The organism is Paenibacillus sp. JT22N12 (genome assembly GCF_056269365.1).
Window position 1 is genome coordinate 1 of sequence record NZ_JBWDNU010000004.1, and the last position, 57,671, is coordinate 57,671.

A 57,671-nucleotide genomic window follows, 5' to 3' on the forward strand; every position below is an offset into this window, starting at 1 on the left:
AGATTTCCCAATTCGTAAGACCCCTGGTAGACGACCAGGTTGATAGGTTCGAGGTGGAAGCATCGCAAGATGTGCAGCTGACGAATACTAATCGGTCGAGGGCTTATCCTACACCGGAACAAGAGAAGTCTTGTTCCACCCGTCAGCCGTAGGGCTGGAGGAAAATCAAGCCGCTAAACGTTTCGCAAACGTTCGTATCCAGTTTTCAGGGTGTAATGATGGATGATCAGCCGACAAGTGCGGCTCATTCCCATTTTTTACGCACACGACATTTTTTTAATTTGTCGAGATCCTGACTTTGCAGGCTGGCCCCAGTCGTTGTAAAGGACAAGCAGTTTTGGGGCATTTTGTGTGGCGGTGTAGCTCAGCTGGCTAGAGCGTACGGTTCATACCCGTGAGGTCGTGGGTTCGACTCCCTCCGCCGCTACCACACCTATTATGGAGGCTTAGCTCAGCTGGGAGAGCATCTGCCTTACAAGCAGAGGGTCGGCGGTTCGATCCCGTCAGCCTCCACCATGAATGTCTACATACGGAGCTGTGGTGTAGTGGCCCAACATGCCTGCCTGTCACGCAGGAGACCGCGGGTTCGAATCCCGTCAGCTCCGCCATTCATCCCAATAATGTAAAGAGCTTGTTTTTACTTTTAGGGAACCCAAAATAAACGTGGCTCGGTAGCTCAGTCGGTAGAGCAGAGGACTGAAAATCCTCGTGTCGGCGGTTCGATTCCGTCCCGAGCCACCATTTTTTCAAGGCGAAGTTGCCTGATTTTTATAACGTGGAGGGCTAGCGAAGTGGCTAAACGCGGCAGACTGTAAATCTGCTCTCTTACGAGTTCGGTGGTTCGAACCCATCGCCCTCCACCATTCCTTATTCTGCAAGAGCCATTAGCTCAGTTGGTAGAGCACCTGACTTTTAATCAGGGTGTCGAAGGTTCGAGTCCTTCATGGCTCACCATTTCTACACTTTTGATGATGACTAGCATATATCAGAATCCATGGACAAGAAGTCCATGGATTTTTTTGTTAGGCGCCATCAGCTATGCATGGAGCTGAAATCCTTTGGGATGTATGATACAATGACGCAGAAGCAAGCTGTCTTATGTTTTGTTATCCGTAGTTGTTTATAGCTTTGACGCAACTATATTTTGGATTTCAAGAAGAAACGGCTGTCACCGTCTTTTGGCTGCACAGCAAGTTTCTTCCTTCAAAAAATATAAGCAACGTATAGGCTGAAATCTATACTTTCTTATATTCTAAAAAAAGGACGCAGTGAGCGTTCTACGGATAGGGGCCAGCCGATGAGTGAAGCAAAATGGATCGAGCAGTTGCAAACGATACTCGATTGCCCAGTGCGCCAACTCCAGCTGCCTGTGCAGCAATGGAAAGCGCATGTCGATGAAAGTGAAAGCGCTCTGAGTTTTTTTTGTTCAGCCGGTGCGGTTACTCCTGGAGATTATATGGTTGTTTCCAAAGGGCCTTTATGGTTTGCCCTTGGCAGTGATTCCGAGTATGTCGATTATATTGAAGTAGAACGCGCAAAGCTCTCGGATAAGGAAATGAAGCTGATTGGATGGACATTAACGCAGATTCGTTCCTCAAACGTGAAAAATTTCGAAGGCGTTACGGAGTCGGAGCGTTATGCGCGTGAGCTGGGTGCCTGGATTGTGGAGCAGCTGGAAACCAGCGAATCCCAAGTATCGATACCCGACAGACTAATGGCAAGAGGCCGGTTGTTCTCTAATATGATTCCTTTCCTTCTCGTGTCGGAACAGGTAGATGTCGGCAGGACAAGCTATATTGATCTGGAGAAGCTGCTGCGCACGTTTTTGGCCGAGGATATGATGTTGATACCTTTAAAGGAACAGGAATGGCTGGTACTGGGACCTATCTCGCTGATTCGCGATGCGCAGTCAGAGGAGCGTGACGAGGAAGCGGAGGAATCGGTCGAAGAAAGCCTGGAACCGATTGCATCCGGGCTGCATGAGATGCTGGCCAGCGAATGGCTGGGGGAATGTCACCTGGCGGTTGCACCGCCAATATCTCCGGCTAATTCGATAGTGGCCACGACTGCGCTGCTGCGTGAGACTGTTCATCTGGGCCGAGCGTTCCATGTGGGCTCGAATATTCATCTGCCATGGCTTCTGCATTTGGAAAGACTGCTGAATACAATTCCTGAGGCTCAACGGGCCAAGTTTGTGGAACAGGCGCTAAAGCGGACCGATTTTTTTCTGGAGACGGAGATTTTGACAACGTTGGAAACGTTCTTCTCCCTGGACTGCAATGTCAGCGAAACGGCAAAAAAACTATATATCCATCGAAACACACTGCTTTACCGGTTGGACAAGCTGAAACAGGAAACAGAACTGGATGTGCGTTTGTTCCGGGATGCGGTATTGGTGAAAATCATATTACTATTGTACAAAGTGACGAAAAGAAAGTGAGTTTTTTGTAAAGTATGTGCATAGTCATATAGCCTGTGCTGATATAAGATGTATATAGTAGTGATGAACAATATCCGTTTAGGGGGAAATACAAATGGCAGGTGTACGCTTAGAACATATTTACAAAAAATACGCTGGTACTGATCTTGCTTCGGTTAAGGACTTTAACCTTGACATTAAAGACAAGGAGTTTCTTATTCTTGTAGGTCCGTCCGGTTGCGGTAAATCGACCACGCTTCGTATGATCGCTGGCCTGGAAGAGATTTCCGAAGGTAAATTGTTTATCGGCGAACGTCTTGTAAACGATGTCGCTCCTAAAGACCGCGATATCGCGATGGTATTCCAATCTTACGCTTTGTACCCACATATGAACGTATATCAAAACATGGCCTTCGGCCTTAAACTTCGTAAATTCAAAAAAGCGGATATTGAGAAACGTGTTCGTGAAGCCGCTAAAATTCTTGATATCGAGCATCTGCTTGAGCGTAAACCAAAAGCATTGTCCGGTGGACAACGTCAACGTGTCGCGCTCGGCCGTGCAATCGTTCGTGAACCGCAAGTCTTCTTGATGGATGAGCCGCTTTCCAACTTGGATGCTAAACTTCGTGGCCAAATGCGCGCGGAAATCAGCAAACTGGTTAAACGTCTTGAAACCACTTGCATCTATGTAACACATGACCAAATCGAAGCAATGACGATGGGTGACCGTATCGTTGTTATGAAAGACGGTATCATTCAGCAAGCGGATTCGCCAGAAGGCTTGTATAACAACCCTGTAAACCTGTTTGTGGCCGGTTTCATGGGAGCTCCTTCGATGAACTTCATCACAGGCGCGCTGACAGAGCAAAACGGAGCCGTTCTTTTCAAAACAACGGGTGTTGATGTTATCATTCCGGAAGGCAAAGCCAAATTGCTGCGCGACAAAAACTTCATTGGTAAAGATATCATTCTTGGTATTCGTCCGGAAGATATCCATGAAGAGCCGGTATTCCTGGAAGCATCGCCAAATTCCATCGTAAACGCTCATATCGAGGTTTCCGAGAACTTGGGTCATGAAATGTACCTGTACCTGAACGGAATTGGTAAAGACACCATTATCGCTCGCGTAGATGGTCGTTCAGGCTTGAAAGAAGGCATGAACGTGAAGCTTGCGCTTGATATGAACAAAGTTCATGTGTTTGATAAAGAAACTGAATTGAACCTGTTTGAAGTATAAGACAAGGCGTTTAGCCTTTCGAACAACCGTCCTGTGAGGGGCGGTTGTTTTTTGTTTGTCTCCGGCTGGGCAGCAGCGCATGATGGGAGCTGTGATTAAATCATGCCAGATGCGGAAATAGCCTGCCTGATCAAGGCCGATAATGACCGAAGCGCTGGTTTGAAATTGACGAAACAGACTAAAATGTCTCGAAGATCATGGGAGACGTTGATTTCAGCGCTTATTTCCTATACGATGATTACATTGGAAATGTACATAGCAATTGCAGATGCAAGGGAAGCGATTAGGGAGGCCGGACAATGGCTAAAAAAGTTAAGGTGTCGGAGCTTGTCCAACAATTTCAGCTTGAAATTGTCAGTGGGGAAGATGGTCTGCGCCGCAGCATAACGGTCGATGATTTGTCGAGACCAGGCTTGGAGATGGCTGGTTATTTTCATTATTACCCAAAGGAACGGGTGCAAATTCTGGGTAAAACGGAGCTTGCGTTCATGGATACGCTCAGCAATGAAGAGCGGATGGACCGGATAGAGCGGCTTTGTGATGATGAGACGCCTTGTTTTATCATAACACGAGGCCTTGAAGCGCCGCTTGAACTCATTCAACAGTCAAATGCAAAACAAATTCCTGTACTGAGAAGTCATGTTGCGACAACCATTCTTATTGGCCGCATTACAAACTTCCTGGAACGCAAGCTTGCGCCATCAGCTACGATTCATGGTGTTCTGGTTGACGTATATGGAGTTGGCATACTGATCACCGGGGGCAGCGGCATTGGCAAAAGCGAAACAGCGCTGGAACTGGTCAAACGCAGCCATCGCCTTGTTGCGGATGACGCTGTGGAAATCAGACAGACATCGGATGGACAGCTCCACGGAAGTGCTCCAGAGCTGATCCGGTATTTACTGGAGATTAGGGGACTTGGAATTATTAATGTGATGACCTTGTTCGGTGCCGGTGCGATTCGTACGATGAAGCGGATCAGTGTGGTCATTAAGCTGGAGAACTGGCAGCCGGACAAACAGTATGACCGTCTGGGCCTGGATGAAGAGACGACGCGCATTATCGATACCGATGTCCCGCTTGTAACCGTTCCGGTGAGGCCGGGGCGCAACTTGGCGGTTATTATCGAAGTGGCCGCGATGAACTTCAGGCTCAAGCGTATGGGCTATAACGCGGCGCTTCAGTTTACGAACAAGCTGACCGAAACCATTGCTGACGATTCGGATGATTTTGATTGATAAAAGGAGCCGTTGTGGATGTATGAATTGCTTTTAAATCCAATCGCTTTTTCATTGGGGCCGATTAGTGTTCATTGGTACGGTATCATTCTGGGCACGGCGGCGCTTGTCGGCCTGCTGCTGGCTGTTCAGGAAGGAAAGAGGTACGGGTTGTCGCCGGATTTCTTTATGGATCTGCTTTTACTCGGTGTTCCCTCTGCGATTATTGGGGCGCGGATTTATTTTGTCGCCTTCAAGTGGGACGAGTACAAGGACAATTTCCTGGACGTGTTTAAAATATGGAATGGCGGTATTGCCATCTATGGTGCCTTAATTGGAGCCATGATATGCGGTATCCTCTACTTCCGCTACAAGGGCTACAACCCTTGGCGGATTATGGATATTTGCGCCCCCTCTCTGATTGCCGGACAAATTATTGGCCGCTGGGGCAATTTTGTCAATCAGGAAGCCTACGGCGGACCTGTTGACGAAAGTTTTCTGCGCGACACGCTCCATCTTCCCAATTGGATCGTCAATCAAATGAATGTAGGCGGTGTTTTCCATCATCCGACCTTCCTGTATGAATCCTTATGGAATCTGATTGGGATTATTCTGCTGTTCGTGCTGCGCCGCCGCGCATTTATGCGGGCCGGGGAGATGCTCATGACGTATTTCATCTGGTATTCCATCGGGCGCTTCTTTATTGAAGGACTGAGAACGGACAGCTTGGCTTTTGACGGACCGGCTTGGCTGGTCTCAATTATGAATGGTTTGTGGTCACCGATGACCGTTGCGTTTGAGCCTGGCAATCTGGACGCCGCCTATGGTGATGTCCGTATCTCCCAGCTGCTGGCTGTTTTGTTAATTATCGCTGCGATCGCGATCATTATCATCCGTCGTGTTACGGGAGCCGCATCCGAGCGGTATGCGGATCCTATTATCAACCGTCGTACGGGTCTGCCAGCGGGGGTAAAACCCGGCGTTGATCCCAATGCAGAAGCAGCAGCTCCGGATATTGCTGAGCAAACGATAATCGAACCGCGTGAACCCGACCGCAAAGATACACCGGAGCACAAGGATGAAGGCATAAAGGGGTAACGGCTGATCATGACTTTAAAAATACGAACCATTTTGTTTGACCTTGACGGAACCATTTTGGATACGAATGAATTGATTATTCATTCTTTTCTGCACGCGCTGCGTGATATCGTACCGCAACAATTCGGAAGAGAGCATATCATTCCGAGTATGGGGCAGCCACTGCAGGACCAGATGCAGTTATTTTCAGGGCTGGAAGAGGTATCTCATCTTATTGCAGCTTACCGTGAGATCAATTTGAGGATGCATGATGAGTATGTGAAATCATTTCCAGGGGTAAACGAGGTATTGGCCAGGCTGCATGAAGCAGGTGTTCAGATTGGAATCGTCACAACCAAAATGAGGCTGACGACAGAGCGGGGTCTTCGTTACACAGGCCTGTATGATTACATTCAGCCTCATGCGATTGTTACGATTGATGACGTGACGCATCCCAAGCCTCATCCAGAGCCTGTCCTCATGGCAATGGAAGCTTTGGGCGCGCAGCCGGAAACAACGATGATGGTTGGTGACAGTATTGTGGATATTCAATCTGCCGAAGCTGCCGGAGTCATCTCTGTTGGGGTTGCCTGGTCGCTCAAAGGCGAGGCCATGCTGACGGAAAGCGGGGCGCGTCACATCATTCATGATATGCGCGATCTCTACGCGCTCGTCGGATTGGAGCTGTAGTCGAATTGAGGAACGTGGAGCGCTATCCGGTTGAAGGGCCGAATGCCTTATGGCAAATGTATCATACAGTCAGCCGGTTCAAGGCTGTGCGTAATTTCATATGTATACAGATAACGCGATATTGTCCGTCTCTGCCCATGAAAAATTGGATCTACAGGCACATACTGGGTATGAAGGTCGGGCACGATACGGCCTTTGCGCTTATGGTGATGGTTGATGTTTTTTTTCCAGAACGGATTAAAGTCGGGGATAATACGATTATCGGGTACAACACCACGATTTTGACACATGAGTATTTGATCCGGGAATATCGTCTGGGTGATGTGGTTATCGGCTCAGATGTCCTGATCGGCGCAAACACCACGATACTGCCAGGGGTGAGCATTGGAGATGGCGCTGTGGTGGCTGCAGGCTCGGTGGTGCATAAAGATGTAGCTGCCGGAGCTTTTGTAGGCGGCAATCCTTTAAGGGTAATTAAACCGACGGAGTAAAGGTTATGGCATTCGAAAAAAACGGCCTTTCCAATCTGAAGGTCGTTTTTTTGTTGGAGGAGGCGCCCATTCGAGTTCTTGACGAATGGAAATGAGCGTGATATCATTACGTCTAATCACTTTATTTTGGCAGCATGGTAACTTGGTAGCACGTTAATAAACTAAAGCGTATGTGGGTGAATATACATGTCCAAACCAAAAGGTTTTGAGAAGCCGATCGGGGTTAAAGATTACCTGCCGCATGCTGTATCCAGACTGCGGCAAATTGAAAACCAGGTGCTCGCCTGTATGGGCGCATGGGGCTATGAGCAGATCATGACGCCAACCATGGAATACTACGATACGGTGGGCGTGGCAAGCTCTACCTCGGATCAGAAGCTGTTCAAGCTGCTGAATAACCGGGGAACGACGCTTGTCCTGCGTTCCGATATGACGGCGCCGATCGCCAGGGTCGTTGCTTCCCTGCTTAAGGAATCCGAGTTTCCTCTTCGTTTATCCTATCACTCGAATGTGTTCCGGGCAATCGAGGAAGAAGCGGGGCGCGAAGCGGAATTTTTCCAAACTGGAGTGGAACTCGTAGGTGACGCTTCGGCGGATGCCGATGCGGAAGTTGTGGCGCTTGCCATCGCTTCTTTAAAAGCGGCGGGAGTTGACCGGTTCAAGATCGCGATTGGTCATGTAGGCTTCCTGAACGGCTTGTTCGAGGAAACGCTCCAAGGACGGGAAGAAGCCCAGGAAGAGCTGAAGGCCTGCCTGCTGGGGCGCGATTATGTCGGTTACCGTGAACGGCTGCACGCACTGTCGCTGGCTGAGCCGGTGCAGAAGGAGCTTGAAGGCATTCTGAGGCTGCGCGGCGGTCAGGAGATATGCGAACAGGCACTGCAGCTTGGCGCCAACGAGACAGCTCGGGCATCGATTCATCATCTGCGTGAGATATGGGATGTGCTCGAGGCTTACGGTGTTTGCGAGCATGTGCTCATTGATTTAACGATGATCGGGGATTTTAAATATTATACCGGCATGACCTTCGAGGGCTATGCTGCTGATCTGGGTTCACCGGTAGCAAGCGGAGGCCGTTATGACAATCTGCTGCAGCAGTTTGGCAGACCTGCTCCAGCAACGGGATTTGCGCTGAAGACGACGCGCATTCTGGAGTTAATCGGTGACGGTACAGCGACAGGGCCTGCAAAGCGGATATTAATCGGTTATGATGCGGCAGGAAGGCAGCAGGCGCTTCTGGAAGCCCAGCGTCTGCGTGAGGAAGGTTTGGCAGTGATTGTCACAGAGAAGATGGATCAGAACGCTCAGAAGGCTGCTGCCGCAGCCGCTGATGCTGGGAGCAAGCAGGAGATCGTGTATAAGGGTATAACGTTCTCAAGGCTGCTGACATTTTTCGGAAGAGGGGGTCGCGCGTGATGAGCTTGCAGGATGGATTGTGGAATGGAGCATCGAGCCTGACCGAAGGAACCTCCTCTGGTGGAGAGCTGTTAAAGGTAGCCATGCCAAAGGGGCGTATATACAAGCAGGCGTCGAAGCTTTTCCGTGAGGCCGGTCTTCCCATTCCCAGCGATTTTGACGATACGAGGCGGCTGATTATCGAGATGCCGGAGGTGGGCATGTCTTTTATTATGGCCAAACCGGTTGATGTGCCGACTTATGTGGAATACGGTGTGGCGGACATCGGCATTGTAGGCAAGGATGTGCTGATGGAGGAAAACAAGGATGTTTATGAGCTGCTCGATCTGGGCATTGCCAAATGCCGCATGTCGGTTATCGGATTGCCGGATTGGAAGCCGGTTATTCATCCGCGTGTAGCCACGAAATATCCAAGTGTTGCCTCGCAATATTTCCGCGAGCGCGGGCAGCAGGTCGAAGTGATCAAGCTGAACGGCTCCATCGAGCTGGCGCCGCTGATCGGTCTTGCCGACCGGATTGTCGATATGGTTGAGACCGGCCAGACGCTGCGTGAGAACGGTCTTATCGAGATGGAAACGATCTTCGGCATTACAAGCAGGCTGATTGCCAATCGCGTCAGCTACCGTATGAAGAATGATGCGATCCAGAGCTTGTGCGACAAACTGCAGCAGACGATTGCGGCCAAAGCGGAAGCTTGATGTAGTCCTAACGATTGCCGTCCCCACAGACCCGTTGGCTGGAGAATCCAGGCATTTCGGATGAGTTTGGCATTGGAGTCAGCCTGCGGCAATTGGGACTTAAGAGACGCTGCAAAGTTTAGGTGACAGTATAATGAAGGGAGCGATGCGTCATGCGTATGCTGCGTGCGGAGCAGTATGGTTTAACCCGCGAGGTGGAGTACGGGACACCGGAGCAGAACGAGACTGTCCGGCAAATCGTGGAGGCTGTCCGGACTGAGGGAGATGCGGCATTGCTGCGCTATACGGAGGAGCATGACCGTGTCAGGCTGCACGCGCAGTCGCTTCGTGTGACGGAAGCAGAAATTCATGCGGCGTACGACCTTGTGGACGAGGCATTCTTGACGGCCATTCGGCAAGCGGCCGTGAATATCCGTTCCTTCCATGAGAAGCAGGTGCGCCAATCGTGGATGGATGTTCAGCCCGATGGTACGATGCTGGGACAGCTCCTGCGTCCCCTGCGGCGGGTAGGGGTATACGTCCCTGGCGGGAAGGCCGCATATCCTTCCTCCGTGCTTATGAATGTCATACCCGCTCAGGTGGCTGGCGTACCGGAGATTGTGATGGTGACGCCCCCGGCAACCGGCGGCAAATCGGGCATCGATCCTTATATTCTGGTAGCGGCTGCCGAGGCTGGCGTCAAGGAAATGTACCGCGTCGGCGGGGCGCAGGCCATAGCCGCGCTTGCTTACGGAACGGCAAGTATTCAGCCTGTGGACAAAATATGCGGGCCAGGCAATATCTATGTGGCGCTGGCCAAGCGGGCCGTCTTCGGCGCTGTAGATATCGACAGCATCGCCGGACCCAGCGAGATCGTCGTATTGGCCGATGATACGGCCAACCCTGCTTACGTGGCAGCCGACCTGCTTTCGCAGGCCGAGCATGATGAGATGGCATCCGCCATTCTGGTCACGACCTCCCGGACATTGGCAGAGGCTGTTTCCGCAGAGGTTGAGCGCCAATTGGCAAGTCTGCCTCGGCAAAGCATTGCCCGGCAATCAATCGACAGCCACGGAGCGGTGCTGCTGGCGGACTCTATCGCCGAAGCGATTGCGGTAATCAACCGGATGGCGCCGGAGCATTTGGAGATTATGGTGGCGGAGCCGATGGCGCTGCTTGGCCGCATCGAGAATGCCGGGGCGATTTTCCTTGGCCCCTACAGCTCGGAGCCGGTCGGTGATTATTTTGCGGGACCGAATCATATTCTGCCCACCAACGGGACGGCAAGATTCTCATCGCCTGTGAACGTAGACGATTTTGTCAAGAAGTCGAGCCTGATTTATTACAGTAAGGACGCGCTGCTGGCCAATGCGGATAAAATTATGACGCTTGCGCGGCATGAAGGTCTGGAAGCGCACGCCAGAGCCATTGAGATCCGTCTGGAGCAGGAACGGGAATAAGCAGCTGTGGTATTGGATGTACAAGGAAGTAAAGCATATATGTAATTATTATCCTCGAGAGCGAAAGAAGGGCATCTCTTATGGCGGATCATGTCATGCGCGCAGCCGATGTGGCGCGGAAAACGAACGAAACGGATATTAAGCTGGCGTTTGCTGTTGATGGCAGCGGACTGGCAAAGATCGAAACGGATGTGCCGTTTCTGAATCATATGCTGGATCTGTTTACGAAGCACGGCCACTTTGATTTGAATGTCGAGGCGCGCGGCGATGTCGATATTGATGATCATCATACAGTGGAGGACATCGGCATATGTCTTGGCCAAACCATTCAGGAAGCATTGGGCGATAAACGGGGCATCAAGCGTTACGCCTCTGTATTCGTTCCTATGGACGAAGCATTGGCGCAGGTGGTCATTGATCTGAGCAACCGTCCGCATTTTGAATATCGGGCTCAGTATCCTTCCCCCCAGGTCGGGAGTTTTCAGGTGGAGCTGGTCCATGAGTTTCTGTGGAAGCTGGCCCTTGAAGCGAGGATGACCCTGCATGTTATTGTTCATTACGGCGTGAATACCCACCATATGATTGAAGCTGTTTTCAAGGCGCTTGGCCGTGCGCTTGATGAAGCAGCAAGCATTGATCCACGGGTGCAAGGAGTCCCTTCAACGAAAGGAGTGCTGTAGATGATTGCTGTCATCGATTACGGCATGGGCAATTTGCACAGCGTCAGCAAAGCGGTGGAGCGTCTTGGCTATGAGGCGCTGGTCACGGCGGACATGAAAGAGATAATGGAGGCGGATGGTGCGATTTTGCCGGGCGTCGGGGCTTTTGGCGATGCCATGCAGAATTTGCAGAATACGAAGCTTGAGGATGTCGTCAAGTTCTATGCGGCTTCTGGCAAGCCTCTGCTAGGTATTTGCCTGGGCATGCAGCTCTTGTTCACCGAAAGCGAAGAATACGGCCAGCATCAAGGGCTCGGTTTGCTGCCTGGGAAGGTCGTTCGTTTTCAGGGGGACTATAAGGTTCCGCATATGGGCTGGAACAAGCTGACGTTTCATCGGGAGAGTCCGCTGCTCGGCGGGTTGGAGGAGGGGCATGTCTACTTCGTGCATTCCTTCCATGTCAGACCAGAGCAGGCGGAGGATCTGCTTGCCACGACTGATTATCATCAGCCGGTGACCGCCATTGTGGGACGCGACAATGTGTACGGAATGCAGTTCCACCCGGAGAAGAGCGGCGATCTGGGCATGCAGCTGCTGGGTAATTTTCTTGCGTTGACTGCGTCCCGTCAGGCGGTCCGCCAGTAAACGGTTATAGCGGATGGATTCATGGAGCCGGCAGGCTTTAAAGGAGCGGAAGTTCGGGTTCTGAACATTCTTGCCGGAGGGAAAATTATACAAGCTTGCTGTCAAGAAGTGTAATTATAATGAATGCAAGCTTAATGATGGCTTAATCAGCGATAGTTCAAATCGGTACACATAAAGGGGGATGGCGTATGTTGGCTAAACGGATTATCCCCTGCTTGGACGTGAAGGATGGCAGGGTGGTTAAGGGGGTCAATTTCGTCAATTTGCGCGATGCTGGGGACCCTGTAGAGCTTGCGGCGACCTACGATAAAGAGGGGGCCGACGAGCTGATATTTCTTGATATCTCGGCCTCTTATGAAGGACGGGCAACGATGGTGGAAGTGGTCAAGCGAACAGCTGGTGAAATTACCATTCCATTCACGGTTGGCGGCGGAATTGCCCATGTTGACGATATGAAACGTCTGCTTCGCGCAGGAGCTGATAAAATTGGCATTAATACTGCGGCTGTCAAAAACCCCGCCCTCGTCAAGGATGGTGCGCGTAAATTCGGTTCTCAATGCATTGTTGTAGCGATAGATGCCAAATTCAATCCGGAATGGGGAGAATGGGAAGTCTATACGCATGGCGGACGAAATGCAACCGGGATGAAGGCTTTGGCCTGGGCAAAGGAGGTTGAGCTGCTCGGCGCGGGAGAAATTCTTCTGACGAGTATGGATGCGGACGGCACGAAGGATGGATTTGACCTTAAGCTGACGCAGGCCGTGTCAGATACGCTGGGCATTCCGATCATCGCCTCCGGGGGCGCAGGCCGGGTGGAGCATTTCTATGATGTGTTTGAGCAGGGACACGCCGATGCTGGGCTGGCGGCAACTATTTTTCATTACAAAGAGATGACGATCCGCGATGTGAAGGACGATTTGCGGCAAAAAGGAGTCGAAGTTCGATGAGCAGCAGCAATAAGGGAATAGAGGCGGCAGCGGAACAAATCAAGTGGAATGATGACGGCCTGGTGCCGGCAATCATACAGGATGCCATCAGCAAGGAAGTGCTGATGATGGCCTACATGAACCGGGAGTCGCTGGCAAAATCAGCGGAGTCGGGAGAAACCTGGTTCTGGAGCCGCTCACGCGGTAAGCTCTGGCACAAAGGGGCAACGAGCGGGCATATCCAGCGCATTGTCTCGATGCATTACGATTGTGACGGTGATACGCTTCTTGTCCGAGTGGAACAAAAAGGCGTGGCTTGCCATACCGGTCGTTACAGCTGCTTCTATAATGAAGTGGAGGGAATTTCCGGGGCTGAGGCAAGCGAAGTGGAACCGACCGGTGACCGTTTTGCCATGCTGAACCAGCTGGAGGCCGTTATTGCTCAGCGTTACGCGGAGCGTCCGGAAGGGGCCTATACGACTTATCTCTTCGAGAAGGGCGTCGACAAGATTCTGAAGAAGGTCGGCGAGGAAACGGCGGAAGTGATCATCGCGGCCAAAAATAAAGATAATGACGAGCTGCGCTGTGAGACCAGCGATCTTATATTTCACTTGATGGTGCTGCTGCGCGAACGCGGCATGCCGCTGGATGATGTTATGAGAGAGCTGGGGCACCGTCACAATAAATCGAAGCAATCCTCGTAACATTTTCTAGGCGGGCGGCTGCAGCATTCAAGACTAAAGAAGGCGGTGAACCTCTTTATGCGGATTGACTACCATACCCACCATGAAAGATGCGGACATGCCGTCGGTACGCTGGAGGAATACGTGCGCAAGGGGATCGAGATCGGGCTGGACCAGCTTGGGCTTTCCGACCACATGCCGTTAATTCACGTCGACCCGGCGACCTATTTGCCGGAGATGGCGATGCCGATGGATGAGCTGCCGCGTTATGTGGAGGAATGCTTCGAGCTGAAATCCAAATATAAAGGTCAAATTGATCTTCGCATTGGCCTCGAAGGCGACTATATCGAAGGCTGGGAAGAACAGATTGAAGCCATAACGACTGCTTATCCATGGGATTATGTGATTGGCTCGGTCCACTTTCTGGGCACTTGGGATATTACCGATTTCCGCCAGACACAAGGCTGGGAAGGCCGTGACCGCCTTGCCGTATACGAGCAGTATTATGACGCCATCGGCAAAGCCGCGGCCTCCAGGCTGTATGACTATATCGGGCATATCGATGTTATCAAGCGCTTCGGCTATCAGCCGGATAGCAGTGTCAATCATCTTGAGGATGCTGCTTTGGAGGCCGTCAAGCGCTATGATGTTGCGATTGAGCTGAATGCATCTGGCCTTCGGACACCCGCGGCAGAGATGTTTCCGAGCCGCCGGATGCTTGAGCGGGCCTGCGATTTGGGAATCCCCATTACGCTTGGCTCCGATGCCCATCAGCCGGAGCGGCTTGGCCAATATTTGGACGATGCGCGGGCGTTGCTGAAAGAGTGCGGAATTACGCAATTAGCGACCTTTGATGGCCGAAAACGGCATATGATCCAAATATAAGAAATTAATATCTATACGGTCTGAGGGAAGAAACTGATCCGCCGCAACAAAACGGCGGGAAGTTTCTTCTTGTTTTTGAATTATTGCCGTTTCCATGTATAATGAAACTTGTCGAACTACAGAAACGTATGAATGAATGATGCATCAGGCAGATGCAAATTCAGTAGTTTAATCGCTCAGGAGGGTATCATGTTTAGCGACAAGCTGCGTATTTTCTCGGGTTCCTCGAACCCGAAGCTTACCGAACGGATCAGCGAGGAGCTTGGTCTGCACCTCGGTAAAGTCAAATTGTCCCGTTTCAAAAGCGGCGAGATCTATGTCCATTATGAAGAAACGATTCGCAATTGCGACGTCTTCATCGTGCAGTCTTTTTCTCATCCTATCAATGATCATTTTGTCGAATTGCTTGTCATGATCGATGCTGCCAAACGCGCTTCCGCGCGTACCGTCAACATCATCGTGCCTTATTACGGTTATGCGCGCCAGGAGCGGAAAGCCGCACCGCGTGAACCGATTTCGGCCAAAATGCTTGCGGATGTTTTGACGACCGTCGGGGCCAATCGCGTTATCACCATCGATCTGCATGCGCCGGCCATCCAGGGCTTCTTCAATATCCCGGTTGACCATCTGACTGCGCTTGACCTGATCAGTGACTATCTGAAGGGCAAGGATATCAAGAATCCGGTTGTCGTATCGCCTGATGCCGGACGGGCCTCCACCGCTGAGAAGCTGGCTAATTATCTGGATTCGCCTTTTGCGATTATGATCAAGAAACGTCCCACGCATAATGAATCCATCATTACCCATGTTATCGGGGATGTTGAAGGTCAGACGCCGATTATTATTGAGGATTTGATTGATACCGGAACGACGATCGTCAATGTTGTGGAAAGCCTCAAGGAACGCGGTGCAGAAGATGTATACGTATGCGCTACGCATCCGTTATTCTCCGGGCCTGCCCTCCAGAGATTGGATCATCCCAATATTAAAGAAGTCATCGTGACGGATTCCATCGCTCTGCCTGACAATCGCTCCGACCGGTTCACATTGCTGTCGGTTGCGCCAATGCTTGCAGAAGCAACCCGTATCATTACGCAGGGCGGCTCGATCAGCACCTTGTTCAAAAACGCGGGCGTGTAGCTTTTGGCAAACAGCGCTTTTTGCGGGATAATAGAAGGGCTCTTTCTTCTGGCTGATCGCGAATTGCTCTATATATGACTGCCTTATTCCGGCAGCACCTACCCCTGAATCGCGTGTGCTCCCCACTCCTATTAATCGCCTTTTTATTGGAAGCGGTTAGTCGTCAGTGCGGGCAGTCCGCGATTTTGCCACATTTCTTTCGTGTATGGATAGGCCGCGCTATGGTATAATCGTAGAAACTTTGAAGTACCGGGGAGGTGCCTTGCGGATGAAAGAAAAGAAACGTGCGGCCGTGAATAACAAAACGAAAGTTATACCGATTCAATGGGATGCTACGTTCTTCTTCGAGCGAGCTGTACGCTCGCTGGATCGTTATCATTATGACAAGGCACTGAAGTATTTCCGGCGTGCGGTCGAATACGAACCGGATAATCCGGTTAACCATTGCAATATGGCTGGCATTTTGTCTGAAATGGGCAATTATGAAGGGTCTAACGATATCCTCCGTATGATCGTGGAGGAGATGGATCCCGAAATGACGGAATGCCATTTTTATATGGCGAATAATTTTGCCAATATGGAGATGTATGAAGCGGCAGAGGAAGCGCTGGTCCGTTATCTGGAAGAGGACGAGGAAGGACAGTTCCTCGAAGAATCCGAAGAGATGATGGAGCTGCTCCATTATGAGCTGGAGCGGCCCACCAAGCTTGCCTTTATCAAGGCGCGAGAGGGTGTCTATGAGCATGATCAGGCACGCTCGCTGCTGGAGGAAGGCAAGTTTGTAGAAGCGGTGAGGCTGCTAGAGAGCATCGTGGAGAAGAACGCGAACTTTCTGGCCGCACGCAACAATCTGGCGTTGGCTTACTATTATATGGGCTTGTTCGACAAGGCGCTTGCGACGATCGGAGACGTTCTGGAAATCGAGCCGGGCAATCTGCATGCGCTGTGCAATCTGGCGATTTTTTATCAGCATTCCAACGATCAGGTTCAATTGAAGCCTCTCGTCGAGCTGCTGGGAAAGACGGTGCCTTTTCATGAAGAGCATGTGTTTAAACTGGCGACCACGATGGGCATACTTGGCGAGCATGGGGAAGCCTATCGGCATTTCACGAGGCTGCTCAAGGACAGCTCGCTGCAATCGGATGCCTGCTTGTATCATTACACGGCTGTTGCTTCAAGCAATATAGGCAGATTCGCTGAGGCGGAGCGTTTGTGGCTGCAGGCTAGCAAAATGGATCCGACATCCAATGTTCCCGGCTATTATTTGGAGCAGCTTGCCAGTGTGCGTGCAGGGAAGCATCCTGCCCCCATCAGCTACCATTATCATTTGCCTTTCGAGGAGCAATTCAAGCTCTGGGAGAAGTCAACCGACGCAATTCCTGATCATCTGAAACGGGATCCGCTCGTACGGTCCTCATTCTTCTGGGCGCTGCGCCACGGTGATCGGCATACGAAGCTTCAAGTCATTCAGGCGCTTGGTCTAATTGCAGACAATGAGGTTAAAGATGCGCTGCGTGAATTTATAATAGAGCCGCAGGAAGAGGATTATCTGAAAAGAATCGCGATCTTTGTACTTCGGTCCATTGGCGTCCATGATTCTCTCCATGCGATACTGGAAGGGGAAGATACGGTTATTGAACACAGCCGCATGCCTTCCCGTCTTCCGGTCTGGGAGGATAAGTGGCAGGCTGTGCTTGAAGCTGCGCTTGTCCGTATGAAAAAGCACTATGATCTGGTGCAGCAGCATGATCTGCTGACACTCTGGATTGAATTTCTGTCACGCGTTTATCCGGACGTGCCCAAGCTCGGCAAGGTCGAGGGCTGGGCAGCCGCATTGGAATATTTAACTGCCAAAATGCACCGGCGGGCGATTTCGTACCATGAGGTTTCCCAGCGATATGGAACGTCCATTGCGACCGTAAGCAAATGCGCCAAACGCATTGATGAAATATGCGGTATCAAGGAAAAAATGAAAATGATTTTTCCCGCTTTAACTGCAGATCACCAAGAATAAGAACATGCGAATGTGAAGGAGGAATTTTGTATGTATAAATCAATCATTATCGGAACAGGACCTGCCGGACTGACGGCAGCCATCTATCTGGCCCGCGCCAACATGAACCCCCTTGTCATTGAAGGGCCGGAGCCTGGCGGACAGCTGACAACCACCACAGATGTGGAGAATTTCCCCGGTTTCCCTGACGGAATCATGGGTCCGGACTTAATGGCCAATATGCGCAAGCAGGCAGAGCGGTTCGGAGCGGAGTTCCGCACAGGTTGGGTAAACTCGGTTGATATGTCCAAACGTCCGTTCACAATCCAGGTTGAAGGTCAAGGCGAGCTGCAGGCTGAATCGCTTATTATCTCGACTGGAGCATCGGCCAAATATCTGGGCATTCCCAATGAACGGGAAAATGTCGGACGCGGTGTCAGCACCTGCGCCACCTGCGACGGTTTTTTCTTCCGTGGCAAAAAAATTATCGTGGTCGGCGGCGGCGATTCTGCAATGGAGGAAGCGAGCTTCCTGACCAAATTCGCTTCCGAGGTCGTACTCGTTCACCGCCGTGAGGAAATGCGCGCATCCAAAATCATGCAGGACCGCGCACGCGAGAACAGCAAAATCAAGTGGTCTCTGAACCGTACTCCTCTTGAGGTAGTGGCTGGCGAGCACAGCGTAACCGGCTTGAAAGTGCGCAACAATGAAACGGGCGCCGAAGAAATTATTGAAACGGATGGTATTTTTGTCGCTATTGGCCATACGCCGAACACCAAGTTTCTTGGGGGGCAATTGGAAACCGACGAAACCGGCTATCTGGTTGTGAAGCCCGGAACCTCAGAGACCAATATACCGGGTATATTCGCTTGCGGTGATGTGCAGGATCATAAGTACCGCCAGGCGATTACAGCAGCAGGGAGCGGTTGTATGGCTGCTCTGGATTGCGAGAAATTCGTTGAGGGTCACGCTGTTCATGACTGGAGCGAAATCCTTAATCAGGATTAATCGACTCTACAAAAAAAGTTCATCAGACAGATCCTGATGCAATATGATGATAAAAAGACGCTGTCCACCCAGCATGGACGGCGTCGCTTCATGTAAGGCTTCCGAGGTGAGTACCTCCGGCAAGCAGGGGGCTATCTTTAGGCTTTTCAACGTTTTTCAGATGCTTGACCAGTTGGTAACGTTCGCTTATAGTTGAACACAGAAGCCCCCCATCCCTATATTATTGAGGTGTCCTATTCATGTCTGAGAAGATTGTTATTGGCGTCGATATCGGCGGAACTACGATTAAATTAGGAATTTGCAGTAGTGAAGGCGAGCTTCTCCATACGTATGAAGGGCCGACAGGTGTTGAGAACGGCTCGGATGTTGTATGTCAAAATATTGCGGATTACGCCCGTTTAATCGTAGAGCAATCCCCATTCAGCTGGGATCAGGTTGAAGGCGTAGGCGTTGGTATCGCCGGCTTCCTGGATATACCCAAAGGAATCGTGAAATTATCGGTAAATCTTTATTTTAATAATGTGCCTCTGAAGGAAATCCTGGAAGAAAAGCTGCAAACCAAGGTCCTCGTTAATAATGATGCCAATGTTGCGGCGCTTGGAGAAGCATGGGCCGGCGCAGGACGCGGGATATCCGATTGCGTATGTTACACGCTGGGAACCGGTGTTGGCGGCGGGGTCATCATTAACGGTAAAATCGTCGAGGGCTTCCGCGGAATGGCCGGGGAGCTTGGTCATATGTCCGTGGTGCCCGATCTGGAAGCCATTCAATGCAACTGCGGCAAAATGGGCTGTCTGGAGACCGTATCCTCAGCAACTGGCATTATTCGAATGGCCAAAGATGCTGTAGAACGCGGAGACCGTACATCATTATCCTTTGTACCGGACATTATGGCGAAGGATGTGCTGGATGCTGCGAAAGCAGGCGATGAAGTGGCGATCCGGATCGTTAATCGTGCCGCATTCTATTTAGGTAAATCCATGGCTGCCGTTGCAGTCATTCTGAATCCTCAGCGTTTCATTATAGGCGGCGGAGTGTCTAAAGCGGGCGAATTCCTGTTCGAACAGATTCGGGAAGTGTTCAGCAAATTGACACCGGAGATGGCCCAGGAGGGTGTCGAAATCCTGCCCGCTATCCTTGGCAACAATGCCGGAGTCGTAGGGGCTGCCGGTTTGATCATTCGTTCTTAAAAGCTTCCAAACTGACCGAATAAATATCGTGCCCGTTGTGTAATATGGGATGTAGACGCACGTTAATATATCTGAACTTGGAGTTAAAGGTTGGCAGGGTTGCTGACAACCGAGTCGCAAAAAACTGCGATTAACGGTTGCAGTGGTTGGGAGGAATAAGCGATGGATGCGGGAACAGCGATGGCAAAGCTGGTCATCATCACGGGCATGTCCGGGGCCGGAAAGACGATTGCAGTGCAGAGCCTGGAGGATCTCGGCTATTTCTGTGTCGATAATTTGCCTCCGGTTCTGATTCCGAAGTTTGCCGAGTTAATTGAGCAATCTAATGGCAAAATAGGTAAAGTGGCGCTTGTTATCGACCTGCGGGGACGCGAGTTCTTTACGGCATTATCGGAATCACTCAGCTATGTGAAGGACCATTTTACAATCGGCTATGAAATTTTGTTCCTGGATGCTACCGATAGTGTGCTTGTACAGCGATATAAGGAAAGCCGGCGGCGCCATCCTCTCGCTCCGGAAGGCCTCCCGCTGGAAGGCATCAAGCTGGAGCGCAGAATGCTGGAGGATTTGAAGGGCTGGGCGACTCAGGTCATTGATACGAGCAATCTGAAGCCAGCCCAGCTCAAGGAAAGAATCATGTCCCGGTTTGCCAATGCCGATCTGAGCATAATATCCATTAATATTACTTCGTTCGGCTTCAAATACGGCATTCCGATTGATGCTGATTTGATCTTCGATGTCCGTTTCCTGCCGAATCCGCATTACGTGGAGCATCTGCGGCCCAACACGGGGCAGGATCCCGAGGTTTATGAATATGTCATGAAATGGCCGGAGACGCAGACCTTTCTTGCCAAGCTGCTGGATATGCTGCAGTTTCTGATTCCGCTTTACCGCAAAGAGGGCAAAAGTCAGGTTGTCATTGGGATCGGCTGTACAGGCGGCAAGCATCGTTCCGTGGCTCTTGCTGAATATTTGGGCCGTACGCTGGGCAGCAGCGATACAGAGCTCATTCGGGTCAGCCATCGGGATGCTGATCGTGATCGGCACTGAGGTGGGCCATGACTGAACAAGCCAACAAAAAACGACTGCCCCGTATCGTTGTTATCGGCGGCGGCACGGGACTATCTGTAATGCTGCGGGGACTCAAAGAGAAGCCGCTCGATATTACAGCTATCGTAACGGTTGCAGACGATGGCGGGAGTTCGGGCATTCTGCGCAGCGAGCTGCAAATGCCCCCGCCCGGCGATATCCGGAGTGTGCTTATTGCCTTGGCTGATGTGGAGCCGCTGCTGTCTGATTTGCTCAAATACCGCTTCAGCAATGGTACCGGCCTCGCCGGCCATAGTCTTGGCAATCTGATGCTGGCCGCTATGACCGACATCGCAGGGGACTTTGTATCCGCAGTTCGAGAACTGAGCCGGGTACTTGCGGTTCGCGGACGCGTTCTGCCTGCGGCCGGGCAGGCGATCGTGCTGCACGCGGAATTGGCGGACGGCACGATCGTGACCGGGGAGTCGAATATCCCTAAGGCGGGACAGCCAATCAAACGGGTGTTCATCGAGCCTGCTGATGTGGAGCCCCTGAAGGAAGCGGTTGAAGCGATTCAGGACGCCGATGCCATCCTGATCGGTCCGGGAAGCTTGTACACCAGCATTATCCCGAATCTGCTGGTACCCAAGCTGGCACAGAGCATTATGGACTCGGACGCGATCAAAATGTTTGTATGCAATGTCATGACTCAGCCTGGAGAGACGGACGGTTACTCGGTCAGCGATCATTTGGCGGCCGTTCATGCCCATGTCGGGCATCATCTGTTTGACTATGTTATCGTGAATAATGGTGAAATCCCACCTCAGGTGCAGCTGAAATACGCGGAGCTTGGGGCCAAGGCCGTTCATTTGGATCTGGATGAAGTGAAACGCCGCGGGTATAAAGTCATAGCCGACCGGCTTGTGCTGTTTCGCACCTATTTGCGTCACGATGCAGTACAGTTAAGCCATCATATTTATCAGCTGGTGGAAAACTGGATGGAACGAAAGAGGTGAGAGAACGATGTCATTTGCGGCCCAAACGAAAAAAGAACTAACCCTTATAGAGTCGGAGCCCTGCTGTGAGCGAGCGGAATTGTCTGCCCTCATTCGGATGAACGGATCTGTGTCGGTATCCAGCCGCAAAGTCATTCTCGATATCTCTACCGAAAATGCAGCCATTGCCAGACGGATATATACCCTTATCAAAAAGCAGTTCGATGTCCATACAGAGCTGCTTGTCCGCAAGAAAATGAGGCTCAAGAAGAACAATGTGTATATTGTCCGCATACCGGCCAAGGTTCAGGAAATCCTGAGCGATTTGCGTATTGTTTCCGAAGGGTTTATGTTTAATCAGGGGATTGACAAAGAAATGCTCCGCAAGTCCTGCTGCAAGCGTTCCTACCTGCGAGGGGCTTTTCTGGCCGGAGGTTCTGTCAATAACCCGGAGGGTTCCTCGTATCACCTGGAAATTGCCGTCATGTATGAGGAGCACTGCAAGGCGCTGGTGGATTTGGCGAACAAGTTCGACTTGAACGCCCGCTGCATCGAGCGTAAAAAAGGGTTCATTTTCTACATGAAGGAAGGCGAGAAGATCATCGAGCTTCTGAACATCATTGGTGCCCATCAGGCGCTGTTCAAGTTCGAGGATGTCCGGATTATGCGCGATATGCGCAATTCGGTGAACCGTATTGTTAATTGCGAAACAGCGAATCTTAATAAAACGATCGGTGCTGCTGTCAGGCAAATTGACAATATTAAACTGCTCCAAAGGGAAATGGGCCTCGAGAATCTGCCCGAGAAGCTGCGGGAAGTGGCAGAGGTGCGCCTCATGCACCCGGATATCAATTTAAAGGAAGTCGGCGAGATTCTCAAAGGGAAGGTCAGCAAGTCAGGCGTGAACCATAGATTGAGAAAACTCGACGAACTTGCGGAAAAATTAAGGAACGGGTAGCATAAGGCTAGTTAAGTTGCATCAAAAGTGGTATAATGGAGAATAAAATGACGTTTGCAATCTCAATCGCACGATTGAATTAAGTTTAGGGGGTAAGGTTTCCATGACAAGGCATCCGGTTGTAGTTCGACTGAAGACAGGTCTTCATGCAAGACCGGCCGCACTTTTTGTTCAGGAAGCGAACAAGTTTTCTTCCGAGGTGTTCGTCGAGAAAGACGAAAAAAAAGTGAACGCGAAATCGATTATGGGGATTATGAGTCTTGCGATCAGCTCGGGGACGGAAGTAACCATTAGCGCGGAAGGTTCGGATGCCGACCAAGCTGTAACCGCTTTAGTCAATTTGGTCAGCAAAGAAGAGCTGGAGAACCAATAAACAATAAGAAATGAACTGGTGCCTCCAGTTGAGGCAATAGAAGTTCTTTCGAAGCAGAGAAGTCCCAGGATGGGGCTTTTTTCTGTGTCAAAAAGGCTGTGGATACAGATAACTGCAACATCCCGGCCAACTATGACGTTATAGAAAATGTAACCAATTTTTATGCAAAGGGGATGATTGTAATGGTTGAGAAGAAGACCGAACAAACTCAGACCGGGACAGAAACGAATCAGATGGCAAAACCAAGAGGCCGCTCGAAGTGGATATTAACGGCTGCGCTCGCTGTCGCTGTAGGAATTGGAGCTGTCATCGGGGCAAGCGGAGGCAAAGGCGACGTATATGCCGCCGAGGAGGCTGGAGAGGTGCAGAAGGGGATTATCACCGTTAGCGGGCAAGGCGAGCTGCAAGCGGCGCCAGATGTGGCTTACGTGAATGTAGGCGTGGAAACACGGGCAGCGACAGCCAAGGAAGCGCAGACAAGCAATGCGACGAAGTTTGCCGCTCTTCAGACCGTTCTATTCGAAAAAAGCAAGCTGGCCGAGAAGGATGTAAAGACGACGAACTTTAATGTCCAGCCGCAGTATACGTATAACGAAAAAGACGGCACGAACAAAGTGACCGGTTATGTGGCTACCCACAGCATCCAAATCACTACAAGAGACTTGATCAATATCGGTCAACTGCTGGACAACCTTTCGGCTGCAGGCGCGAACCGGATGGATGGCGTACAATTTGATACGGAGAAGCAGGATCAATACGAGCTTCAGGCATTGGAGAAGGCGATGGCCAACGCAAAGGCCAAAGCCGAGACATTAGCCAAAGCAGCAGGCAAACAATTGAAGGCGGCTGTTAATATATCACAATCCAGCTCAGGCAGCATTCCCGTGTACAACAAAGGCTTGATGTCCGCTGTTCCTCAGGCTGCGGCGGATAGTGCTTCCACATCGATACAGACCGGCGAAATTACGCTGTCTGCTAATGTACAGGTCTCTTACGAAATGGAATAACAATCGCACCATGGGCAGAGATAAAAAGAAGCGGAGTGCTTGGATTTCCAAGCGGCTCCGCTTTTTCTTTGTGGAACAGATAGAAAGCGTCGTGCCGCCATCCTAAGGGATAGTGGCACGACGCTGGGTTGAGAGCGTTAGTCAGGCAGGACGAGCGAGCCTAATCAGACTCGGATAAACCACGCTGCTCGATGGCTTGCTCGATTAAAGAAATAAACTCTTCCGAGAGCCGCATCGCTTTGGCTTCTTGATAGACTTCGATCAAATGCACGTCGCTGAGCGGTCGTAAAAGAAGGGATTTATCCTGCATCGGCAAATAAGATTTGCGATTTTCATGTAGGGTAACAGATTGATCAAAGGAACGATCAAATGCTGGCGTGAAATGGTTGTAAATGTAACCAGGTTCACTGGGACGGATGAAATTTCGCACGCTTGCGAAAGGATTTGATAGTTTCATGCGTGTGCAACTCCGTTTGTTAGATTTCAATAACAGCCTAAGTGTCGGTGAATCTGGAATCATTTAGTACATATTAACATGAAAAATTAATGGAGTCGTTACCAATTCAACGCGCCGAATTTTTCTTGACATTAGTCAAATTCTGTGATAAAGGAGCTATGTCTAAGGATAAAGAAAGAGTGCAGGTCCATTTTCTGGATCGGCACTCTTCTCTTTCGTTATATAAGGGAAAAACCGGAATGGCGGTATCGGATTTAGGAAACCTTACAGCTTCTCAATAACTTTATCGACCAGACCGTAAGCCTGTGCATCGGCAGCAGACATGAAATAATCGCGATCGGTGTCGCGCTCGATTTTCTCAAGCGGCTGACCTGTACGCTCGGCCAGGATTTTGTTCAAGGTATCGCGCGTTTTCAAGATATGCTTGGCGCGGATCTCGATATCACTCGCTTGTCCTTGCGCTCCGCCCAGCGGCTGGTGAATCATGACTTCGCTGTTGGGCAGCGCATGTCTTTTGCCTTTTTCGCCGGCAGCAAGCAGGAAAGCGCCCATGGAAGCAGCCATACCGACACATATGGTGGATACGCTTGGTTTGATGAACTGCATGGTATCAAAGATAGCCAGACCTGCAGAGACCGAGCCGCCAGGACTGTTGATGTAAAGCGAGATATCCTTCTCAGGATCATCCGCAGCCAGGAACAGCAGCTGTGCGATGATGGAATTAGCGACAATGTCATTCACAGGAGTGCCAAGGAAAATAATGCGGTCTTTCAGCAAGCGGGAGTATATATCGTAAGCGCGCTCGCCGCGGTTGCTCTGCTCAATAACCATAGGTACAAAGTTCATTTCCAAAGTAATTCCCTCCTAATAAGTGTTATGCGCTGCTCTTCTGCTGTATAAGCTTTTTCGCGGGCACACGGCCCGTATCCAAAACATCGGCTTGTTAGATCAGCTGTATATCCACATCATAAACCATTGTTTTTTAAAAGTCAAAGATGGTCAAATTAGTGGTATTAAAAAACCGGCAGATGCCGGCAGATGTGTTTTATATGGCGCGCCCGCGAGGAATCGAACCTCGATCTCAGGCTCCGGAGGCCTACGTCATATCCATTGGACCACGGGCGCAAATGTGATAGCGAAAATAAGTATATGTGATTGCTGGAAGAAAAGCAAGGGCTTATGCAAAGATAAATTTGTGTAAATCGTGACGGAAAGCGGTTTCTTCCGTTAAACCTGACTTGCCCCTCATGATATTTTGGAGTACAATAACGGTGGGACTTAAAATGATCATGCGGGACGAAAAATGTCCACGAGAACCGGATACCGAATTCGGCGCAACTGGAGTTGATGTTGAAAGATGCAATCTCTCATCGAAATTCAGCAGCAGCTGCTGCCGGATCTGCTTGCCGTCATGAAAAAAAGATATCTCATTCTCAGGCAGGTGATGTTATCCGACATGATTGGCCGGCGGACGCTTGCAGCATCGCTTGATTTGTCGGAACGTGTGCTGAGGGCCGAGACGGACTTTCTGAAGGAGCAGGGCCTGCTTCACGTCGAAACGGCAGGTATGCGCATCAGCGATTCCGGAAGACGGCTTCTGGAGGATATGGAGCCCTTCTATAAGGAGATGTTCGGCCTCACGGAGCTGGAGCAGCGGCTTCGCAAGTATTTTGGACTCAAGCATGTGTGGATTGTCCCGGGTGACTCGGATTCCTCTGTGCATACCAAGCGCGAGCTTGGGAAGGCCGGATGCGCCGCACTCCGCAAGATGATGAACAAGGACGATGTCGTCGCTGTAACCGGCGGTTCGACGCTCGCTTCGGTGGCCAATCAATTAACCACTCAGACACCTTTGAAGGGAAACTGGTTCGTACCGGCGCGCGGAGGATTGGGCGAGAGTCTGGATTATCAGGCGAACACGATTGCTTCCACAATGGCCAAGCGTACAGGAGCCCAGTACAGGCTGCTGCATGTACCCGATCATTTGGGTGAGGAAGCCTATCTGACACTCATGCAGGAACCAAATATTCGCGAGATTGTCGATGTGATCCGCAGCGCGCGCATTGTCATCCACGGCATCGGAGACGCTATGGTCATGGCACGGCGAAGACGGGTTAATGAGGAAGTTATTGCAGCCATGACTGCTGAAGGCGCGCTTGCCGAATCCTTTGGGTATTATTTTGACCGTGATGGGGCGGTTGTTCATAAGATGCCGACGGCGGGACTGCGCCTGGAGGATATTATGGAGACGGAAGTGGTAATAGCCATTGCAGGCGGAAGCAGCAAGGGCGAGGCAATCGCCGCTGTGATGCGATTCGGACATGATGATATTCTCGTGACGGATGAAGCTGCAGCCCTGGTTATTGTAGCAATGCTTGATGAAGAACAGCAGTAAGGCAAACACATATAAGCGAGATCTTGACGGTTGCAGGCGGCTGACCGGCTGCTGAAGCAGACGTCTTAAGATATAAATTAAAATCAAACCTAGGAGGAAACAACAATGGTAAATGTAGGTATTAACGGATTTGGTCGTATTGGTCGTAACGTTTTCCGTGCTGCTCTGAACAACCCGGAAATTCAAGTGGTGGCTGTGAACGATTTGACAGACACGAATACACTGGCTCATCTGCTTAAATATGACACGACTCATGGAACGCTTGACGCAAAAGTTGAAGCAAAAGAAGGCGCCCTGATCGTTAACGGACGCGAAATCAAAGTATTTGCAGAGCGCAACCCCGAGAACCTGCCGTGGGCTTCTGTAGGCGCTGAAATCGTTGTAGAATCCACAGGTATCTTCACAGCTAAGGAAAAAGCCGAGCTTCACCTTAAAGGCGGAGCGAAAAAAGTTATCATCTCGGCACCTGCTACGAACGAAGATATCACGATCGTTATGGGTGTTAACGAAGATAAATACGATCCTTCCGCACACACTGTTATCTCCAACGCTTCTTGTACAACGAACTGCCTGGCACCTTTCGCCAAGGTTATCCACGAAAAATTCGGAATCGTCAAAGGTATGATGACGACCGTTCACTCCTACACCAACGACCAATCCGTTCTGGATGTGCCGCATAAAGACCTGCGTCGCGCCCGCGCAGCCGCTGAGAACATCATTCCTTCATCCACCGGCGCTGCAAAAGCAATCTCCCTGGTTCTGCCTGAACTGAAAGGCAAACTGAACGGTATGTCTATGCGCGTTCCAACGCCAAACGTTTCCCTTACCGATCTGGTTGTTGAAGTAAAAAGCAATGTCACTGTTGAAGAAGTAAACAGTGCTCTTAAAGAAGCTTCCGAAGGACAGCTGAAAGGCATCCTTAACTATTCCGAAGAGCCGCTTGTATCGAGCGACTACAACGGCGACCCTGCTTCTTCCACAATCGATGCATTGTCAACGATGGTTGTTGAAGGCAACATGGTCAAAATCATTTCCTGGTACGATAACGAGTGGGGCTACTCGAACCGTGTAGTCGACCTCGCTGCTTATATTGCGTCCAAAGGGTTGTAATACAGGGCATCCCCCTAAATCCCCCTTGGAAAGGGGGACCCCAAGGGTTCCCCTCTGGACACCCCATATTCGCGAAGGAGTTGCCTGTGGCAGCTCCTTCGCGGCGGTTTACGGTAGGGCCCGCTTTACGTCCACGCAAGCAACCACTGACGGGTTGCTTCAGGACCCAGCTCGACTGCGGCGCTTCTGCGCGACTGGACTAAACCGAGAGATAGAGCTGCGTTATTAGCGTAGGGCCGCAGGGTGACATGTAAGGAAATAGCACATATTTGAGATAGATGTTCTTGCTCCCCCATTTTGGGGGAATAATAGAGATAGATAACCTGCGCTACTGTGTAAGTGAGGCATTTTTTGCGGGATGGATAGGGATTTGGAGAGCTTTGCATAGATTTAAGAACCTTTATCATGTTCTCTGAGCCTTGAAGACGGGGAAGATTTAAAGGTTACTTAGGAGGGTTACAGGATGAACAAAAAAAGTGTACGTGATGTTGAGGTAGCCGGCAAGCGCGTGTTTGTGCGCGTGGATTTCAATGTGCCCCTGGAAAACGGTGTAATCACGGACGACAAGCGCATTCGCGAAACGCTGCCGACAATCAACTATCTGATTGAAAATGGCGCAAAAATCATTCTGGCCAGCCATTTGGGCCGTCCGCAAGGACAAGTTGTGGAAGATCTGCGTTTGACGCCTGCGGCTGCTCGTCTCTCCGAGCTGCTTGGCAAGAAGGTACTTAAAGCCGATGAGGTTGTCGGCGATGCCGTGAAGGCTCAAATCAGCGGGCTGCAGGCCGGCGATGTGCTGCTGCTTGAGAATGTCCGCTTCGAAGCAGGTGAAGAGAAGAATGATCCGGCTCTTGCGAAAGCTCTTGCCGAATTGGCTGACCTGTTCGTCAACGACGCATTCGGCGCCGCTCACCGCGCCCATGCATCGACCGAAGGCATTGCTCATTTCCTGCCGGCCGTATCCGGTCTGCTGATGGAAAGAGAGCTTGATGTGCTCGGCAAGGCATTGCTGAACCCTGAGCGTCCGTTCACGGCAATTGTCGGCGGCTCGAAGGTTAAGGACAAAATCGACGTTATCAACAAAATGATCGAAATCGCAGATAATATCATTATCGGCGGCGGCTTGTCCTATACATTCTTCAAGGCGCAGGGCCATGAGATTGGTCAATCGCTGTGCGATGACTCCAAGCTTGAGCTTACGAAGGAGTTTGTCGAGAAAGCGAAGAAGCTCGGCAAGCAGTTCCTGCTGCCGGTGGACATCGTGATCTCTGACGATTTCAGCGCAAGCGCAAATACCAATATCGTGGATATTGATGGCATTCCGGCAGATTGGGAAGGCATTGATATCGGACCGAAAACCCGCGAAATCTACGCGGATGTCATAAAAAACTCAAAGCTGGTCGTATGGAACGGACCGATGGGCGTATTTGAAATCGAGCCTTTCTCCCACGGTACCCAAGCCGTTGCCCGCGCTTGCGCGGAAACGTCTGCTTATACAGTCATTGGCGGCGGCGATTCCGCAGCTGCAGCAGAGAAATTCGGCCTCGCCGACAAAATGAACTTCATCTCCACCGGCGGCGGAGCTTCGCTTGAATTCATGGAAGGCAAAGCGCTCCCGGGCGTTGTTGCATTGAACGATAAGTAGGTCTGGCAGGTTCTTTGGTTAATATGCTTTGCGGAGCAAGCATGACTTCCGCAGAGCCGGAATGTAACGCTTTGCGGAGCAAGCTTTGCTTCGCAAAGACCTAAGTAACGCTTTCGAAGCAGCTTTGCTTCGCAAAGCCTGAGGAGCTGACGTATGCGTAAACCGATTATTGCGGGCAACTGGAAAATGTTCAAAACGATTTCCGAAGCGGAATCCTTCTTCGCCGATGTGAAGGGCAAAGCCGAGATTGACGGCGTCGAAGCTGTTATCTGCGCGCCTTACCTGGCGCTTCCTGCACTTGTGGAAGCAGCGAAAGGGACAACGATTGCAATTGGCGCCCAAAATCTTCATTTTGAAGACAGCGGCGCGTTCACGGGTGAAATCAGCGGTGTGATGCTTAAGGATCTTGGCGTGCAATACGTCATTATCGGCCACTCCGAGCGCCGTGCTTATTTCCTGGAGACGGACGAGATCGTGAACAAGAAGGTTCATGCCGCATTCAAGCACAGCCTCACTCCGATTGTCTGTGTAGGCGAGAAGCTGGAAGAGCGCGAAGCGGGTCAAACCAAGGATGTTTGCAATCTGCAGACCGTTGCAGCTTTCCAGGGCCTTTCGGCAGAGCAAGCGGCTGAAGTCGTCATTGCCTATGAGCCGATCTGGGCTATCGGAACAGGCAAATCCTCCACTTCCGCAGACGCCGAAGACGTCATTGCCTTCATCCGCGGCGTGGTTGCCGGATTGTATGATGCTTCCGTCGCGGATGCTGTCCGCATCCAGTATGGCGGCAGTGTAAAACCAAACAATATCAGCGAGTATATGGCTGAACCGAACATAGACGGCGCGCTGGTAGGCGGTGCAAGCTTGGAGGCCGCTTCTTACATTCAACTCGTGGAAGGGGCGAAGTAAGATGGCTGCTCCAAAACCGGTCGCTCTTATTATTCTGGACGGCTTCGGCCTTCGCAATGATGTGACGGGCAATGCCGTCGCACAGGCGAATAAGCCGAATTACGACCGTTACTGGTCAAGCTTTCCGCATACAACGCTGACGGCCTGCGGTGAAGCAGTCGGTCTGCCCGAAGGTCAAATGGGCAATTCCGAGGTCGGCCACCTGAACATCGGCTCTGGCCGGATTGTGTATCAGGAGCTGACCCGTATCAGCAAATCGATCCGCGACGGCGATTTTTTCGACAATGAAACGCTGGTCGGAGCGGTTCGATACGCCAAAGCGCATGGCAAGAAGCTTCATCTGTTCGGTCTTCTCTCCGACGGTGGCGTACACAGCCATATCCAGCACTTATTCGCGCTGCTTGATCTGGCTAAGAAGGAAGAATTCTTCGAGGTGTATATCCATGCGTTCCTGGATGGCCGGGATGTTGCGCCTGACAGCGCGTTTGGCTTCATGGAGCAGTTGATTGCCAAGATCGAACAGGTCGGCGTCGGCAAGATTGCAACGGTGCAAGGCCGCTACTATGCCATGGACCGCGACAAACGCTGGGAGCGTACAGAGAAGTCCTATCGTGCGATGGTATATGGCGAAGGGCCGCAGAGTACGGATCCCCTTCAAGCGATCAAGGGATCCTACGAGCAATCCGTAATGGACGAGTTCGTGCTTCCAACCGTCATTACAGAGGAGAATGGCGATCCTGTCGGTCTTGTAGAAGATGAGGATGCGGTTGTGTTCTTCAATTTCCGTTCCGATCGTGCAATTCAATTATCGCAGGTTTTCACCAATAAAGAGTTCCATGGCTTCAAACGAGGCTCCAGGGAGCCACAAAAACTGCATTTCGTCTGTCTGACCAAGTTCAGCGACACGGTCGCGGGTTATATCGCCTTCACGACGAAGAATCTGGACAACACGCTTGGCGAGGTTTTGGTGCAGAACGGCAAGAAGCAGCTTCGTATTGCCGAGACAGAGAAGTACCCGCATGTGACTTTCTTCTTCAGCGGCGGACGCGATGTGGAGCTTCCCGGCGAAACGCGGATCCTGATCGGCTCGCCGAAGGTGGCGACCTACGATCTGAAGCCGGAAATGAGCGCATACGAGGTTGCGGAAGCGGCAGTTAAGGAAATAGAGGCAGGCAATCAGGATGCCATTATTCTTAATTTTGCAAATCCGGATATGGTCGGTCATTCCGGCATGCTGGAGCCAACGATCAAAGCCATTGAAGCGACTGACGAATGTCTGGGCAAGGTTGTAGAAGCGGTTCTGGCCCAAGGCGGCGTCTGTCTGATTACGGCGGATCACGGCAATGCGGATATGGTTATCGACGAGGATGGGCTTCCCTTTACCGCACACACGACCAATCCGGTTCCTTTTATCGTGACCAAACCGGGTGTTACGCTTCGGGGAGACGGTATTCTGGCGGATATCGCTCCAACCATTTTAAGCTTGATGGAGCTTTCCCAGCCTATCGAAATGACCGGGAAATCCATGATTCAGGATTAACGGATATGGTATAGTAAGAGAAGCTTTTTTAAAATATAAGGAAAGTATAAAATTTCTCGATACTTTGCTTATATTTCTAAGGGAAGAAACTTGGCTAAGCCGCCAAAAGGACGGCGAAGCCGTTTCTTCTTGGCAGCAGCATGTGTTATAAATGAATGCGTTCGACCTATCCTAACTATTAAAGGAGTGTTTGGTACATGTCTATTATCACTGACGTATATGCTCGCGAAGTGCTTGATTCAAGGGGCAACCCGACTGTAGAAGTAGAAGTATCCCTGGAATCCGGCGGCAAAGGCAGCGCAATCGTTCCTTCCGGCGCCTCCACTGGCGCATACGAAGCGGTTGAGCTTCGTGACGGCGACAAAGGCCGTTACCTCGGTAAAGGCGTTCTGAAAGCCGTTGAGAACGTCAACACCATCATTGCACCGGAAATTATCGGACTGGACGCACTGGATCAAGTGCTGATCGACCGTAAAATGATCTCCCTGGACGGTACGCACAACAAAGGCAAACTCGGCGCTAACGCAATTCTTGCCGTTTCCATGGCCGTTGCCCGCGCAGCTGCTGACGCTCTGAATGTATCTCTGTACACGTACCTGGGCGGATTCAACGCCAAGACGCTTCCGGTTCCGATGATGAACATCGTCAATGGCGGCGAGCATGCCGACAACAACATTGATGTTCAGGAATTTATGGTTCTGCCGGTTGGCGCGGAAAGCTTCAAAGAAGCGCTTCGCATTGGCGCTGAAATCTTCCACAACCTGAAATCGGTTCTGAAGGACAAAGGCCTGAACACCGCTGTCGGCGACGAAGGCGGCTTCGCTCCCAACCTCGGCTCCAATGAAGAAGCGATCACAACCATCATCTCGGCGATCGAGCGTGCCGGCTACAAGCCAGGCGTCGATGTATTCCTGGGTATGGACGTGGCTTCCACGGAATTCTTCAAAGACGGCAAATACCACCTCGAGGGCGAAGGAAGATCGTTTACGCCTGCTGAGTTCGTAGACCTTCTTGCTTCCTGGGCGGACAAGTATCCGATCCTTACGATCGAAGACGGCTGCTCCGAGGACGACTGGGAAGGCTGGCAGCTGCTTACCGAGAAATTGGGCGGCAAAGTACAGCTGGTCGGCGACGATCTGTTCGTAACGAACACCGAGCGTCTGTCCACGGGTATCGAGAAAGGCATCGGCAACTCGATCCTTGTGAAAGTGAACCAAATTGGTTCGCTTACCGAAACCTTCGACGCGATCGAAATGGCGAAACGCGCTGGTTACACGGCTGTTATCTCCCACCGTTCCGGCGAGTCCGAGGACAGCACGATCGCTGATATCGCAGTTGCCACAAATGCCGGTCAAATCAAGACAGGCGCTCCGTCCCGTACGGACCGCGTAGCGAAATACAACCAATTGCTTCGCATCGAGGATCAATTGGGTTCAACTGCGATCTATGCAGGCAAAAGCGCATTCTACAACTTGAAAAACTTCAAGAAGTAATAATCAATAAAGCCAAAATGGCAAAAGAATGTCCCAAAAGGCGCAGTAGTAACCTTCGGGAGGTTCGTTATAATAAGAGGAGAGATGGCGGGGCTTTGGACCGCCGGATCTCCTCTTTTTTGCTGGCAGGGGAAATTGGAGCAAAGCAAAAACGCATAACCTTCGAAGGTATGTTATTTGCGATGCCAAAAGCAGCGTGTGCTTTCCGGTGTTATATGTTATTTTGCTTCACAAAAAATTGAACGAGGTGGATGATATGGCAAAACCGGTAGTTGGACTACAGTTATATACGCTGCGTGATTTGACGGATAAGGATTTTCTGGGCACGATCCGCAAGGTGGCCGATATGGGCTATAAGGCGGTTGAGTTTGCAGGTTATTTCAATACGCCGGCGAAAGAGCTGAAATCAGTCCTTGACGGCACAGGATTGGAAGCGCCTTCTGCTCATGTGGGGCTGAACTTCTCCTCCCCGGACAAGATTCAGGAAGATCTGGCGAAGCAAATTGAATATGCTCAGGAAATCGGCCTCAAGTACATCGTAACGCCTTGGGCGCCGCTGCCGGAGAATCCGGCGGAGGAAGACGTGAACAGCCTCGCGGCGATCCTGGAGGCAGCAGGCAGACAGGTGAATGAGGCAGGTCTGAGATACGGTTATCACAACCATGCTTTTGAATTCAAGCTGGTGAATGGCCGGCCCCTGATTGACCTGCTGCTGGAGCGTGTGCCGGCTGAGTATTTATTTGCCGAATTTGACCTGGGCTGGGTGCATATGGGCGGACAGAAGCCTGTCGATTACGTGAACCGGTACGCCGGACGTGTTCCGCTCGCCCACTTCAAGGATTTCGGCGAGGGAACCCGCGATACGGAGGTCGGCAAAGGTGTGGTCGATCTGAAAAGCGTTCTTGGTGTAGCTGAGCAGGCCGGAATTGAATACTTTATTGTGGAGCAGGAAGAGTTCAATTCCTCGTCGCTTGAAAGCGCGAAGATCTGTCTGGAATTTTTCCGCGAGAACGGGTTTTAAACAAGGGCCCCGCCCGTTGTCCGTCTTGTATTAAAATTTTTGCCGTGATATAATAAAAATGCTGTTTTACTGGTCTTGTCCTCGTGTAACGACAAGGCAGCGGCAAAATGATGCTCCTTGTCTGGGAGGTGGAACCATGGAAATTACATTTAGAATTTTGCTTGTTATTTTCGCAGTGGGCTTGATCTCTGTAGTTCTTCTGCAAAAAGGTAAAAGCGCAGGATTATCGGGTGCGATCTCTGGCGGTGCCGAGCATTTGTTCGGCAAGCAAAAGGCTCGCGGTCTGGATTTATTTTTGCAGCGCTTGACAATCGGCATTGCTGTCGGATTCTTTGTGCTTGCATTGGTTGTTGCTTACTTAGTCAAATAAGTTAAAGCTATGCAGCGAAAAGCGGGATGACCCCCGCTTTTTTTATTTGCCCTAAACGACTGCGGATGGTAGCGGCCACTTTCGTGTATACTATATAGTATATGGAAATCTATCAACCGACTGCTGCATACTCATATAGACGGCAAAGCGGTACACGAGGTGAGAGGAATATGGCGACGGAGCAGCAGCTTTTGGATTTTATGCACGAGCCCGCGTATAAGCCGATGACATATAAAGAACTCGAAGAGCATATGGGCGGCGGCGATGCCGAATCCTTCAAAGCTTTTTTGATTCTGCTCAATCGGCTGGAGGATGAAGGAAAAATCATCCGTACCCCCAAGGACCGCTATGGCGTTCCCGAGCGGATGAACCTGCTGCGCGGCCGAATTCAGGCGCATGCGAAGGGGTTTGCTTTTCTGATCCCGGAGGACAAGGAGCACCCGGATGTATACATCGGTGCCAATGATTTGAAAAGCGCCATGAATGGCGATACGGTGCTGGTCAAAATCACCTCCAGGAGCGAGAACGGCGGACGTATGGAGGGTGAAGTCAACCGGGTTGTGGAGCGTGCTGTAACCCAGGTGGTGGGCACATTCGACAATCACGAAGCTTACGGATTCGTGGTGCCGGACGACAAGCGGATCAACCGCGATATTTTTATCGCAAAAGGGGAGTTTAAGGGGGCAGTCTCGGGCCAAAAGGTTGTCGTCCGCATCATTTCTTATCCGGAGGGCCGCTCGGCTGCGGAAGGCGAGATTGTCGAGGTGCTCGGCCATAAAGACGACCCCGGCGTGGATATTCTATCCATCATCCGCAAGCATCAGCTGCCCGAAGGATTTCCCGAGGATGTGCTCGCTGAAGCGGAGGCCGCGCCTGAATCCATCAGCGATGAAGAAATCGCGCAGCAGGGACGCCGGGATTTAAGGAATAAAGTGATTGTCACGATCGACGGCGAGGATGCCAAGGATCTGGATGACGCGGTTAATATCGAGCGTCTGGAGAACGGCAATTATTTGCTGGGCGTGCATATCGCTGATGTCAGCTATTATGTGCGCGAGAAGTCGGCGCTGGACCAGGAAGCGTACCGCCGCGGATGCAGCGTCTATCTCGTGGACCGGGTGATTCCGATGCTTCCGCACCGGCTTTCCAACGGCATCTGCTCGCTGAATCCGCAGGTGGACCGTCTAACGATGTCCTGCGAGATGGAGTTCGATGCCACTACGCTGAAGCGGGTCAGGCATGATGTGTTCACCAGCGTCATCCGGACCAAAGAGCGTATGACATACACCAATGTGCGCAAAATCGTGGCGGATAAGGATCCGGAAGTGATGGAGCGCTACGCCGAGCTGGTGGATACGTTCACATTGATGGAGGAGCTTGCCATGCGCCTGCGTTCCACGCGGATGAAGCGGGGGGCGATCGACTTTGATTTTGTGGAAGCCAAGGTCATTGTGGATCCGGAAGGCAAGCCTGTCGACATTGTGAAGCGCGAACGCTCGGTCGCCGAGCAGATCATTGAAGAATTCATGCTCGCCGCCAATGAGACCGTTGCGGAGCATTTCTACTGGCTCAAGGTTCCTTTCCTTTACCGGATTCATGAAAATCCGGACTCCGAGAAGCTGCTGCATTTTGTGCAGTTCGCGGCGAATTTCGGTTACACGGTGAAAGGCAAAGGCGGAAGTGAAATTCATCCGCGCGCGCTGCAGACGCTGCTGGAGGATATCCGCGGCACGAAAGAGCAGACGGTTATTTCCACCGTTATGCTGCGCTCCATGAAGCAGGCCAAATATGATGCCCAGAGTCTAGGCCATTTTGGGCTCGCCGCCGAATTCTATTCCCATTTCACATCGCCTATCCGGCGTTATCCCGATCTGGTCATCCACCGTGTCATGCGCGAGGTGCTGGAGAATGGCGGTACGCTGCCGGAATCACGGATTGAGGCGCTTGCGGCCCGCATGCCGGATATTGCCCAGCAGTCCTCCGAGCGGGAGCGTGTCGCGGTCGATGCGGAGCGCGATACGGAGAAGCTGAAGAAATGTGAATATATGCTCGACAAAATCGGCGAGGAATTCGAGGGCATCATCAGCGGCGTGACAAGCTTCGGGATATTCGTGGAGCTCGACAATACCGTTGAAGGACTTATTCGTCTCAGCAACCTGAACGATGATTATTACCATTTTCATGAGCAGCATATGCTGCTTATCGGCGAGCGGACATCGAAGATGTACCGTATCGGCGACGAGCTTCGCGTCCGTGTTGATGCCGTAAGCATGATCGAGCACACGATCGATTTCGCTATTGTGGAGAGCAAAGCGGAAAGCGTGGAACGCGGCGGACGCGGACGCGAGTTCACAGACGCGCTGCCGGGCGGCGGCCGAGGCAAACGCAGTCAAGGCACGGCTGCCGGTGGTCTGCGCAGCGGGCGCGGCGGCAAGAGCGGCGGAGCGGATGCCCGAGGCGGCGAGCGTGGGCGCAAGCCGGGCGCGGCGGCACTAGGCGGCGGGCGCAAAGGCGGCGTGAAAGCGAAACGCGGGCGCAAGCCCGGTGAAGCGGGCGCTGACCGCGGACCGCGCGGCGCGGAAGCGGCAGGCCGTGGTTCGGCCGAGGGCGGCCGCGGACGCGGAGCAGCAGGCGGAACGGCCAGTGTAGGTCCGCGTGGGAGAGGTCAAGCGGAGCCAGCCGCTCAGCCGCGTAAGGCAAGACGTGCCGGCGGAGCTGGAGAAGGCAGTGAGATAAAGAGAAGCAAAGGCGACAAACGCGCCTGGAAACCGGAGGATGATTATAACTTGGACCGAATATTGGGGAATGAAGATAACAGCAAGGGAACAATAGCCGCAGCGGCGGAGCAGATTGATTCGAATGCCGCGCCTGCGCGCCCGGTGCGCAATGACATGTGGGGCCTCCCGATTCGCGGGACGGGCGGCATTATTGATGACGGTGAAGATCCGGATGACCGTAGCGGCAAGAGAGGCCGCGGAGGCGCTTCAGGCCGGAATGGCCGTTCGGGCGGCGGGCGGGGCATGGGCCCTACCACGACTCGCGTTGGACGGAACCAGTCTCCAGCAGGAAGATCCGGAGGACCCCGGGCTAAGAAACCGGCGGGGAGTGCAGGCGGCACGAGCGCAGCAAGCCCAAGCGGCAACCCGCAAGGCAATGCCGGCAGACCGGCCAAGAAGAAAAACGAAGGCGGCGGACCGGCAGCTGTTGCCAAGAATAACGAAAATTAAAGCCGAAACCGGCTAAAGCAGCTGCTGGCAGTTCTTGATTTCAGCCGGTAAAGTTGCTACAATGGACTCCTGACTAAAGGCTGTCAGGAGTTCATTTTGCAGCCGAAGGACAGGTATCTTGAGTAAAGAGGTGATTGGCATGGGCAAGAAGAGTGACGGGAAACAACTGGCCCAGAACAAGAAGGCTTCCCATGACTATTTCATCGAGGATACGTTTGAAGCGGGCATTGTGCTCATGGGAACCGAGATCAAGGCGCTGCGCCTGGGAAAAGCAAACATAAGCGACGCGTTTGCAACCATCCGCAACGGCGAGATTTTCATTCACAACATGCATATCAGCGCTTTCGAGCAGGGCAACCGGTATAATCCGACCGATCCGACGCGTGCGCGCAAGCTGCTGCTGCATAAAGCGCAGATTCACAAGCTGCTGGGCCTGTCGAAGCAGGATGGATATTCGATTGTGCCGCTCAAGATTTATGTGCGCAATGGATATGCCAAGCTGCTGATTGGACTGGGTAAAGGTAAGAAGCAGTATGACAAGCGCGAGACGTCAGCCAAGCGGGATGCACAGCGGGATATTCAACGGGCATTGCGCGAGAAGCAGAAGGTGGCAAAATAGCGGCTGCTGGTTAATATGGCGGCGGAAGCCAAGCTTTCCAGAAAGACATCTGATCTTTCCTGATCAAATGTGTTATACTATAGAAGTATTAACGAATGATTAACTTTTGCTCGAAGCGTTGAAGCTGATCATAATGATTGATCGGCGACATGTCTATTGAGCGTCTCACCTGCTAGACGGTGGCAACGATGCCGTTTATGCAACATTGGGGGCGTTTATGGATTCGACGGGGATAGTTCGAGCACGGGTTGCGGGTAGTGGGGACGCGTCCGCTTTATCAACGCTAAAGCCTATTAAATGGCAAAACTCAAAACAACTACGCTTTAGCAGCCTAAGAAACTGTTGGCGTGCTTCTACCCAGCATCGTCCATGTGACTGGGATAGGGGCTAACATATAGTGGAATACGCTGTCTCATCTCCGCCTGCGGTGAGCTGAAGAAGACAATCAGGCTGACCTTGGCGATAGCCTGTTGCGGGGCGCTTGCTAAGGTGACATCAAAACCGTGACTATACCCGTAGATGCCTGTGTGGCGTTATTTTCGGACAGGGGTTCAAATCCCCTCGCCTCCACCAAATGTAGAACCCGACCGCAAGAGGTCGGGTTTTTGCTTTATATTTGAGCAGAAATTTGTTAGTATGTACGTACCGTTATGAAGGTTATTACAGTTATAACCGATTAAGTGCAGGGTATACTTATAGAGAGGGGAAAATCAATGAATGGTGTGGTCAAAGTGACAAATGATAAACCGAAAGTGATACGTTATTCCCGCAAAATAGGACGGATGGGCAACAGCCTGGGAGTAAGCTTGCCAAAAAGTCTGGCTGAAAAGTTAAATGTCTCACAAGGCGATGAGATCGAATTTATTGAGAATGATCGTGGTGAAGTTGTATTGAAAAAGGCGAGGCAAGGTCAACTCCCCGATAATGTAAGACCAGAGGTTCTTGAAGCTTTCTTTGACGTATTTGAAGAGGACGAAGGTATCCTAGAGGATTTAAGAGACCGATGAAATGACAACATTCCTGACCAAAGAAGAGATTATTTCAGCCCACTACTTCATGATGAAAAAAATGAACGACGCAGACCAAGCGGGTGTGAAGGATCACGGCTTGCTGGAATCTGCGGTACATAGACCTCAGCAAAGTGTTTTTGGGGAAGATGCTTATCCAAATTTATATGACAAAGCTGCGGCCTTACTAGAGTCTCTGGTGAAGAATTATTGCTTCCACAATGGCAATAAACGGACAGCCTATCTGGTTACAAAATCATTTCTTATATTAAATGGAAAACATCTAAGAATGGAACGTGAATATGCAGTGGAGTTTATTGTAGATATTGCAAAAGGAATATGTTCGTTTGAGACTGCTGCATATATTTTGAAAGAACATTCTGTAGACAGATGATTCACAGGGCGCTTGCTAAGGTGACATCAAAACCGCGACTATACCCGTAGATGCCTGTTTGGCGTTATTTTCGGACAGGGGTTCAAATCCCCTCGCCTCCACCAAATGTAGAACCCGACCGCAAGAGGTCGGGTTTTTCTATTACTTTAAATGGTGTCGCCATCTATTATAATTTTTTAAAAACCCAGTAGCCATTTGGCTGCTGGGTTCTCTTGTTTTCTCATTCTATTTTAGGTTATCAGGCAGCTTGATTATTTTGATTTTTCTGAATTAGTAGAGCAAATAGTTCCATTTTATGGTATCGTTTAGGGTGGATGTCTTAATTAGGGGCTGTAAAAGATGACAGGGAATACGAAAGAGAACGAACGGACGATATTTGATCATACGGGAAATACGATCAAGACAGAAGATCGGGAGATTCGAATCCTTGCCAAGTATGAGGAACCTCTGGTTGTCATACTAGGAAATGTGCTTAGCAATGAGGAATGCGATGAGCTGATTAAACATTCCAGAGAACAATTGCAGCGTTCAAAAATAGGCGGGGATCATGTAGTCAATCAAATTAGAACGAGCAGCGGGGTGTTCTGTGAGGAGAATGAGACGATTACAAGAATCGAGAAGCGTTTCTCTCAAATTATGAATATTCCTATCGAGCATGGTGATGGCTTGCAAGTTCTGCTGTATACCCCAGGCGAAGAGTATCGTCCTCATTATGATTTCTTCGCAGAAACAAGTCGAGCAAGTGCCAATAATCGGATTAGTACGCTCGTGATGTATTTGAATGATGTGGAGGAAGGCGGAGAAACGGCGTTCCCTTTACTTAATATTTCTGTTATTCCAAACAAAGGCATGGCGGTCTACTTCGAATATTTCTACAGTAGTCATGAATTAAACGATTTCACCTTGCATGCAGGTACACCAGTGATCAAAGGGGAAAAGTGGGTTGCAACGATGTGGATGAGAAGACAAGCCTTGCGCTTCTCCTAGATGAATAATCATGGATTGAGAGATTTGGAAGCAATTGAAAGTCAGGTCGTTATTAATTCCAGTTACTCTTAAGTAACATCAAGACAGTGACTACACCCCTAGAAGCACATGTGGCATTGCCTCTGGACAGGGGGTTGATCTACCTCGGCTCCATGGTAGAATTTTGCTTAAGCGGCGAAGCTATGCTATCTTCTTATTGAGAAGGTAAAGGGGGTTGTTTATTTGAACCAGACTATTCCGGAAAAGCTATTGAACGATGGTTTGAGAGTACCAGTCATTGGATTTGGCACTGGTGGTTTTAGAGGTGCAGCTGGAGTGAAGGTGATTGCAAGCGCGATAGATGCAGGATTCCGTCTGATTGATACAGCGTTCAACTATGAGAATGAGGGGACTGTTGGACAGGCTGTCCGCCAGAGTTCTGTAGCGAGAGAAGAACTGTTGATCTGCTCGAAGCTGCCTGGGCGTCGACAAGCTTATCAGGAAGCCATTGTAACGATTGAGGAGTCATTATATAGAGGAGGGCTGGATTATTACGATCTATATTTGATCCATTGGCCTAATCCCAAAATTGATTTATATGTGGAAGCTTGGCAAGCGATGATTGAAGCTAAGAAGCGGGGCTATATCCGTTCCATCGGGGTCTGCAATTTCCTGCCGGAGTACAACGAACGTTTGATTCGGGAGACCGGGGTTGCACCAAGTATAAATCAAGTTGAACTCCATCCCTATTTCAATCAAGAGCATCAGCGTGCGAAAGATGTTGAATTAGGTATCGTAACGGAATCGTGGAGCCCTCTGGGCCGCGGTCATAGCATGCTGAAGGATGAAAAGATTGGAGCAATTTCTGCGGCTCATGGGAAGACAAACGCACAAACGATTTTGCGTTGGCATATCCAACTTGGAGCGCTTCCGATCCCGAAGGCTAGTTCTTTAAAGCACCAGACTGAGAATTTGGATATTTTTGATTTCGAATTGTCGGAAGAGGAAATGAAAGCAATCTCAGCGTTCAGTAGTGAGGACGGTCGCTTATGGGGGCAGGATCCAAAAACGCATGAAGAGTTATAATACGCAAGCGTGACTACACCCGTAGAAACCCATGTGGCGTTCCTTCGGACAGGGATTCGACTCCCCTCGCCTCCACCAACCTTACTAAAAACGAACACAACATACTTACTTGGTGGATTTGCAGTAACAGTTTGGCTTAAGTAAATAAGAGGACAGTTAAGATAATATTCTTAGCTGTCCTCTTATTTTATTTTCGACGGAGGAATTTGTTGGAATATGTAGAAAGGTTAAGTAATAATTTATTTTGGTGGTGTTATGATGCCCGATTTAATTAATAATTGGCTTGATTCCCGATCATATTGGGAAAAGCATATTTGGCTCCTTGTACTTAAAGAAGGTAAGTTGGATGATAAAAAAGTTGAGGATGTTTTTAATTTATTAATCGAGGATCACGTATCTGGCATAATGCATAAACGTAACCCAATTAGTTTTAAAGAGGTATCCAATACATTAAAAACGGAGGAGCAAGAACAATTAGTTTACCTTAAAGGTATTGCTAATTTAAAGCATGTCAATGCATTACCATCAGATCAAAAATTATCATTTGGTAATAACCTTACTTTAATTTATGATGAAAATGGTTCTGGTAAATCAGGATATGCACGATTACTTAGTTCTGCTTGTTTTTCGCGTGGTGATAAGAGTATCCTTCCCAATCTTAAGGAAACAAAGGTTTCAAAATCAACTAAAGCTTCAGCGGATTTTAAGGCAGTCATCGGGGAAGAGCTAAAAATAATTAATTATAATGAGGATGAAGAATACGAAATCTTGAAGAGATTTTCGGTGTTCGATTCTTCTAGTGTTCAAATACATATAAATAGCTCATCAAGTGTAACGATTACCCCAGTTCAATTAAAAGTCTTTGAATATGTAATCGAAGCTTTTAGTGATTTGGAAAAGAAATTAGAAAATGAAAGATCCAAACGTAAGTCGCAAAACCCAACAATCGGTCGATTTGAGCAAGATAGTGTAATATCTAAGTTTTGTAATGAACTAGATCACCGGGCGTCTTTAGAACAAATTAATCAATGGAATTATACTGAAAATGATGCCGAACGAATTGTAGTAATTCACGGAGAGTTACAAAGACTTCGGAAATTAGATGTTGAATCGAAGAAAAAACAACTAAATCTTGAGGTTAAAGAAATCGATGATTTAGCTAGAAAGCTTGAAAAAATTAATTCGACATTAACTGTGGAGTATATAACAACTACAGTAGAATATATTAATGAATTTCTTCAAAGAACGGAACTTTCGAAAAGTATCGGGGAAAGTTCGTTCAGAGATGACTTGTTTTTAACTACTGGATCTGAAGAGTGGAAGTCTCTCATCAACGCTGCTAAAATTCTGATTAACAACGAGCAAAAACAAAATCCTCAGTTTGCTTTAACTAAATGCCCTCTGTGCAAACAAGGTATAAGTGATAAGGAAGATTCATTATTTGAACGATACTGGGCTTTTTTGGAGGGCAAATCTTTAAGTGAGCTGAAAATTGCAAAAGGCAACTTAGAAAAACATAAAAGGTTACTTGAAATAATCGAGTTTCCCCAATTTGATGTGGATTCTCCGGGAGCAAGGATTGTTAGAGAAATTGATGAGGACTACTTCAATTATTTAAATGAGCAGCTAGAGAAGTCTATCAATATTAGTGAAATAATTAAGGATAAAACTGAGCGATTGGAAGTAAGTGATTACCCGAGAATTGCACCAATACTCATTGAAAAATTAAATACAATGAGCTCAAAAATTAATAAACAGATTGAGGAATTGGGTAATCCAGAGTTAGAAATAACGAAGTTGGAAGAAGAATTGACCCTTATTTCACATTGTAAAATTTACACGCAAGTAAAAGAAGAAATAATTGCGTACGTGAATAACCAATCTTGGCTAAATTCATGTGAAGGGATCACATTCCCTAGACGGCAAGTGACAACGAAACAAAGAGAGCTATTCGATCAAATTGTTACTGAAGAATACAGGCGTAAATTTGCTGAGGAATGTGAAGCATTGAATTGTAACTTTGGAGTATCCGTAACTACAAGAGGGGCAAGCGGTTCAACGGTCAAAGAATTGAGGTTGAACATTTCGGCTGATCATAAAATGGGAAAGATATTAAGCGAAGGGGAGCAAAGGGTTTGTGCACTAGCCGATTTTTTAACGGAGATTTCACTCGATAAGCGGAACAGTGGAATCATATTTGACGACCCAGTTACATCTTTGGATCATGTAAGAAAGAGACAAATTGCGCAGAGGCTAGTCTTCGAAGCTTCAAGACGTCAAGTAATAATCCTCACTCATGATAAAGTCTTTTTAAGTTATCTTGCTGATATATCTTCAGAACTTGACACTCCATACGAAGCCCATTGGATTCAGCGTGTTGGAAATCGCCCAGGGAAGATATCTTTAAATAGCAGTCCTAAACTTGCTACTCTTGCAGTAATAACTCAAGAAGTTGATCGATTAATTGTCGAAGCAGGACTTTTGGATGATCAACATCAGCAACAGCAACAAAAACTTATTGATAGTTTTAGTTTGCTAAGAAGTGGTTGCGAAGCCCTTATTGAACAAGTTCTATTCAATAAAACTATCCAAAGACATGATGACTATATACGCGTAAGTAACCTCAACGAAGTGCCGTGGAACGATATGAATGTGGGAAAAATAGTAGATATGCACGGTCAACTCTCTAAATTTATTGATGCGCATAATCGTAGTGATACAATGCGTGAAGAGACAATTACAATTGAGATTGTAAAATCGTATCGGAAAAAGTTTTTTGAGATTAGAGATGAATTAAATGCTATCAGGAAGACTAAAAAATCAGAACTAGAAAAACAAAAAACCAATTCACCTTGGTAGGATCGCCTCCACCAACCTTACTAAAGCGAACACATTATACTTACTTGGTGGATTTGCAGTAACCAATTGGTTCTAGCAAGCAATACAAAAACAGCGAGAAGAATTTATTCTTCATCGCTGTTTTTGTATTGTCTGGCAACTATCTATATTTTAATTCACGCTTGTTGTTAACTGATTGATATAATGTATCTAAATAATATTTATTAGATGTTAACTGAAAGGAAGATAATAAGTGAGTACTACTAAACATTTAATATGGAAACTTGAAGACCAAGTAAACGACTACGTCAAAAAAGAACTGGAAAGTCTCGGTCTAAAAAATCAAAAGAATTTTAATGTTGAATCAAATATGTCTAAATATATGAAGGAAGCTTTAAAAGGTTCTGCCAAGACAAAGAATAAGACGAATTTTGGTAAGCCTGATTTCCACATCGAGGGCTATTCGATTCCAGTTGTAATTGAAAGTAAACTTTACACGAATAAACTCATTGCAGAAACAAAAAACGGTTTGAAAATGGACGACAAATCCATAAGCAATTATGCAGTAAATGGTGCAGTCTATTATGCACAAAACATGATTGCGTCTGACAAATATAACGAAGTAATTGCCATAGGTGTTGCGGGTGATTCTGAAGATGATGTATCGATTGCTGTTTATTATGTATTTGGCTCTTCTGCTGAGCCTAAGTTGATGGGTGATTATACAAGTTTTAACTTCTTAGAAAATAAGAAAACATTCAAAAGTTTTTATGAAGATGCAACTCTCAGTGAGAAAGAAAAACATCGTATCTTAGTTAATTCTCAAGAGTTATTGAAGAAACACGCTAACAATTTAAATATTCTTATGAACAATCACAATATACCTGTAGACCAGCGTGTAGTTTATGTTTCGGGTATGCTTCTTGCCATGCAGGATGTTTTAGATAAAAAAGGGGAAGTCAAAGCCGTAGGATTAATTCCCGAAGATCTAATGGGTGATCAATACGAAGAAGATCGTGATGGAATGAGAATTGTTAGGCAGATAACGAAATATCTAGCAACTAAAGAAATCCCTGAAGACAAACGTACATTGATGCTTGGGTCGTTCCGAGAAGCAATTTCTCTTGATAAAGACCGCGATGAGCTGGCTGATCTCGATAAGAAAGTGTCAACACTTATAGATGGAAAGGCTTCTGTAACGAAGCAAGTATTCACATATATTTATGAGAATGTTTATTCAGCAATCGATGGAACAGCAGGTCATCTTGATATTATGGGGGAAATGTACAGCGTCTTCTTAAAATATGCATTGGGTGACGGTAAAGAAATCGGTATTGTTCTAACACCGCCATATATTACAAAGATGATGTCTCAAATTCTTGATGTAAATATGGATTCTCATGTAATGGACTTAGCAACAGGTAGTGCAGGCTTCCTTATTTCTTCAATGGAAATAATGATTCAAAATGCCGAGAAGGCTTATGGCAAGAACACTACAAAAGCAAAAGAAAAGATCAAAGAAATCAAGGAACGACAACTTCTTGGGGTTGAGTTAAATGCTAAAATGTTTACACTCGCTTCAACAAATATGATACTTCGAGGCGATGGTTCGAGTAATATCCAAAAGGGCAGCTCATTTGACCGTCCTCCTGAGCTGTACGAGACTTTTATGGCAGACAAACTACTATTGAACCCACCTTTTACATTTGAAGAAAATGGTATGCCATTTATCGAATACGGATTGAAATTCATGGAGAAAGGTGGACTTGCCGCAATTATAATTCAAGATTCGGCTGGTAATGGAAAAGCTTCTAAAACAAATAAGCGAATACTCAACAATAATACAATGATCGCAAGCATTAAAATGCCAGTCGATACATTCCAACCCTCAGCGGGAGTACAAACGTCAATCTATGTCTTTGAAGCAGGGAAACCGCATAATTTCGAAATGGATACTGTTAAGTTTATAGACTTTAGAAACGATGGATATAAACGCACCTTGAGAGGAAATATTGAAATTGATCATCCAACAGAACGATATCTAGATATTGTTAAAATATTTAGATTGGGAAAGAATGCTTCAAAAAATAAAGATTTTCATAATGAATTGTGGAACTTGGATGACATATTTATTGAAGATTTGATCACGGATAGCGGCGAAGACTGGAATTTTGAGAAGCATCAAGTCAATGATACTACTCCAACTGAAGAAGACTTCTTGTCAGTCATTGGTGAATATCTTTCATATGAAGTCAGTCAATTATTGAAAGAGCGTGATCAATAAATGACTACATTTAAACAAACTAAATTAATAGATGTGCTAAATTGGATACCTGGTATCAAGCGAGTTAAACCCGTAGATATAGAAAAGAATAGAATCGAATCTGATGAGAAATTTCCTTTCTATGGTCAATCATTAACAAATAACGGAATTATTGAATACATTTCAATTGACTCAAATTTTCTAAACAATCTTGAAAAGAATGTCTATTTGTTAGTCGCTTCAAACAACCATTCAATTAATATCGTTACTGAGCCCTTTTATCTGAAAGAAGATCATGCAGCAACAAGTACAATCGGACATGAGAAAATGACATTAAGATCGGCGCTGTATATTAAGAGTAGTATATTCCATGTATTCGAAAAAATATTTGATTATAACGCTAAAGCTACGCAAGATATTTTGAAAAACACAGTAGTTACACTTCCGTTCTTAAATGAAAATGACAATGATCTTGATTGGGAATACATGGATGAATACGTCGAACGTATTGAGAAGCTACACACTGAGCGTATTAAGAAGCAATACGTGGAGCGTATCGAGGCTTACTTGTTGAAATTGGGGCATTCATCCATAGAAGAAGTGTTCCTATCGAATTATGACAAAAGTATTATAGAGAAACATTCATCTGCCGATTTAAATACTTTCAAGCTGGAAGAATTGTTTGACGTAATTAGAAGAGGCAAAAGAATCAAGTCTTTAGATCGAATCAAAGGGGAACTACCATTTATAACTGCAGGTGTCGATAAAATGGGGTTCTCTGATTACATCGGAAACTCTGACGCAGAAGTTTTTCCAGCAAATAGTCTAACAATAGATATGTTTGGTAACACTTTTTACAGAGGATACGAGTTTGGTGCAGATGATCATGTAGCAGTCCTGTATCGTACAGATGGGAAATTCAGCAGAGCTATACTCCAATATATACAGCCTAACATTAATAGAGCTATTGCAGGAAAGTTTAGTTATTCAAGAAATTTTTATGCTTCTGATGCTCCTGAGGTAGAAATTAAGTTACCTGTGACGTCAGAAGGTGAAATTGATTATGATTTGATAGAAAACTATATTACTGTTATCCGGAAGAAATTCGTACATCAACTGAAAGCTAAAATGGATATAGAGTTACAATTATTAAACACAGCCATCACGCGAAAAAGTTGAAAATACGAACGAGTCAAGAAACGTGAGATACCTTGGCGTTATATTAACGCTCTGGTATTTCACGTTCTTTTTCAAAAGCTCCCTTTGACAACATAGCTAAAATATCTATTGATTCCTGAGTTCCAAGTAATTGAAATTTATGAATCCTTCGTTTCAATGCAAGCCAAGTATTAGGTTGCTCAATTTTAATGTTCGAGTATTGCTGATCAAAACTAACATTGGAAATGATATAAACTTTTGTGTAACAGGCTTGCTTGTTGCTGTATCGGCAAGGAAGTTCGAGAGGATAGCCGTCCAAATAGTTCAGAAGATCATGTATCTTAAACTGGCTTCTGTATTCGTCAAATAAAATGACATCTTCCCCTTTATAATTATCAAACGGGTGTATGTAATCAGTGACACGATAAACACTGGTATACCCATATTTCTCCATGACATTTCTGGTCTTACCTACACCTGTTTTTCCCCAAATATAACTGACCTCCAATTTACGGAATATTTCCTTGAACTGCTCTGCTTTAATGATTTGCCTAACCCTTTCAATTTTATCTGTATGAAGAAGATATTCAGGGGCTTGTTCCATGATTTCATAGTTTGAAGCGCCTGACTTGATAAGGTCATAGAGATCGGCAAGATCGTTGCGTGCTCCAGGTCGTTCGACTGGCATTTCACCGAATTCTTCAAATGTACCGGGGATTATCGTGCCATGTTTCTTATCGTTTTCCCACTTACCGCTTTTAGCAATGTAATCACGATTCTGTTCAGATGTTCCTTTGGCGATTTCGAGATGCGCTTCGGGGAACTTTTTTTTCAAAGTGCTGAAACGAACGGCGCTTGAACAGACGACGTAAATATGAGTATGATGCGTCTGACTTGCTTCGTCTGTCATGCAGTAATACAGAAGTGATTGTAGTTCGACTAATGTTTCTTTAATTTTGTTATGATCGAAGCCCTTATCCAGTGGATTATTAATGGTGATCTGCCACTTACGAGCTTGATTGTCCTGAGGCATTGTCTATCGCTCCTATCAGTTAAGAAAGTATATGCGACATGCGACAGAGGTTGGCTAGGTAATACTGGTCTAGCCAACTAGCCTCGCTTCGCGAGGCAGGCTGAGGGCGGCTTAGGGCTTCGCCCCACCGCCCTCGCGCCTCGAAGGCTAGTGTGAGACCGCTTTACGAATGTACCTCTCAACCTTCGCATGATCGCGAACAGCAGGAACTCGGATGCTCCGCATCTCGGTGCCATTGGTTAACATGTAGCCGCATCCGATGCCAGACACTGGTTCTAGCTTGTCACGATCAAAGCTGAACATCGCCGCGCTTTCTTTACTAATGTTGCCCAATGCAATCACGATGCCCAAATTGTCGCGTGATTTAGCGAAGTATTCAGCATCGGCACGCTGTTGGCTGATTAACACGTGAACATTGAAGGAGCGCCCCAACATCAATAGCGTGCTTAGCTTCGTTCGTGCGGAATCAGCCTCTTTTTTATCAAGCATATTTAAGAGTGAAGCCCATTCATCGAATAGTAGGAGTTTGAAGCTTCTGTTGTCATCCTCTCCGCGCTGTCGGCGTTCAAATTCTCTATGAAATTCATTTAAGCCGTCTAGGCATTGAATGAACTCGTAATAACGAGTAGCGCCCTTACAGAATTGAAAGTCATCCGCTTTGAAGTCACAGAGGGTGACGCTCGCATCGGGGATTGTGAGTCCGATACGAGCGAGCAGGAGCTTAACAAGATGTGTCTTGCCACTTCCAGTAGCACCGAATACGAGCATATGCGGTACTCTCTTGTAGTCCCACCGATAATAATGTTCGATGCCATCAAGTAGCAATGTAGCGTCAAGAGCTAGATCAATTCCCATCGTTAAAAGTCTTTATCTTCGGGAGTGTTGGAACTGCTCTTGCGACTATGACGTTGTTGACGCTTCCAGTAGATGTATTTAAGTTTGTACTCGCTATTTACTAGAACGAGATCAACTAGGAGATGCGTTCCGTTGTCTATTACGGCTTCAACAACAATTGTTGAAATTTCTCCGTCAGGGGATGCGCTAGTCACGTAGAGAACTTTTCCTTGGTTTAGATCGGCACGAATTCGCGCTTGAATGCAATTTTGATAGAATAGCAAGTCATCTTCAGAAATAGGGCTGTTATGCGACTTCGGCACAGATGCGCGTACCATTTCTATATTATTTTTCATAATGATAGAAGGGTTGTTCGCTAGATCATACAAATCAATCGGTCTTCTTGCTCTGATTTGAGGATGGATGTCATGAAGAACTTGAAATAGGCAGTTATAGACAATGTAATCAGCGGCAAACGTCGGGGGAATGTTTGGCTGCTTCGGCTTGTGGAAATAGAGATAGCCCCCATATAGAAGAAGTAACAGCCACCATAATTTAATGAGTAGAACCAATACAATGGCAAAGGAGATGAGCATGAAGGAAACAGTGATAATGTTCACTTTATCGTCGTGCGTAAGTTGCCCTTGCTTCATGCGATTAATGGTCTGAGTGATTGGTTGGATAAAGTTCTTAAAGGATTTCATAGTAGGTCATCCCTTCTTTGGTTGAATGGGAGGGGACGAGTTTAATTCGTCCCCTCGTATTAGAAGATGGTGTGTTATGCGTTCTGAATAGGTTTCACTAGCTGTACCTTACTTGCCTTACAGGTGAGTTCCCAATTCTTTGTGCGGTCGGAGAAGTAGAACCGTCCTAAGAAATCGACAAAGACCAAGTAAATAGTTTCTTTCGAAGCTGCTAACTGTTCGGGTGTGATTGGTGGATTAAGACCATCAACCTTAACGGTGACTTTCTCGAATCCATTGGCTTCCGCGAGGCAAATAAAGTTGTAACCAATCTGAGCTGTTTTGACGTTGTTTTCGAAGCCGTGCAGAGGCGTCATATCAATAAGTCGAACATGCTTTGCTCTAAAGACGCCTTCTGCTTCTGTAATTGATACCTTGTTTAATCGCATTTTGGTATGCTCCATTCTATTTGGAATGATTTATGTTCAATGCTGGCCAGCAGAGAAACCCTTGTAGGTGTAGCTTTAAGCGTGATTATTTGCTGAAGCTGAGTTGTTTGATTCGTCTAACAAGAAGGCTTCATATTCTTCTCGATGCTCGGAAATGAACTGTGCAATGTCGTTCTTGATCATTTGTGCAAGGAGAAGTCGTTGATTTTTTGAAAGCTGAATTTCCATCACACGCTTCTCCTTTCGGTGTAGTTGTTGCTTACAACCTAAGGTTAAGCTAAAGTGGTTGGAACCACAGTGGACGGAAACATGCGAAAAATGTTGTATTGTAATCCATTGACTAATGCTGTAACGTGATGTCTATAGGGTAATTTTGGTGAGGGGTGCCACGAATGAGTAAGCCGAGATTAGAAATGAACGAAGAAAATTCAGAGGAAGTCATAGATCAGTATCTAAAGAATTTTAAAGAAAATTTGTATAAGTTGCAGGGGAGCATGTCTGCCGAGAAGTTTGCGGAGAAAATAGATATGTCGAGAGATTTTATTACGAAGGGTAAGAAGGTTGATCCTAAACTAAGCACACTTATTAAAATCTCTCATTATCTAGATATTAGCCTTGATGATTTAGTGGGTTTGAATGTGAAACGAGAACCGTTAAGTGCGCGATTGGAAGTTAAGACTATAATGGAAAATTTGTTTATGGCGTATAAAGCGGCTGACTTAGCTTTGGAGAAAGATGATCCCGATAACGGTGACTTATATTTGTATATTGGCAATGAGCATATCAAGCAGTTCATAAAAGCGGCTGATGCAATGAAAGCAGAGAATATGGATGATATTCGTTCTTTATACTCCAAGCTTTTTGGAAATGATAAGCTTTTGATGTTTGGTGGTAGAGTTGTAAACGAAAGTGAGCTTAAAGAGCTATTACTGGAGAAGTATAAATATATTCATACGCAACGCGCTCTAGGTGCTGATGAAGATGTTTATTTAGACAAAATAATTGAAAGTTTTAATAGGGAATACGCCGAGAAGAATGAACCAGAAAAACTATTAAAATGGGGATATATGCTAGATAAGACGCAAAAGGAGCTTATGAATCTTATCATGAATCCATCGCTGATCTGGAATTTTGAATCGGAATGGAAGCCTATTAAAGAATGAATAAATGTTAGAAAGGGTGGTGTGCATGAACGTAGTCATTTACGCAAGATATTCCAGTCATAACCAAACCGAACAGTCGATTAAGGGGCAATTGAAGGAGTGCTATGGTTACGCTCAAAGAAACGGTATGACGGTAATTGGGGAATATATTGATGAAGCGTTAACTGGAACTAATGATAAGCGCCCCCAGTTTCAAAAGATGATTAAAGATAGCTCTAAGAAAGCTTTTAATGGGGTTCTGGTATATCAGTTTGATCGATTTGCTAGAGATAGATATGATTCCATACACTATAAAAGGCTATTAAAGCGTAATGCGATACGTGTGTACTCTGCCCGAGAACATATCTCTGATGATGCAAGCGGAGCTTTAATGGAAACCCTTTTAGAAGGAATGGCGCAATACTATAGCGACGAGCTTTCTCAAAAGATTCAAAGGGGAATGGACTTGAACGCTGAAAAGGGGCTAGGTACTGGGGGCAATATTGCGCTTGGTTATAAGCTCGATGAGAACAAAAAGTTTGTTGTCGATGAAGAAGTTGCTCAGATCGTTCGGGTTGTATTTGAACAATATGCTAATGGCAGTACGATTGTAGCAATTTGTGCATACCTTAACAGCAAGGGCTATAAATCGTCAAAAGGAGCGATGTTTAACAAAAACTCGCTACGGCTGATGTTGAGGAATAGGCGATATATCGGCATTTACACATACAAAGGCGCTGAAACAGGCGCTGAGATGCCGCGCATAATTTCAGACGAGTTGTTTAATCAAGTAGCGGTTATGCTCGAAAAGAACGCTAAGGCTCCTGCTCGGGCTAAAGCCAAGGCTGAATATCTGTTAACTACAAAGTTGTTCTGTGGTCATTGTAAGGAAATGATGACGGGTATCAGTGGGACTTCAAAAACAGGTAAAATCCACACGTACTATAAATGTAATGGTGCAAAGAAAAAATTATGTAACAAGAAAGCTGTTCAAAAGGACGGCATCGAGAATCAAGTAGTCGATCAGTGTAGGACGATTCTGACTGACGAGAACATTCGGAAGATCGCGAAAGAAGTCATTGCGCTATGCGAACGTGACAAGGATGCTTCTGAATCAAAGCGATTGGAGAAGTTGCTTAAAGAGGTCGAGCGGAAAAAGGCCAATACGATTAATGCGATTGCCGAGAGCGATATGGATATTGTTCGTAAGTCCATGTATGAGAAACTTCAAGCACTCGAAAATGAACGCGAAAACTTGGAGAAACAATTTGCAGTTGCAGGGTTATCCGAAGTAAGCATTTCCGAACCCGAAATTTGGTTCTTCCTAACCCTGTTGAAAAAGGGCAATATTAATGATACGAAGTATCGTTCCACTTTGGTTAATGTATTCGTCAATTCCATATATCTGTATGATGACAAGATTACATTCATCTTTAATACGAGCGACAAGCCTGTAATGGTTGAACACAGCTTGATCGAGAAAATCGAAGCCAGTAATGAGATTGTGTCGGGTTCGTTTTTAGGTAAGGATGCGCCACCAATACCATGAGAAAGAGCAGCGTTCCAGGTGCTCTTTTTGCGTTCTAATTAATCAACGAAGCATACACTTTTTCTAGGTAAGCAATAGATAGATGTTCCGCTTCTTCTTTTAATACGAGTCCATCAGAATGTTGACGCAAGCGTTTATAGATGTGGATCGTACTTTTTAACGCATGGTAGCAACTCTCGGAACTGTGTAAAGGGATCGTCTTTTTAAGTTCTGCTATTTCACTGACGCCATACTGTTCCAGCTTTCTAACTCCTCTGGGAAGTTGGCCATTACGCATCAACACCAAAGGACCTAATACAGTACCGCGAATAAATGTAATATGATCGATTAATTCAAAGCATTCTCCTCTTCCTAACTTTGTTGCGCCGTAATGGATCCAGACCCAGAAGCGGTCCTCTATCCATTGTGCACTTGGATATGGATGCGAGGGGGAGGTTTCTTCAAAAATTCTACTGATTTCCTGATCCCTCTCCCATAAAATAAGAGGGTTTTCAATCCGTATATTAAGCTCTTCCAATGTAACGAATTTAAGATCGACATGCAGAGGCTCTGGTCCATATAAGCAAATAACCACACGAGGTTCACCAACGTGTTCACCTGTGAAGCCAGAAAACAGCTTGCCCAATCCTTCTGCAATATCAAGCCGTTGATTCATGACTTGCTCCTGATAGGCGGAGTCGTATACGATGATAAGGTCTAAATCGCTATACTCATCCATGGTCTTCGTCATCATGGAACCGCCTGCAAGGAGGCCCCGAACTCGTTCATCTTGACGGAGCTTTTCCTTTGCTTGTTTTATGAATCGTTCGTGCACAGGTAAAACCATATAAAGCACCCCTTATAATATGACCCATAAAATGGGTATTACGCCAACTTATCATCTTAAATAATCTTTGTCAATAATAAACGGGGCGATACTCGGGTGACATCAAAACTGTGACTACACCCGTAGAAACACATGTGGCGTTATTTTCGGACAGGGTTCAAATCCTCTCGCCTCAACCAAATGTAGAACCCGACCGCAAGATGTCGGGTTTTTGCTAACTTTGCCCATGGCGAACAAAAACTTGCACCGAAGGTTCAAGAGTGAATGTCAGAGCTAAGGTATTAACTCGTCCTACATACATATATAGAATTGCAATATAACAGCAATGAATTTCAGAATTTCTTAGGAGATACAGAATGCCTAGTTATATGCCTATAAGGTTTCTCGACTTTAACAAGAATGCCCTAGAGTTTTTAATTCCAGAGCAAATTTTATATTATATGATTTCACTCGCTCGCAGCCCGTATCTTATAGTTGGTTTAGGAAAGGAAGGTGGAATGGATGCCTGTACGTTGCGCTTGGGTCAATGAAGATCCGCTGTATATGGATTATCATGATCATGAATGGGGAGTACCGGTCCATGATGATCAAAAACTCTTTGAGTTACTTCTGTTAGAAGGAGCGCAGGCTGGTTTAAGCTGGTATACAGTACTGAAGAAACGCGAGGGCTATCGGCGAGCCTTCGACGGATTTGATCCGGACAAAGTGGCAGAATATGATCAGGACAAGGTGGAGGAGTTGATGGAAGATGGGGGGATCATCCGCAATCGCTTGAAGATTCAGTCGGCAATCACAAATGCTCAAAACTTTTTGAAGGTGCGCGAGGAATTCGGCAGCTTTGATGCGTACATTTGGCAGTTCGTTGGTGGCATACCGATTCGTAATCATTGGCGCAACACAAGCGAGGTTCCGGCGACTACAACGCAATCGGATGCGATGAGTAAGGATTTGAGAAGGCGAGGTTTCAAATTTGTCGGGTCGACGATTTGTTACGCTTTTATGCAAGCCTCTGGAATGGTAAATGATCATACACTGGACTGTGAATTTATGATTAGAGAAAATTTCCGTAAATAAAGATTCATCCATCGGGGTAACTGGCTTCACTGAAGTACCTATTCACAAACCCGATATCAGATGCTTCAGGAGATTTGGAGCGTCACAATGGTATCGAAGCAATTCGCAGACATGTATCTTACACCGATGATATAAGCGCCGCTAGCATTGAGCCGCAGCAAAGGCGGGAGGTCAAGTTTCGCAATATGTTGCGGTTTGCCATTTGAACCCTGGACTAGAACATGTAGCATTAGCCTTGCAATGCCCGGTTTCCTGATGCATACATGTTCTCGTTCTCCTGCATTAACAAGATATAGATGGGTTAGCAAAGAATTTATTACGCGTCTCTATATAATATTTATTTTTATCAGCGTAGAAATGTCCGTCCAAGCTGGGCGTACAATTCAAAAGCGGTGACGAAGTCAGTCTTTGTTTGTATACATCCCTTTATGCCTACTCAACTTCAGGCACTTCAACTTTATTTGGATTGAAATTTTTCAGAACAGCTTCTAATGTCTTCGAATCTACCCCTTCGAGACTTTTCAGGAGATTAGGAAAACTGACCGGATCGAAGGCTTCCCCACTAAGACGGCCTTTTGTTAATCCCGAGAGTACATCGGACAATTTTATGCCCGTCATATCCTCAACAACTTCAGGTAGGAATTTCATAAGGTTTGTTACTTGACCTGTGATCTTCCCCATACCACCTCCACCTTCACTATTGGTGTCGATAATCGTGATTTTATCGATGTTGCCCATTGGTTCGGCAATCTTACCAGCGATTTCTGGGAGAACGGCAGTAATAAGTTCGACGAAGCGAAGTTGGCCAAGTTTCAAAGCTGCTTCAGCAAGACCCATTTCTTTCTCTACCTCGGCTTTAGCCTTAGCCTCGAAAACCCTCGCTTCTGCAATACCTTTAGCTTCGATAGCGAATGCTGTTGCCTGACCCTCAGCACTCAAGTTATCGATACGGGCTTTTTCAGCTGCGGCTTCCATCTCGCCCTGTGCTTTGAGGATTTCCGTTTTGGAGATTTCAGCATCAGCGGTAGCTTTACCTTTCGCGCGTTCTACATCAGCAGCTGCGGTTCCTTTAGCCCGTTCTGCTTCTGCTTCAGCAGTCGCCCGGGCTTTTTTGGCATTGGCGTCTGCTTCAGCCTGCAAACGCAGTGATTCGGCATCAGCAGCGGCTTTTGTTTCTTGCTCAATACGAGCGGCTTCGGCATCCTTAGTACGCCGGTAAAGGTCAGCATCGGCTTGTTTCATTACCGTTCCTTCCAGCTCTTTCTGCCTGCGGAGGGACTCCTTTTCCGCTAATTCGATATCTTTCTCTTTCTGGATTTGCTGCGCCTTCATTTTCGCTTCAATGACGGACTGTTCCGAAGTGGCTTGCTGAATACCATAAGCTGCATCTGCTACAGCTTTTGCCGTATCC

52 protein-coding genes, 7 tRNA genes, 1 rRNA gene and 1 other RNA gene (1 of these 61 running past the window's edge) are annotated in these 57,671 nt (G+C 47.9%); 51 read left to right on the forward strand and 10 right to left on the reverse strand.

Annotated elements, in window-relative coordinates; translation table 11 throughout:
- From AC0YOA_RS15665 to AC0YOA_RS15810, 30 genes are all read left to right on the forward strand, one after another.
- Positions 1 to 111, forward strand: a 23S ribosomal RNA gene (locus AC0YOA_RS15665); the annotation flags it as partial.
- A 242-nt stretch (positions 112 to 353) separates the two neighbouring features.
- Positions 354 to 430 (forward strand) — tRNA-Met (locus tag AC0YOA_RS15670).
- Between the two features lie 10 nt (positions 431 to 440).
- Positions 441 to 516 (forward strand) — tRNA-Val (locus AC0YOA_RS15675).
- A 15-nt stretch (positions 517 to 531) separates the two neighbouring features.
- Positions 532 to 608, forward strand: a tRNA-Asp gene (locus AC0YOA_RS15680).
- Between the two features lie 57 nt (positions 609 to 665).
- Positions 666 to 741: transfer RNA gene (locus AC0YOA_RS15685), tRNA-Phe, on the forward strand.
- A gap of 36 nt (positions 742 to 777) precedes the next feature.
- Positions 778 to 863: transfer RNA gene (locus AC0YOA_RS15690), tRNA-Tyr, on the forward strand.
- 15 nt (positions 864 to 878) lie between these two features.
- Positions 879 to 954: transfer RNA gene (locus AC0YOA_RS15695), tRNA-Lys, on the forward strand.
- 343 nt (positions 955 to 1,297) lie between these two features.
- Entirely contained in the window at positions 1,298 to 2,440 is a 1,143-nt protein-coding gene (locus AC0YOA_RS15700) for a PucR family transcriptional regulator (RefSeq protein ID WP_210045101.1), read from the forward strand.
- Between the two features lie 94 nt (positions 2,441 to 2,534).
- Entirely contained in the window at positions 2,535 to 3,656 is a 1,122-nt protein-coding gene (locus AC0YOA_RS15705) for an ABC transporter ATP-binding protein (RefSeq protein ID WP_475787399.1), read from the forward strand.
- Between the two features lie 299 nt (positions 3,657 to 3,955).
- Positions 3,956 to 4,894, forward strand: coding sequence for an HPr(Ser) kinase/phosphatase (hprK, locus tag AC0YOA_RS15710; protein ID WP_210045099.1), 939 nt, complete (start codon positions 3,956 to 3,958; stop codon positions 4,892 to 4,894).
- 18 nt (positions 4,895 to 4,912) lie between these two features.
- Positions 4,913 to 5,971, forward strand: a complete 1,059-nt coding sequence (gene lgt / locus AC0YOA_RS15715; protein ID WP_475787400.1) for a prolipoprotein diacylglyceryl transferase — start codon at positions 4,913 to 4,915, stop codon at positions 5,969 to 5,971.
- Positions 5,972 to 5,980: 9 nt separating this feature from the next.
- Complete coding sequence (gene ppaX, locus AC0YOA_RS15720) at positions 5,981 to 6,640, forward strand: pyrophosphatase PpaX (RefSeq protein ID WP_475787401.1); 660 nt, start codon at positions 5,981 to 5,983, stop codon at positions 6,638 to 6,640.
- A 5-nt stretch (positions 6,641 to 6,645) separates the two neighbouring features.
- Positions 6,646 to 7,131 (forward strand): acyltransferase, encoded by a 486-nt coding sequence (locus AC0YOA_RS15725; protein WP_475787402.1) that lies wholly within the window; start codon positions 6,646 to 6,648, stop codon positions 7,129 to 7,131.
- A 186-nt stretch (positions 7,132 to 7,317) separates the two neighbouring features.
- Positions 7,318 to 8,547 (forward strand): ATP phosphoribosyltransferase regulatory subunit, encoded by a 1,230-nt coding sequence (locus AC0YOA_RS15730; RefSeq protein ID WP_475787403.1) that lies wholly within the window; start codon positions 7,318 to 7,320, stop codon positions 8,545 to 8,547.
- Positions 8,548 to 8,630: 83 nt separating this feature from the next.
- Positions 8,631 to 9,245, forward strand: a complete 615-nt coding sequence (hisG, locus tag AC0YOA_RS15735) for an ATP phosphoribosyltransferase (RefSeq protein WP_210045111.1) — start codon at positions 8,631 to 8,633, stop codon at positions 9,243 to 9,245.
- Positions 9,246 to 9,397: 152 nt separating this feature from the next.
- Positions 9,398 to 10,684, forward strand: coding sequence for a histidinol dehydrogenase (hisD, locus tag AC0YOA_RS15740; protein WP_475787404.1), 1,287 nt, complete (start codon positions 9,398 to 9,400; stop codon positions 10,682 to 10,684).
- An 80-nt stretch (positions 10,685 to 10,764) separates the two neighbouring features.
- The gene (hisB, locus tag AC0YOA_RS15745) at positions 10,765 to 11,364 is read left to right on the forward strand and encodes an imidazoleglycerol-phosphate dehydratase HisB (protein WP_475787405.1); all 600 of its coding nucleotides are present in this window, start codon (positions 10,765 to 10,767) and stop codon (positions 11,362 to 11,364) included.
- The gene (gene hisH / locus AC0YOA_RS15750; protein ID WP_475787406.1) at positions 11,365 to 11,988 is read left to right on the forward strand and encodes an imidazole glycerol phosphate synthase subunit HisH; all 624 of its coding nucleotides are present in this window, start codon (positions 11,365 to 11,367) and stop codon (positions 11,986 to 11,988) included.
- A gap of 188 nt (positions 11,989 to 12,176) precedes the next feature.
- Positions 12,177 to 12,935: an imidazole glycerol phosphate synthase subunit HisF gene (gene hisF / locus AC0YOA_RS15755; RefSeq protein ID WP_210045091.1), complete on the forward strand. Its 759-nt coding sequence runs from the start codon at positions 12,177 to 12,179 to the stop codon at positions 12,933 to 12,935.
- Positions 12,932 to 13,618, forward strand: coding sequence for a bifunctional phosphoribosyl-AMP cyclohydrolase/phosphoribosyl-ATP diphosphatase HisIE (gene hisIE, locus AC0YOA_RS15760; protein WP_475787407.1), 687 nt, complete (start codon positions 12,932 to 12,934; stop codon positions 13,616 to 13,618). Before hisF ends, hisIE begins: the two co-directional genes overlap by 4 nt.
- A 57-nt stretch (positions 13,619 to 13,675) precedes the next feature.
- Positions 13,676 to 14,482, forward strand: coding sequence for a histidinol-phosphatase HisJ (gene hisJ, locus AC0YOA_RS15765; RefSeq protein ID WP_475787408.1), 807 nt, complete (start codon positions 13,676 to 13,678; stop codon positions 14,480 to 14,482).
- A gap of 189 nt (positions 14,483 to 14,671) precedes the next feature.
- Positions 14,672 to 15,622, forward strand: coding sequence for a ribose-phosphate diphosphokinase (locus AC0YOA_RS15770; protein ID WP_210045088.1), 951 nt, complete (start codon positions 14,672 to 14,674; stop codon positions 15,620 to 15,622).
- A gap of 268 nt (positions 15,623 to 15,890) precedes the next feature.
- The gene (locus AC0YOA_RS15775; protein WP_475787409.1) at positions 15,891 to 17,636 is read left to right on the forward strand and encodes a tetratricopeptide repeat protein; all 1,746 of its coding nucleotides are present in this window, start codon (positions 15,891 to 15,893) and stop codon (positions 17,634 to 17,636) included.
- 30 nt (positions 17,637 to 17,666) lie between these two features.
- The gene (gene trxB / locus AC0YOA_RS15780) at positions 17,667 to 18,623 is read left to right on the forward strand and encodes a thioredoxin-disulfide reductase (RefSeq protein ID WP_475787410.1); all 957 of its coding nucleotides are present in this window, start codon (positions 17,667 to 17,669) and stop codon (positions 18,621 to 18,623) included.
- Between the two features lie 239 nt (positions 18,624 to 18,862).
- Complete coding sequence (locus AC0YOA_RS15785) at positions 18,863 to 19,813, forward strand: ROK family glucokinase (RefSeq protein WP_475771121.1); 951 nt, start codon at positions 18,863 to 18,865, stop codon at positions 19,811 to 19,813.
- A gap of 162 nt (positions 19,814 to 19,975) precedes the next feature.
- Positions 19,976 to 20,863 (forward strand): RNase adapter RapZ, encoded by an 888-nt coding sequence (rapZ, locus tag AC0YOA_RS15790; RefSeq protein ID WP_210045084.1) that lies wholly within the window; start codon positions 19,976 to 19,978, stop codon positions 20,861 to 20,863.
- Between the two features lie 8 nt (positions 20,864 to 20,871).
- Complete coding sequence (locus AC0YOA_RS15795; RefSeq protein WP_210045083.1) at positions 20,872 to 21,858, forward strand: gluconeogenesis factor YvcK family protein; 987 nt, start codon at positions 20,872 to 20,874, stop codon at positions 21,856 to 21,858.
- Between the two features lie 7 nt (positions 21,859 to 21,865).
- Positions 21,866 to 22,795 (forward strand): DNA-binding protein WhiA, encoded by a 930-nt coding sequence (whiA, locus tag AC0YOA_RS15800; RefSeq protein WP_210045082.1) that lies wholly within the window; start codon positions 21,866 to 21,868, stop codon positions 22,793 to 22,795.
- A gap of 103 nt (positions 22,796 to 22,898) precedes the next feature.
- Positions 22,899 to 23,168: an HPr family phosphocarrier protein gene (locus AC0YOA_RS15805; protein WP_188999798.1), complete on the forward strand. Its 270-nt coding sequence runs from the start codon at positions 22,899 to 22,901 to the stop codon at positions 23,166 to 23,168.
- Between the two features lie 182 nt (positions 23,169 to 23,350).
- Entirely contained in the window at positions 23,351 to 24,175 is an 825-nt protein-coding gene (locus AC0YOA_RS15810; RefSeq protein WP_475787411.1) for an SIMPL domain-containing protein, read from the forward strand.
- A gap of 160 nt (positions 24,176 to 24,335) precedes the next feature.
- Here AC0YOA_RS15810 and sda read toward each other — a convergent pair whose 3' ends face one another.
- The 3 genes from sda to AC0YOA_RS15825 form a co-directional block, all read right to left on the reverse strand.
- Positions 24,336 to 24,632 carry a sporulation histidine kinase inhibitor Sda gene (gene sda / locus AC0YOA_RS15815; protein ID WP_210045080.1) on the reverse strand — a complete coding sequence of 99 codons (297 nt, stop codon included), beginning with the start codon at positions 24,630 to 24,632 and terminating at the stop codon, positions 24,336 to 24,338.
- A gap of 264 nt (positions 24,633 to 24,896) precedes the next feature.
- Positions 24,897 to 25,478 carry an ATP-dependent Clp endopeptidase proteolytic subunit ClpP gene (gene clpP, locus AC0YOA_RS15820; protein WP_210045110.1) on the reverse strand — a complete coding sequence of 194 codons (582 nt, stop codon included), beginning with the start codon at positions 25,476 to 25,478 and terminating at the stop codon, positions 24,897 to 24,899.
- A 204-nt stretch (positions 25,479 to 25,682) separates the two neighbouring features.
- Positions 25,683 to 25,757 (reverse strand) — tRNA-Arg (locus AC0YOA_RS15825).
- 232 nt (positions 25,758 to 25,989) lie between these two features.
- On the opposite strand from AC0YOA_RS15825, the gene AC0YOA_RS15830 reads away from it, so the two are divergent.
- The 18 genes from AC0YOA_RS15830 to AC0YOA_RS15915 all read left to right on the forward strand — a co-directional run bounded on the left by AC0YOA_RS15830 (position 25,990) and on the right by AC0YOA_RS15915 (position 48,691).
- Positions 25,990 to 27,027 carry a sugar-binding transcriptional regulator gene (locus AC0YOA_RS15830; protein ID WP_475771123.1) on the forward strand — a complete coding sequence of 346 codons (1,038 nt, stop codon included), beginning with the start codon at positions 25,990 to 25,992 and terminating at the stop codon, positions 27,025 to 27,027.
- A gap of 105 nt (positions 27,028 to 27,132) precedes the next feature.
- Positions 27,133 to 28,137 carry a type I glyceraldehyde-3-phosphate dehydrogenase gene (gene gap, locus AC0YOA_RS15835; protein ID WP_475787412.1) on the forward strand — a complete coding sequence of 335 codons (1,005 nt, stop codon included), beginning with the start codon at positions 27,133 to 27,135 and terminating at the stop codon, positions 28,135 to 28,137.
- 463 nt (positions 28,138 to 28,600) lie between these two features.
- Positions 28,601 to 29,782 (forward strand): phosphoglycerate kinase, encoded by a 1,182-nt coding sequence (locus AC0YOA_RS15840; RefSeq protein WP_210045077.1) that lies wholly within the window; start codon positions 28,601 to 28,603, stop codon positions 29,780 to 29,782.
- A gap of 153 nt (positions 29,783 to 29,935) precedes the next feature.
- The gene (gene tpiA, locus AC0YOA_RS15845) at positions 29,936 to 30,688 is read left to right on the forward strand and encodes a triose-phosphate isomerase (protein WP_210045076.1); all 753 of its coding nucleotides are present in this window, start codon (positions 29,936 to 29,938) and stop codon (positions 30,686 to 30,688) included.
- A gap of 1 nt (position 30,689) precedes the next feature.
- A complete protein-coding gene (gene gpmI / locus AC0YOA_RS15850) occupies positions 30,690 to 32,228 on the forward strand; it encodes a 2,3-bisphosphoglycerate-independent phosphoglycerate mutase (RefSeq protein WP_475787413.1) in 1,539 nt (512 codons plus the stop codon).
- Positions 32,229 to 32,425: 197 nt separating this feature from the next.
- Complete coding sequence (eno, locus tag AC0YOA_RS15855) at positions 32,426 to 33,721, forward strand: phosphopyruvate hydratase (protein ID WP_210045074.1); 1,296 nt, start codon at positions 32,426 to 32,428, stop codon at positions 33,719 to 33,721.
- A gap of 256 nt (positions 33,722 to 33,977) precedes the next feature.
- The gene (locus tag AC0YOA_RS15860) at positions 33,978 to 34,742 is read left to right on the forward strand and encodes a sugar phosphate isomerase/epimerase family protein (RefSeq protein ID WP_475787414.1); all 765 of its coding nucleotides are present in this window, start codon (positions 33,978 to 33,980) and stop codon (positions 34,740 to 34,742) included.
- A 136-nt stretch (positions 34,743 to 34,878) separates the two neighbouring features.
- A complete protein-coding gene (secG, locus tag AC0YOA_RS15865) occupies positions 34,879 to 35,112 on the forward strand; it encodes a preprotein translocase subunit SecG (RefSeq protein ID WP_210045072.1) in 234 nt (77 codons plus the stop codon).
- A gap of 170 nt (positions 35,113 to 35,282) precedes the next feature.
- A complete protein-coding gene (gene rnr, locus AC0YOA_RS15870; protein WP_475787415.1) occupies positions 35,283 to 38,339 on the forward strand; it encodes a ribonuclease R in 3,057 nt (1,018 codons plus the stop codon).
- A 139-nt stretch (positions 38,340 to 38,478) separates the two neighbouring features.
- On the forward strand, positions 38,479 to 38,958 hold the full coding sequence (smpB, locus tag AC0YOA_RS15875) for an SsrA-binding protein SmpB (RefSeq protein ID WP_475787416.1): 480 nt from the start codon (positions 38,479 to 38,481) through the stop codon (positions 38,956 to 38,958).
- 207 nt (positions 38,959 to 39,165) lie between these two features.
- Positions 39,166 to 39,531: a transfer-messenger RNA gene (ssrA, locus tag AC0YOA_RS15880) on the forward strand.
- A gap of 140 nt (positions 39,532 to 39,671) precedes the next feature.
- Entirely contained in the window at positions 39,672 to 39,965 is a 294-nt protein-coding gene (locus AC0YOA_RS15885) for an AbrB/MazE/SpoVT family DNA-binding domain-containing protein (RefSeq protein ID WP_475787417.1), read from the forward strand.
- A 1-nt stretch (position 39,966) separates the two neighbouring features.
- A complete protein-coding gene (locus AC0YOA_RS15890) occupies positions 39,967 to 40,359 on the forward strand; it encodes a type II toxin-antitoxin system death-on-curing family toxin (RefSeq protein ID WP_475787418.1) in 393 nt (130 codons plus the stop codon).
- A gap of 339 nt (positions 40,360 to 40,698) precedes the next feature.
- Positions 40,699 to 41,346 carry a 2OG-Fe(II) oxygenase gene (locus tag AC0YOA_RS15895; protein WP_475787419.1) on the forward strand — a complete coding sequence of 216 codons (648 nt, stop codon included), beginning with the start codon at positions 40,699 to 40,701 and terminating at the stop codon, positions 41,344 to 41,346.
- A 222-nt stretch (positions 41,347 to 41,568) separates the two neighbouring features.
- The gene (locus AC0YOA_RS15900) at positions 41,569 to 42,411 is read left to right on the forward strand and encodes an aldo/keto reductase (RefSeq protein WP_475787420.1); all 843 of its coding nucleotides are present in this window, start codon (positions 41,569 to 41,571) and stop codon (positions 42,409 to 42,411) included.
- Positions 42,412 to 42,753: 342 nt separating this feature from the next.
- A complete protein-coding gene (locus AC0YOA_RS15905; protein ID WP_475787421.1) occupies positions 42,754 to 45,270 on the forward strand; it encodes an AAA family ATPase in 2,517 nt (838 codons plus the stop codon).
- Between the two features lie 232 nt (positions 45,271 to 45,502).
- Positions 45,503 to 47,533, forward strand: coding sequence for an HsdM family class I SAM-dependent methyltransferase (locus AC0YOA_RS15910; protein ID WP_475787422.1), 2,031 nt, complete (start codon positions 45,503 to 45,505; stop codon positions 47,531 to 47,533).
- A complete protein-coding gene (locus AC0YOA_RS15915) occupies positions 47,534 to 48,691 on the forward strand; it encodes a restriction endonuclease subunit S (protein ID WP_475787423.1) in 1,158 nt (385 codons plus the stop codon).
- 43 nt (positions 48,692 to 48,734) lie between these two features.
- Here the strand turns inward: AC0YOA_RS15915 and AC0YOA_RS15920 are convergent, their stop codons facing one another.
- The 5 genes from AC0YOA_RS15920 to AC0YOA_RS15940 all read right to left on the reverse strand — a co-directional run bounded on the left by AC0YOA_RS15920 (position 48,735) and on the right by AC0YOA_RS15940 (position 51,897).
- Positions 48,735 to 49,703: a hypothetical protein gene (locus AC0YOA_RS15920; RefSeq protein WP_475787424.1), complete on the reverse strand. Its 969-nt coding sequence runs from the start codon at positions 49,701 to 49,703 to the stop codon at positions 48,735 to 48,737.
- A gap of 147 nt (positions 49,704 to 49,850) precedes the next feature.
- Complete coding sequence (locus tag AC0YOA_RS15925) at positions 49,851 to 50,558, reverse strand: FtsK/SpoIIIE domain-containing protein (RefSeq protein ID WP_475787425.1); 708 nt, start codon at positions 50,556 to 50,558, stop codon at positions 49,851 to 49,853.
- Positions 50,559 to 50,560: 2 nt separating this feature from the next.
- On the reverse strand, positions 50,561 to 51,241 hold the full coding sequence (locus AC0YOA_RS15930; RefSeq protein ID WP_475787426.1) for a hypothetical protein: 681 nt from the start codon (positions 51,239 to 51,241) through the stop codon (positions 50,561 to 50,563).
- Positions 51,242 to 51,315: 74 nt separating this feature from the next.
- The gene (locus AC0YOA_RS15935; protein ID WP_475787427.1) at positions 51,316 to 51,669 is read right to left on the reverse strand and encodes a hypothetical protein; all 354 of its coding nucleotides are present in this window, start codon (positions 51,667 to 51,669) and stop codon (positions 51,316 to 51,318) included.
- A gap of 75 nt (positions 51,670 to 51,744) precedes the next feature.
- Entirely contained in the window at positions 51,745 to 51,897 is a 153-nt protein-coding gene (locus AC0YOA_RS15940) for a hypothetical protein (protein ID WP_475787428.1), read from the reverse strand.
- A gap of 164 nt (positions 51,898 to 52,061) precedes the next feature.
- Here AC0YOA_RS15940 and AC0YOA_RS15945 point away from each other — a divergent pair, with 164 nt between their 5' ends.
- The gene (locus AC0YOA_RS15945; protein WP_475787429.1) at positions 52,062 to 52,832 is read left to right on the forward strand and encodes a helix-turn-helix domain-containing protein; all 771 of its coding nucleotides are present in this window, start codon (positions 52,062 to 52,064) and stop codon (positions 52,830 to 52,832) included.
- A gap of 25 nt (positions 52,833 to 52,857) precedes the next feature.
- On the forward strand, positions 52,858 to 54,360 hold the full coding sequence (locus AC0YOA_RS15950) for a recombinase family protein (RefSeq protein ID WP_475787430.1): 1,503 nt from the start codon (positions 52,858 to 52,860) through the stop codon (positions 54,358 to 54,360).
- Positions 54,361 to 54,394: 34 nt separating this feature from the next.
- Here the strand turns inward: AC0YOA_RS15950 and AC0YOA_RS15955 are convergent, their stop codons facing one another.
- Positions 54,395 to 55,186, reverse strand: a complete 792-nt coding sequence (locus tag AC0YOA_RS15955) for a nucleotidyltransferase domain-containing protein (RefSeq protein ID WP_475787431.1) — start codon at positions 55,184 to 55,186, stop codon at positions 54,395 to 54,397.
- A gap of 501 nt (positions 55,187 to 55,687) precedes the next feature.
- Between AC0YOA_RS15955 and AC0YOA_RS15960 the strand changes: the two genes are divergently transcribed.
- The gene (locus tag AC0YOA_RS15960; protein WP_475787432.1) at positions 55,688 to 56,260 is read left to right on the forward strand and encodes a DNA-3-methyladenine glycosylase I; all 573 of its coding nucleotides are present in this window, start codon (positions 55,688 to 55,690) and stop codon (positions 56,258 to 56,260) included.
- A gap of 432 nt (positions 56,261 to 56,692) precedes the next feature.
- Here the strand turns inward: AC0YOA_RS15960 and AC0YOA_RS15965 are convergent, their stop codons facing one another.
- A protein-coding gene (locus AC0YOA_RS15965) for a flotillin family protein (protein ID WP_475787433.1) crosses the window boundary here: on the reverse strand, positions 56,693 to 57,671 show its 3' portion. Its footprint extends 797 nt past the window's final position; only the last 979 of its 1,776 coding nucleotides appear in the window; its start codon lies beyond the right edge, outside the window; its stop codon occupies positions 56,693 to 56,695.

What these genes read in the sequence shown, in the direction of transcription:
- hisB (WP_475787405.1), top strand. Translation starts at nt 10,765, where the DNA reads ATGGCGGATCATGTCATGCGCGCAGCCGATGTGGCGCGGAAAACGAAC.
- hisIE (WP_475787407.1), top strand. Translation starts at nt 12,932, where the DNA reads ATGAGCAGCAGCAATAAGGGAATAGAGGCGGCAGCGGAACAAATCAAG.
- AC0YOA_RS15940 (WP_475787428.1), bottom strand. Translation starts at nt 51,897, where the DNA reads ATGGAAATTCAGCTTTCAAAAAATCAACGACTTCTCCTTGCACAAATG.
- AC0YOA_RS15920 (WP_475787424.1), bottom strand. Translation starts at nt 49,703, where the DNA reads ATGCCTCAGGACAATCAAGCTCGTAAGTGGCAGATCACCATTAATAAT.
- AC0YOA_RS15915 (WP_475787423.1), top strand. Translation starts at nt 47,534, where the DNA reads ATGACTACATTTAAACAAACTAAATTAATAGATGTGCTAAATTGGATA.
- eno (WP_210045074.1), top strand. Translation starts at nt 32,426, where the DNA reads ATGTCTATTATCACTGACGTATATGCTCGCGAAGTGCTTGATTCAAGG.
- hisF (WP_210045091.1), top strand. Translation starts at nt 12,177, where the DNA reads ATGTTGGCTAAACGGATTATCCCCTGCTTGGACGTGAAGGATGGCAGG.
- AC0YOA_RS15930 (WP_475787426.1), bottom strand. Translation starts at nt 51,241, where the DNA reads ATGAAATCCTTTAAGAACTTTATCCAACCAATCACTCAGACCATTAAT.
- AC0YOA_RS15935 (WP_475787427.1), bottom strand. Translation starts at nt 51,669, where the DNA reads ATGCGATTAAACAAGGTATCAATTACAGAAGCAGAAGGCGTCTTTAGA.
- secG (WP_210045072.1), top strand. Translation starts at nt 34,879, where the DNA reads ATGGAAATTACATTTAGAATTTTGCTTGTTATTTTCGCAGTGGGCTTG.
- clpP (WP_210045110.1), bottom strand. Translation starts at nt 25,478, where the DNA reads ATGAACTTTGTACCTATGGTTATTGAGCAGAGCAACCGCGGCGAGCGC.
- AC0YOA_RS15885 (WP_475787417.1), top strand. Translation starts at nt 39,672, where the DNA reads ATGAATGGTGTGGTCAAAGTGACAAATGATAAACCGAAAGTGATACGT.
- rnr (WP_475787415.1), top strand. Translation starts at nt 35,283, where the DNA reads ATGGCGACGGAGCAGCAGCTTTTGGATTTTATGCACGAGCCCGCGTAT.
- AC0YOA_RS15895 (WP_475787419.1), top strand. Translation starts at nt 40,699, where the DNA reads ATGACAGGGAATACGAAAGAGAACGAACGGACGATATTTGATCATACG.
- AC0YOA_RS15830 (WP_475771123.1), top strand. Translation starts at nt 25,990, where the DNA reads ATGCAATCTCTCATCGAAATTCAGCAGCAGCTGCTGCCGGATCTGCTT.
- hprK (WP_210045099.1), top strand. Translation starts at nt 3,956, where the DNA reads ATGGCTAAAAAAGTTAAGGTGTCGGAGCTTGTCCAACAATTTCAGCTT.
- AC0YOA_RS15950 (WP_475787430.1), top strand. Translation starts at nt 52,858, where the DNA reads ATGAACGTAGTCATTTACGCAAGATATTCCAGTCATAACCAAACCGAA.
- AC0YOA_RS15890 (WP_475787418.1), top strand. Translation starts at nt 39,967, where the DNA reads ATGACAACATTCCTGACCAAAGAAGAGATTATTTCAGCCCACTACTTC.
- AC0YOA_RS15945 (WP_475787429.1), top strand. Translation starts at nt 52,062, where the DNA reads ATGAGTAAGCCGAGATTAGAAATGAACGAAGAAAATTCAGAGGAAGTC.
- rapZ (WP_210045084.1), top strand. Translation starts at nt 19,976, where the DNA reads ATGGATGCGGGAACAGCGATGGCAAAGCTGGTCATCATCACGGGCATG.
- whiA (WP_210045082.1), top strand. Translation starts at nt 21,866, where the DNA reads ATGTCATTTGCGGCCCAAACGAAAAAAGAACTAACCCTTATAGAGTCG.
- AC0YOA_RS15960 (WP_475787432.1), top strand. Translation starts at nt 55,688, where the DNA reads ATGCCTGTACGTTGCGCTTGGGTCAATGAAGATCCGCTGTATATGGAT.
- AC0YOA_RS15805 (WP_188999798.1), top strand. Translation starts at nt 22,899, where the DNA reads ATGACAAGGCATCCGGTTGTAGTTCGACTGAAGACAGGTCTTCATGCA.
- smpB (WP_475787416.1), top strand. Translation starts at nt 38,479, where the DNA reads ATGGGCAAGAAGAGTGACGGGAAACAACTGGCCCAGAACAAGAAGGCT.
- AC0YOA_RS15785 (WP_475771121.1), top strand. Translation starts at nt 18,863, where the DNA reads ATGTCTGAGAAGATTGTTATTGGCGTCGATATCGGCGGAACTACGATT.
- gpmI (WP_475787413.1), top strand. Translation starts at nt 30,690, where the DNA reads ATGGCTGCTCCAAAACCGGTCGCTCTTATTATTCTGGACGGCTTCGGC.
- hisD (WP_475787404.1), top strand. Translation starts at nt 9,398, where the DNA reads ATGCGTATGCTGCGTGCGGAGCAGTATGGTTTAACCCGCGAGGTGGAG.
- lgt (WP_475787400.1), top strand. Translation starts at nt 4,913, where the DNA reads ATGTATGAATTGCTTTTAAATCCAATCGCTTTTTCATTGGGGCCGATT.
- tpiA (WP_210045076.1), top strand. Translation starts at nt 29,936, where the DNA reads ATGCGTAAACCGATTATTGCGGGCAACTGGAAAATGTTCAAAACGATT.
- hisJ (WP_475787408.1), top strand. Translation starts at nt 13,676, where the DNA reads ATGCGGATTGACTACCATACCCACCATGAAAGATGCGGACATGCCGTC.
- trxB (WP_475787410.1), top strand. Translation starts at nt 17,667, where the DNA reads ATGTATAAATCAATCATTATCGGAACAGGACCTGCCGGACTGACGGCA.
- gap (WP_475787412.1), top strand. Translation starts at nt 27,133, where the DNA reads ATGGTAAATGTAGGTATTAACGGATTTGGTCGTATTGGTCGTAACGTT.
- AC0YOA_RS15795 (WP_210045083.1), top strand. Translation starts at nt 20,872, where the DNA reads ATGACTGAACAAGCCAACAAAAAACGACTGCCCCGTATCGTTGTTATC.
- AC0YOA_RS15775 (WP_475787409.1), top strand. Translation starts at nt 15,891, where the DNA reads ATGAAAGAAAAGAAACGTGCGGCCGTGAATAACAAAACGAAAGTTATA.
- AC0YOA_RS15770 (WP_210045088.1), top strand. Translation starts at nt 14,672, where the DNA reads ATGTTTAGCGACAAGCTGCGTATTTTCTCGGGTTCCTCGAACCCGAAG.
- hisH (WP_475787406.1), top strand. Translation starts at nt 11,365, where the DNA reads ATGATTGCTGTCATCGATTACGGCATGGGCAATTTGCACAGCGTCAGC.
- sda (WP_210045080.1), bottom strand. Translation starts at nt 24,632, where the DNA reads ATGAAACTATCAAATCCTTTCGCAAGCGTGCGAAATTTCATCCGTCCC.
- AC0YOA_RS15705 (WP_475787399.1), top strand. Translation starts at nt 2,535, where the DNA reads ATGGCAGGTGTACGCTTAGAACATATTTACAAAAAATACGCTGGTACT.
- AC0YOA_RS15955 (WP_475787431.1), bottom strand. Translation starts at nt 55,186, where the DNA reads ATGGTTTTACCTGTGCACGAACGATTCATAAAACAAGCAAAGGAAAAG.
- AC0YOA_RS15925 (WP_475787425.1), bottom strand. Translation starts at nt 50,558, where the DNA reads ATGGGAATTGATCTAGCTCTTGACGCTACATTGCTACTTGATGGCATC.
- AC0YOA_RS15810 (WP_475787411.1), top strand. Translation starts at nt 23,351, where the DNA reads ATGGTTGAGAAGAAGACCGAACAAACTCAGACCGGGACAGAAACGAAT.
- hisG (WP_210045111.1), top strand. Translation starts at nt 8,631, where the DNA reads ATGCCAAAGGGGCGTATATACAAGCAGGCGTCGAAGCTTTTCCGTGAG.
- AC0YOA_RS15730 (WP_475787403.1), top strand. Translation starts at nt 7,318, where the DNA reads ATGTCCAAACCAAAAGGTTTTGAGAAGCCGATCGGGGTTAAAGATTAC.
- AC0YOA_RS15860 (WP_475787414.1), top strand. Translation starts at nt 33,978, where the DNA reads ATGGCAAAACCGGTAGTTGGACTACAGTTATATACGCTGCGTGATTTG.
- AC0YOA_RS15700 (WP_210045101.1), top strand. Translation starts at nt 1,298, where the DNA reads ATGAGTGAAGCAAAATGGATCGAGCAGTTGCAAACGATACTCGATTGC.
- AC0YOA_RS15840 (WP_210045077.1), top strand. Translation starts at nt 28,601, where the DNA reads ATGAACAAAAAAAGTGTACGTGATGTTGAGGTAGCCGGCAAGCGCGTG.
- ppaX (WP_475787401.1), top strand. Translation starts at nt 5,981, where the DNA reads ATGACTTTAAAAATACGAACCATTTTGTTTGACCTTGACGGAACCATT.